55 protein-coding genes are annotated in these 57403 nt (G+C 55.1%); 20 read left to right on the forward strand and 35 right to left on the reverse strand.

Translation table 11 applies throughout. The annotated features are described in order from the left end of the window. The 4 genes from P0120_23485 to P0120_23500 all read left to right on the forward strand — a co-directional run. Window positions 1–458: adenosylhomocysteinase (locus P0120_23485; protein ID MDF0677270.1), on the forward strand; the 458-nt coding region annotated here is incomplete at its 5' end. A gap of 400 nt (window positions 459–858) precedes the next feature. After that, complete coding sequence (locus P0120_23490; GenBank protein ID MDF0677271.1) at window positions 859–2061, forward strand: hypothetical protein; 1203 nt, start codon at window positions 859–861, stop codon at window positions 2059–2061. Window positions 2062–2294: 233 nt separating this feature from the next. Beyond that, window positions 2295–3116, forward strand: coding sequence for a hypothetical protein (locus P0120_23495; protein MDF0677272.1), 822 nt, complete (start codon window positions 2295–2297; stop codon window positions 3114–3116). Between the two features lie 201 nt (window positions 3117–3317). Further along, window positions 3318–3869, forward strand: a complete 552-nt coding sequence (locus tag P0120_23500) for a DUF429 domain-containing protein (protein MDF0677273.1) — start codon at window positions 3318–3320, stop codon at window positions 3867–3869. 79 nt (window positions 3870–3948) lie between these two features. Here the strand turns inward: P0120_23500 and P0120_23505 are convergent, their stop codons facing one another. The 4 genes from P0120_23505 to P0120_23520 form a co-directional block, all read right to left on the reverse strand. After that, window positions 3949–5349: a patatin-like phospholipase family protein gene (locus P0120_23505; protein MDF0677274.1), complete on the reverse strand. Its 1401-nt coding sequence runs from the start codon at window positions 5347–5349 to the stop codon at window positions 3949–3951. A gap of 148 nt (window positions 5350–5497) precedes the next feature. Next, complete coding sequence (locus P0120_23510; protein ID MDF0677275.1) at window positions 5498–6283, reverse strand: cyclase family protein; 786 nt, start codon at window positions 6281–6283, stop codon at window positions 5498–5500. 332 nt (window positions 6284–6615) lie between these two features. Next, entirely contained in the window at window positions 6616–6939 is a 324-nt protein-coding gene (locus tag P0120_23515) for a glutaredoxin domain-containing protein (GenBank protein MDF0677276.1), read from the reverse strand. A 9-nt stretch (window positions 6940–6948) separates the two neighbouring features. Next, window positions 6949–7188 carry a BolA family transcriptional regulator gene (locus tag P0120_23520; protein ID MDF0677277.1) on the reverse strand — a complete coding sequence of 80 codons (240 nt, stop codon included), beginning with the start codon at window positions 7186–7188 and terminating at the stop codon, window positions 6949–6951. 246 nt (window positions 7189–7434) lie between these two features. Between P0120_23520 and P0120_23525 the strand changes: the two genes are divergently transcribed. The 4 genes from P0120_23525 to P0120_23540 all read left to right on the forward strand — a co-directional run bounded on the left by P0120_23525 (window position 7435) and on the right by P0120_23540 (window position 12045). After that, complete coding sequence (locus tag P0120_23525; GenBank protein ID MDF0677278.1) at window positions 7435–7869, forward strand: response regulator; 435 nt, start codon at window positions 7435–7437, stop codon at window positions 7867–7869. 89 nt (window positions 7870–7958) lie between these two features. Further along, window positions 7959–9011, forward strand: a complete 1053-nt coding sequence (locus tag P0120_23530) for an ATP-binding protein (GenBank protein MDF0677279.1) — start codon at window positions 7959–7961, stop codon at window positions 9009–9011. Continuing rightward, window positions 9008–11503, forward strand: coding sequence for an ATP-binding protein (locus tag P0120_23535; protein MDF0677280.1), 2496 nt, complete (start codon window positions 9008–9010; stop codon window positions 11501–11503). The genes P0120_23530 and P0120_23535 overlap by 4 nt, the downstream gene beginning before the upstream one ends. Beyond that, the gene (locus P0120_23540; protein MDF0677281.1) at window positions 11452–12045 is read left to right on the forward strand and encodes a DUF3365 domain-containing protein; all 594 of its coding nucleotides are present in this window, start codon (window positions 11452–11454) and stop codon (window positions 12043–12045) included. The genes P0120_23535 and P0120_23540 overlap by 52 nt, the downstream gene beginning before the upstream one ends. 71 nt (window positions 12046–12116) lie before the next feature. Here P0120_23540 and P0120_23545 read toward each other — a convergent pair whose 3' ends face one another. The 4 genes from P0120_23545 to P0120_23560 all read right to left on the reverse strand — a co-directional run bounded on the left by P0120_23545 (window position 12117) and on the right by P0120_23560 (window position 17413). Continuing rightward, entirely contained in the window at window positions 12117–13214 is a 1098-nt protein-coding gene (locus tag P0120_23545; protein MDF0677282.1) for an AI-2E family transporter, read from the reverse strand. A gap of 143 nt (window positions 13215–13357) precedes the next feature. Continuing rightward, a complete protein-coding gene (locus P0120_23550; protein ID MDF0677283.1) occupies window positions 13358–13801 on the reverse strand; it encodes a polymer-forming cytoskeletal protein in 444 nt (147 codons plus the stop codon). A gap of 100 nt (window positions 13802–13901) precedes the next feature. Next, window positions 13902–16214 carry a PBP1A family penicillin-binding protein gene (locus P0120_23555; GenBank protein ID MDF0677284.1) on the reverse strand — a complete coding sequence of 771 codons (2313 nt, stop codon included), beginning with the start codon at window positions 16212–16214 and terminating at the stop codon, window positions 13902–13904. 896 nt (window positions 16215–17110) lie between these two features. Then, window positions 17111–17413: a hypothetical protein gene (locus P0120_23560; protein ID MDF0677285.1), complete on the reverse strand. Its 303-nt coding sequence runs from the start codon at window positions 17411–17413 to the stop codon at window positions 17111–17113. A gap of 518 nt (window positions 17414–17931) precedes the next feature. Between P0120_23560 and P0120_23565 the strand changes: the two genes are divergently transcribed. Continuing rightward, window positions 17932–18177: a hypothetical protein gene (locus P0120_23565; protein MDF0677286.1), complete on the forward strand. Its 246-nt coding sequence runs from the start codon at window positions 17932–17934 to the stop codon at window positions 18175–18177. A gap of 63 nt (window positions 18178–18240) precedes the next feature. Further along, complete coding sequence (locus tag P0120_23570; GenBank protein MDF0677287.1) at window positions 18241–18603, forward strand: response regulator; 363 nt, start codon at window positions 18241–18243, stop codon at window positions 18601–18603. 62 nt (window positions 18604–18665) lie between these two features. On the opposite strand, the gene P0120_23575 is transcribed toward P0120_23570, so the two are convergent. From P0120_23575 to dinB, 4 genes are all read right to left on the reverse strand, one after another. Next, window positions 18666–20114: a sodium:solute symporter family protein gene (locus tag P0120_23575; GenBank protein ID MDF0677288.1), complete on the reverse strand. Its 1449-nt coding sequence runs from the start codon at window positions 20112–20114 to the stop codon at window positions 18666–18668. 42 nt (window positions 20115–20156) lie between these two features. Next, window positions 20157–22502: an acyltransferase family protein gene (locus P0120_23580; protein ID MDF0677289.1), complete on the reverse strand. Its 2346-nt coding sequence runs from the start codon at window positions 22500–22502 to the stop codon at window positions 20157–20159. Window positions 22503–23149: 647 nt separating this feature from the next. Continuing rightward, complete coding sequence (locus P0120_23585) at window positions 23150–23587, reverse strand: hypothetical protein (GenBank protein ID MDF0677290.1); 438 nt, start codon at window positions 23585–23587, stop codon at window positions 23150–23152. Between the two features lie 356 nt (window positions 23588–23943). Beyond that, window positions 23944–25062, reverse strand: a complete 1119-nt coding sequence (gene dinB, locus P0120_23590; protein MDF0677291.1) for a DNA polymerase IV — start codon at window positions 25060–25062, stop codon at window positions 23944–23946. A gap of 213 nt (window positions 25063–25275) precedes the next feature. Here dinB and P0120_23595 point away from each other — a divergent pair, with 213 nt between their 5' ends. Together P0120_23595 and P0120_23600 are read left to right on the forward strand one after the other, a co-directional pair. After that, complete coding sequence (locus P0120_23595) at window positions 25276–25464, forward strand: hypothetical protein (protein MDF0677292.1); 189 nt, start codon at window positions 25276–25278, stop codon at window positions 25462–25464. 67 nt (window positions 25465–25531) lie between these two features. Next, complete coding sequence (locus tag P0120_23600) at window positions 25532–25720, forward strand: hypothetical protein (protein ID MDF0677293.1); 189 nt, start codon at window positions 25532–25534, stop codon at window positions 25718–25720. 111 nt (window positions 25721–25831) lie between these two features. Here P0120_23600 and P0120_23605 read toward each other — a convergent pair whose 3' ends face one another. Continuing rightward, on the reverse strand, window positions 25832–26413 hold the full coding sequence (locus tag P0120_23605; GenBank protein ID MDF0677294.1) for a DNA-3-methyladenine glycosylase I: 582 nt from the start codon (window positions 26411–26413) through the stop codon (window positions 25832–25834). A 184-nt stretch (window positions 26414–26597) separates the two neighbouring features. Between P0120_23605 and P0120_23610 the strand changes: the two genes are divergently transcribed. The 6 genes from P0120_23610 (at window position 26598) to P0120_23635 (ending at window position 29319) form a co-directional block, all read left to right on the forward strand. Beyond that, window positions 26598–26810 carry a hypothetical protein gene (locus P0120_23610; protein ID MDF0677295.1) on the forward strand — a complete coding sequence of 71 codons (213 nt, stop codon included), beginning with the start codon at window positions 26598–26600 and terminating at the stop codon, window positions 26808–26810. A gap of 37 nt (window positions 26811–26847) precedes the next feature. Then, complete coding sequence (locus tag P0120_23615) at window positions 26848–27054, forward strand: DUF1059 domain-containing protein (GenBank protein MDF0677296.1); 207 nt, start codon at window positions 26848–26850, stop codon at window positions 27052–27054. A gap of 94 nt (window positions 27055–27148) precedes the next feature. Then, window positions 27149–27583, forward strand: coding sequence for a hypothetical protein (locus P0120_23620; GenBank protein ID MDF0677297.1), 435 nt, complete (start codon window positions 27149–27151; stop codon window positions 27581–27583). A gap of 4 nt (window positions 27584–27587) precedes the next feature. Beyond that, window positions 27588–28445, forward strand: a complete 858-nt coding sequence (locus P0120_23625; protein MDF0677298.1) for a methyltransferase domain-containing protein — start codon at window positions 27588–27590, stop codon at window positions 28443–28445. A gap of 3 nt (window positions 28446–28448) precedes the next feature. Next, a complete protein-coding gene (locus P0120_23630) occupies window positions 28449–28760 on the forward strand; it encodes a TfoX/Sxy family protein (GenBank protein MDF0677299.1) in 312 nt (103 codons plus the stop codon). A gap of 7 nt (window positions 28761–28767) precedes the next feature. After that, a complete protein-coding gene (locus P0120_23635; protein ID MDF0677300.1) occupies window positions 28768–29319 on the forward strand; it encodes a DUF488 domain-containing protein in 552 nt (183 codons plus the stop codon). A gap of 146 nt (window positions 29320–29465) precedes the next feature. Here the strand turns inward: P0120_23635 and P0120_23640 are convergent, their stop codons facing one another. The 12 genes from P0120_23640 to P0120_23695 all read right to left on the reverse strand — a co-directional run bounded on the left by P0120_23640 (window position 29466) and on the right by P0120_23695 (window position 44412). After that, window positions 29466–30212 (reverse strand): N-acetylmuramoyl-L-alanine amidase, encoded by a 747-nt coding sequence (locus tag P0120_23640; GenBank protein ID MDF0677301.1) that lies wholly within the window; start codon window positions 30210–30212, stop codon window positions 29466–29468. Between the two features lie 223 nt (window positions 30213–30435). After that, window positions 30436–30933: a hypothetical protein gene (locus tag P0120_23645; GenBank protein ID MDF0677302.1), complete on the reverse strand. Its 498-nt coding sequence runs from the start codon at window positions 30931–30933 to the stop codon at window positions 30436–30438. A 73-nt stretch (window positions 30934–31006) separates the two neighbouring features. Beyond that, window positions 31007–32686: a DUF6519 domain-containing protein gene (locus tag P0120_23650; protein MDF0677303.1), complete on the reverse strand. Its 1680-nt coding sequence runs from the start codon at window positions 32684–32686 to the stop codon at window positions 31007–31009. Between the two features lie 9 nt (window positions 32687–32695). Next, a complete protein-coding gene (locus tag P0120_23655) occupies window positions 32696–34915 on the reverse strand; it encodes a hypothetical protein (GenBank protein MDF0677304.1) in 2220 nt (739 codons plus the stop codon). Then, the gene (locus tag P0120_23660; GenBank protein MDF0677305.1) at window positions 34912–38166 is read right to left on the reverse strand and encodes a putative baseplate assembly protein; all 3255 of its coding nucleotides are present in this window, start codon (window positions 38164–38166) and stop codon (window positions 34912–34914) included. Before P0120_23660 ends, P0120_23655 begins: the two co-directional genes overlap by 4 nt. Then, on the reverse strand, window positions 38163–41138 hold the full coding sequence (locus P0120_23665; GenBank protein ID MDF0677306.1) for a putative baseplate assembly protein: 2976 nt from the start codon (window positions 41136–41138) through the stop codon (window positions 38163–38165). Before P0120_23665 ends, P0120_23660 begins: the two co-directional genes overlap by 4 nt. A 15-nt stretch (window positions 41139–41153) precedes the next feature. Further along, window positions 41154–41513 carry a GPW/gp25 family protein gene (locus P0120_23670; protein MDF0677307.1) on the reverse strand — a complete coding sequence of 120 codons (360 nt, stop codon included), beginning with the start codon at window positions 41511–41513 and terminating at the stop codon, window positions 41154–41156. Beyond that, complete coding sequence (locus tag P0120_23675) at window positions 41513–41833, reverse strand: hypothetical protein (protein MDF0677308.1); 321 nt, start codon at window positions 41831–41833, stop codon at window positions 41513–41515. Before P0120_23675 ends, P0120_23670 begins: the two co-directional genes overlap by 1 nt. After that, window positions 41833–42330, reverse strand: a complete 498-nt coding sequence (locus tag P0120_23680) for a phage baseplate assembly protein V (GenBank protein ID MDF0677309.1) — start codon at window positions 42328–42330, stop codon at window positions 41833–41835. Before P0120_23680 ends, P0120_23675 begins: the two co-directional genes overlap by 1 nt. Continuing rightward, on the reverse strand, window positions 42327–43442 hold the full coding sequence (locus tag P0120_23685; protein MDF0677310.1) for a hypothetical protein: 1116 nt from the start codon (window positions 43440–43442) through the stop codon (window positions 42327–42329). Before P0120_23685 ends, P0120_23680 begins: the two co-directional genes overlap by 4 nt. A 2-nt stretch (window positions 43443–43444) precedes the next feature. Continuing rightward, on the reverse strand, window positions 43445–43747 hold the full coding sequence (locus P0120_23690; protein MDF0677311.1) for a LysM domain-containing protein: 303 nt from the start codon (window positions 43745–43747) through the stop codon (window positions 43445–43447). Window positions 43748–43755: 8 nt separating this feature from the next. Further along, the gene (locus P0120_23695; protein ID MDF0677312.1) at window positions 43756–44412 is read right to left on the reverse strand and encodes a hypothetical protein; all 657 of its coding nucleotides are present in this window, start codon (window positions 44410–44412) and stop codon (window positions 43756–43758) included. A 258-nt stretch (window positions 44413–44670) separates the two neighbouring features. Here P0120_23695 and P0120_23700 point away from each other — a divergent pair, with 258 nt between their 5' ends. Further along, window positions 44671–44943, forward strand: a complete 273-nt coding sequence (locus P0120_23700; GenBank protein ID MDF0677313.1) for a DUF433 domain-containing protein — start codon at window positions 44671–44673, stop codon at window positions 44941–44943. A gap of 24 nt (window positions 44944–44967) precedes the next feature. Next, on the forward strand, window positions 44968–45327 hold the full coding sequence (locus P0120_23705) for a DUF5615 family PIN-like protein (GenBank protein MDF0677314.1): 360 nt from the start codon (window positions 44968–44970) through the stop codon (window positions 45325–45327). A gap of 286 nt (window positions 45328–45613) precedes the next feature. On the opposite strand, the gene P0120_23710 is transcribed toward P0120_23705, so the two are convergent. The 10 genes from P0120_23710 to P0120_23755 form a co-directional block, all read right to left on the reverse strand. Then, window positions 45614–46573 (reverse strand): hypothetical protein, encoded by a 960-nt coding sequence (locus P0120_23710; GenBank protein ID MDF0677315.1) that lies wholly within the window; start codon window positions 46571–46573, stop codon window positions 45614–45616. A gap of 112 nt (window positions 46574–46685) precedes the next feature. Continuing rightward, window positions 46686–47279: a hypothetical protein gene (locus P0120_23715; protein ID MDF0677316.1), complete on the reverse strand. Its 594-nt coding sequence runs from the start codon at window positions 47277–47279 to the stop codon at window positions 46686–46688. Then, on the reverse strand, window positions 47276–50680 hold the full coding sequence (locus P0120_23720; protein MDF0677317.1) for a DUF4157 domain-containing protein: 3405 nt from the start codon (window positions 50678–50680) through the stop codon (window positions 47276–47278). The genes P0120_23715 and P0120_23720 overlap by 4 nt, the downstream gene beginning before the upstream one ends. Before the next feature lie 161 nt (window positions 50681–50841). After that, window positions 50842–51120: a hypothetical protein gene (locus tag P0120_23725; GenBank protein ID MDF0677318.1), complete on the reverse strand. Its 279-nt coding sequence runs from the start codon at window positions 51118–51120 to the stop codon at window positions 50842–50844. Then, window positions 51117–53234: an ATP-binding protein gene (locus P0120_23730; protein MDF0677319.1), complete on the reverse strand. Its 2118-nt coding sequence runs from the start codon at window positions 53232–53234 to the stop codon at window positions 51117–51119. Before P0120_23730 ends, P0120_23725 begins: the two co-directional genes overlap by 4 nt. After that, on the reverse strand, window positions 53231–54553 hold the full coding sequence (locus tag P0120_23735; protein ID MDF0677320.1) for a DUF4255 domain-containing protein: 1323 nt from the start codon (window positions 54551–54553) through the stop codon (window positions 53231–53233). The genes P0120_23730 and P0120_23735 overlap by 4 nt, the downstream gene beginning before the upstream one ends. Then, on the reverse strand, window positions 54550–54747 hold the full coding sequence (locus P0120_23740) for a hypothetical protein (protein ID MDF0677321.1): 198 nt from the start codon (window positions 54745–54747) through the stop codon (window positions 54550–54552). Before P0120_23740 ends, P0120_23735 begins: the two co-directional genes overlap by 4 nt. Window positions 54748–55841: 1094 nt before the next feature. Further along, window positions 55842–56582: a hypothetical protein gene (locus P0120_23745; protein MDF0677322.1), complete on the reverse strand. Its 741-nt coding sequence runs from the start codon at window positions 56580–56582 to the stop codon at window positions 55842–55844. Between the two features lie 6 nt (window positions 56583–56588). After that, complete coding sequence (locus tag P0120_23750) at window positions 56589–57116, reverse strand: phage tail protein (GenBank protein MDF0677323.1); 528 nt, start codon at window positions 57114–57116, stop codon at window positions 56589–56591. A 24-nt stretch (window positions 57117–57140) separates the two neighbouring features. Continuing rightward, window positions 57141–57403 (reverse strand): phage tail sheath family protein (locus P0120_23755; protein MDF0677324.1); only part of this gene is annotated, 263 nt, incomplete at its 5' end.

Genomic DNA, 57403 nt, shown 5'->3' on the forward strand with positions numbered 1-57403 from the left:
CCGTCACCGGCAACATCCATGTCATCCGTGGCGAACATTTTGCCGCCATGAAGGACGGGGCCATCGTCTGTAACAGCGGCCACTTCAACGTGGAGCTGGATATCCCAACCCTCGAAAAGCTGGCCGGCGCACGCCGGGTGGTCCGTGCCGGTGTCGAGCAGTTTACACTCAAGAAAAATGGCCATCGGGTCAACTTGCTCGGCGAAGGCCGGCTCGTCAACCTTGCCACCGCCGAGGGGCATCCGTCCAGCGTCATGGACATGAGCTTCGCCAACCAAGCACTCAGCGCGGAGTATATCGTCAAGAATTACAAGCGGCTCGAAAAGAAGGTCTATCCTGTACCTCCGGCCATCGATAAAGAAATTGCTCGTCTTAAACTGGACGGCATGGGCGTGTCGATCGACACGTTGACGACGGAACAGAAGAAGTATCTCGCATCCTGGGAAATGGGGACATAGCGGCGGGCCTGAGACTCGCTGTCGCTCCCAAGTTCTCGGAATGACCCTTCCAGCCTTCTGCGACGCGAACCTTCTGGAATTCCTTCAGCTGCGGTCGCTTCGGCGACCGCAGTCTTTCAGTCAGTTGCAGCTTTCACATCGCCGAAGGCTCGGTGGGTCCCCATTCCTTCACCGAGGTCGCTCCAGAGAGCTACAGGCCCGCCTGAGCGAAAAGCGAAAAGAGAGCGCAATGAAGACGCACCTGTTTGAGAGAGGAAAAAGGAAAGGTCGCCTGAGAAGGTGGCCTTCTAATTTTAATTCAGCCTTTGTATTCCCTTCCAGCTAAGTCCTTTGCGGTTTTGTTTTTGGAGGCCGATTGCAATCTCGTGAACGAGTGGTAGAGTGTGATCAAGGAGTCGTTGTGAAATCCTCCACATTCCAACCGCTGTCGCTTGCAGATTTTGACGTTTCTCCTGAACGGGGTTTCCTGCCGTCGGATCCCTGTGAAGCGCTGCCCGATTGTCCCGTACTAAACCATCTGAGCCGTGAGATGCCGAAATTGTTGAGCGCGCGCCAGGTCCGGCAGTTTATCGACGAACAACCGTCGTTACTTCCATCCGTTCCATCTCGTTGGCGTGATGAGGAATTCCGAGCGGCAATGCGAATTCTTTCGTTCGCTGGCCATGCCTATGTCTGGGAAACACCAGGACAGCCGACCGTCAAGCTACCTTCCCAACTCGCGTGGCCGTGGTATGAGATCGCCCAGAGGCTTGGCCGTCCCCCAATCCTTTCCTATGGCTCCTACGCCCTAGACAACTGGCGCCGGCTTGATCCGATGAAGCCCATTCAGCTCGATAATATTGTGTTGCTTCAGAATTTTCTCGGTGGGCTGGATGAAGAGTGGTTCGTCGTGGTCCACATCCAGATCGAACGGCAGGCGGGGCCCGGCTTGGAGAGCCTGCTTCGAGCGATCAATGCAGCCTTGGAAGGGAAGGACGACGAAGTTCTATGGGGGTTACAGGCGCTGGCGTCTGCTCAAACGGCCATGCGCGACACACTGCTGCGCATGAAAGAACGCTGCGATCCCTATGTGTATTACACCCGCGTGAGACCCTACATCCACGGTTGGAAGAACAGTCCGTCGCTGCCCGATGGCCTCATCTATGACAATGTCGAAGCCTTTGTCCAACAGCCGCAGCAGTTTCGTGGCGAGACCGGGGCGCAGAGCTCGATTGTTCCTTGTCTGGACGCAGGATTGGGCATCCATCATGCGCCTGATCCCTTGACGGTGTATCTACAAGAAATGAGGGAATACATGCCGCCACGCCACCGCGCCTTTCTTCATGCTTTGGAGAACCAGACTGATAGCCAGAGGCGCACTCTCCTTTCCGGCTATGTCCATGATCGCAGGCAGCATCACCCCGAACTGTGGTCCGCCTACTGTGCTTGTGTCAACTTGCTGGCGCAGTTCCGAGAAATCCACATCGGCTATGCCGACAGCTACATCAATCGCCAGCATCAAACCAGTACGACCAATCCCACAGCCGTGGGCACCGGCGGCACTCCCTTCATGACCTACCTGCAGAAGCATCTGGACGAAACCAAACAAGCTATCTTGACCTAGCCACACTCGCCCGGATGACAGGCCCCAGTCCTCGCCCCGGACTTTCAGGAATTCCCTCAACTAAGGCCGCTCCAGAGTGCTACAGGCCCACCTAAAGGAAGAACGTAAGAGCACGCAGTTAGGAACACCTGCACCACACCTACAAAAGGAAGAGCTAGAAAAGCCTTCTTGGACCATTTCCTTGTCATCAAGTACAATGACCATGAAGCTGGAATGAGATTTCTCTCCGAGACATGACCCTACCATCTGATTTCGTTCCTCGGTGCAAGGAATTCAATATTATTACCGTATCTTCCGGTAGACCACACCGAATCGCAAAAATTATATTCGGAAGCGACGGTAGCATATATGTGACGTTTCCCAGCTTTTCTCGCAGTGATGGGCTGGCTGCTGTCTTAACACTCACGGGTGACGCCAAGTATCCAGCCAGCTTGGATTTGGCGAAGTATGGCAAAGTAACTGGTCACCGCGTGAAGTACTCACATCATCCCGATGGGCTGGCCCATTTCTCGCAAAAGAAAAAGGTACGATCTGAGATACGGAGAAAAGCTTGCCCGTTGAATCTTCAGATCGGACATCTCTTTACAATCCAGCTTCAAGGCGTTCATGCGTTCAATCCTCCACGTCCATCAGACACGGCTCATCCGATAATCATTACCATCGAAGGTGAAATCCGAACACTGAAGATAGTGTGCTTCAGAACTCAGCTTTCGAAGATTCAAACAAACTTGGCAGGACAGAGAGAAGGACGGCCCATCTTTATGCGAACAAGAGATGGCTCATTGAGGCCAGGGGTGGCTATCGCTCCACCTCAGGAGAGTCCGTTTGGTGACTCGATGCTTTTTCTTATTCCGGAGGAAGTAACACCATCGTCCGAAGACCAAGAACCTTTCCTAATGTTTCTTGGAGGATTTGACTATTATGAAGCTGCTCTAGATTTATCACAGGGCACATCCTTTTTGGGCTTGCTTTATCCCTGTTCGGATTTCAATAAACTCAGAAGCATGATCGGGACAATTGATCTTCCCTCTTTTCAGGCTGAGAAGCCGATCTAGGTCACTATTTTGTATGGGCACCATAAAGAGGAACCACACAGCCTTCACTTCATTTCAAGCCCTAGGGTGGCCATGCCTACGGTCCCCAACTGAACCGAGGCAAGTGCACTAGACTAGCTAAATTTCCTGTCGAGGTACAGTGACAGGCACAGTTTTTATTTTTTGCTGGCCTGCTACAATCCCACCGACAGGAACACTCCGATGGCCAAGAACTCGTCCTTAGTTGTAGTCGGCATCGATCTCGCCGGATCGCCGAAGCGCCCGACTGGTCTGTGTGTGCTGCGCGATTTGACTGCTGAAACGCATGTAGTGTTCGGCGACGATGAGATCATCAACTTCGTTAAAGAGGTTCGACCTACTCTCGTCCCAATCGATGCCCCGCTCAGCTTGCCGAAGGGACGACGGACGATCCACGATCGTTCTGGTGAGCATCTGCGTGAATGCGATCGAGCATTGCTTCGCCACGGGATCCGCTTTTTCCCCGTCACGCTTGGCCCCATGCGCATGCTGACCGAGCGCGGACTTGCTTTGAAGAGTATGCTCGCCACCATGGGTTATCAGGCCATGGAGTGTTTCCCAGGAGCTGCGCAAGATCTATGGGGAATTCCTCGGCAACATCAAGATAGGCTCGGCTTGCGTTATGGATTGAGAAAACTCGGCCTGCGCGGTTTGAAAAATCGGCTACCAGCGATGAGTTGGACGCTACGACAGCCGCCCTGGTCGGTCGATGGTTTCTGCTGGGTCAAGGCATGATGTTGGGCGGAGAGACGGGCATCCTAATCCCGGTGAACACCCGGCGACGGAGGAACGAAGTTTCTTTCTTGCGGGATGGCTAAAAAGGTCGTTGGCTCTCCCCTGTCGCTCGATCCGGTGTTTGCAGCGGCAACGGAGTGGTTGCCGCTTCCGCTTCGATGTCGCGCAGGAGCCGCTGAAATTCCTTGTCATCTCTGAGCAGCTTGGAGGCTGCCGACAGGAGATGATCCAGCTGCTCACCGGTCAATGCGAGGTTGGTAGGAATGTTCATGAGCCTCGCATGTTCTTCGACATCCTCCAACTCCATCAGACTGACATTGATGAAATAAATGTCAGCATCCGGCGTGAATATGCTCGAACCGGTCGGTGGTCGTTGGCGCAATTGCACCCGCCATTGCGTGACGGCCTGGCTCATGAGCTCGAACGTGTCGGTGGAATAGCGATTGATCGGAATATCAACCAAGGCCCTGCTGGCTCGCCACAGACCCGGAATCTCACTCAACGTATACTGGCTCACATCCGGGGCAGTCTCGGCGCTGACCATGAGATAGACCAGCTTTCTGATATTTCTCACACCGAGCAATTGGAAGTAGGACTCGAAGTCTCCGACCAGTGCCGTCGTTTCCAGCACACTGCGCATGCCGACATTGTCGGCCAGTCCTCCGTCCAGCAGATGGATATAGGGGCGCTTGTCCGCATCGAGGTACGATCTCAGTTCGTTTGCCCGCCGTCGTCCCCACGTGGTCTTCCTCATTTCCGTAAAACGGGCCGGCGGTTCAAATCCGCATTGCCCGGCATAGTTTTTCATCGCGATCGGGCTGAGGATCATGGGCAAGGCGCTCGATGATGCCGTTGCCACGGAGAGCCGCAGTTCGCTGAGATCGGAACAGATCAGGTCGAACTGTCGCTGGTTGAACTCGAACCGCGAGAGAGTGGCCATGTCGGAAGCATGGAGGAAAACGATCGGCCGCTGGTGGCGCGAGACAAGATCGCCGAATGTGTGGCCGTCGAAGAGTGCCTCATCCAACAGTTCGGAAAAGATGTGTGTACGGCCGAAGTAGGGCGACCACAAGCGAAGCCAGTTGTGGGGCGAGCGGAAAATTCTCGCACGCAGCTCGTGCTCCCAGTCCTTGCGAAGAAAGCGGGATTCGAAGTCCTGGAAAATGCGATCACCATAGAGCGCATAATAGGCCGCCGTGAAGCTGCCGCCCGAGAGAGCCGTAATAATGTTCAGCTCATCGACCAGTCGCTTGTCTCTGCCTTCCCATCGGATCGGTGTCCGAGCCAGTTCTTGAAGCACGCCATAGGAGAGTGCCGAGGCCCTTGTGCCGCCGCCGGAAAACGAAGCGACGATGAACAGACTGTCCGAGCTGCCGGTTTTGGATGGAGGCAGGTTAATGGAGCGATAGCCGTATCCGGCATCCCACCGCGTGAGCGGCGCATTCATCGTTGGGCGCACATACTCACAGCCAAGTGTCATGCTCAACAGGCTGCACAGGAGCCACAGTCCTGCACGACAACTGGCTTGAGCCGCCTCGTGTGAGATTCCTACCATAGGGTCGCGGAAGGATGTCGAAGGGATAAAAGAGGGTCAAGCACTGAGATCAGCACGATCCCGGAACGGAAGATCAGTGTCGTGGCATTACAGCAATAATCCGTAGCGGGCCACCAGTCCCACCGGCAATCTTCATCGGAAGCGCGATGACATCAAAGCCACGATCCGGCAAATCACCCAGATCGGCAAGATTCTCGAACACCGGCACGTTCTGAGAAAGCAGCGCGACGTGTGTTTCGAACTTGGTCGATTGTCCATAGTCGATTGAGGCCGTGTCGATACCCACGGCCTTCACTTGCCGTTCGCGCACCAACCAGGCGGCCGCTTCGGGATGTAACCCTGGGAAATGGAGCGCGCGTAGCCCTTCTTGACCCCGCACTTCAGTTCCCAGATAGTCCTTGCGACTTGGCCAGAACCGGGCATAGCCCGTGTTCAACAGGATGATAGCGTGGTTTGGAATTCGCCCATGCTCTGCCTCCCATCGTTCGAAATCCGAGATCGCCACACGATAATCACGATCACGTACACATTGCGCTGTGACATCGATTCGGATGCCACCTCCAACTAATCGTTCGACCGGAATCTGATCCAGTGTCTGCTTCCCTTTGGAGAAGTGAATCGGCGCATCGATATGGGTGCCGCCATGTTCAGGCATCTCTACACGGTTCGAGGCGTAGTAGTACCCGCCCACGGTATTCTCCGCATGCTGGACGATCAGCTTAAAATCCTGCTCCGTAGGCCAGACAATCGTATCCGATCCAAAGGAATGGGTCAGATCAACAATCCGCGATCGTTCCCAAGCAAGAAGATTGCGCTGAGGACTAGCAGTGGAGCACCCCACGGTCACGATGAGGTACATGACCGCGATCAGCATTCCTATCGGGGGAGTCGGCCTCTTCAAGAGATAACCCCGTTCTTAAATCTCCATCTCGAAGGCTGCAACGCAGCAGCATCGTTGCTCTTCCTTCCCACCCTCCTCCGTCTCGGATCGAACGGATGCGCGGTGAGGTTCGCGCCATAGCTGGGATTGCTAAATCGGCAGGCAAGAGATATTGGGTGCGACGGCATTGCGACGGGAGTCGCAGCATTAGAGTCGCACCCAAAAGAAAAGAACGAAGTTCGTCACCCGTCTGGATTCAACACATTATGGCGCAAGCGAGTCCGCGCATCCGTTCGTCGCCGAGACCTCCCTTACTTCCCAAATGCTTTTTTCAGCAGCGGCTCGATCTCACCCTTGGCGGCCATCGGGTCGAGGATATCGGTATCTCCATAGAAGGTGCCGTCGATAAACACCTTGGGTAGCGTCGGCCAATTGGTCATCTTCGTCAGCGCTTCCCGCTTATCCGGCTGCGACAGGACGTCGATGAGTTCGTAGGGATACCCGTACCGATCGAAAAACTGCATGGTCTCTCTCGTAAACCCGCACATCGGCATGGTCTTCGTTCCCTTGCCGTAAATCAAAATCTTATGGGCCTTGACTTCTTTCTGAATTTCTTCTTCGATCGGCTCGGCCATGGTCTCCTCCTATGCCTCATCTCTGGTGCGCGCGGTTAATTCGAGCGCATGAATGCGCCCATCCTTCATCGGTGCATCCAACGCTTGATAGATCATTCGATGCCGGTCCATGAGATTTTTCCCTTGAAACCCATTGGAGACGATCTCAACCTTCAGATGATTCATCGTTCCCGTACGATCGGTTACTGTCACCTCGGCATCCGGCAGGCTCTTGCGAATATAGTCGGTCAGAACATCTGGTGTAATCACCGGCCTCTTCTCTCCTAGCTTTTTTCAATACCCTAGCCGAAATTGGCTCTGAAACGCAATGAGCTTCCCGGTTGGTGGTTTTCAACAATGTGGTGGTGCAATTGAGCCACTCAGTGGAAGCATGGAGATATTCTCAGCACGCAAACAGTTGAAAGCTTTCAATGTCATCTCGATCACGACTCGGCATCGACCTTGCGCTACTCGTTCTCCAACGCAAACAATTCCCCCTTCACCAAGGAGGTCGTTATGAGCGAATTCAAGTCTGGGTTTTTTGTAGGAGGTGATAGCTGCAACGGTCGCGTCCTTGTTGTGGATGATGAGCCTGATATCCGCAAGGTCGTCCGAATGACCCTGCAGAAGGCCGGCTACGATGTCCTTGAAGCAGAGAACGGCGAGAAGGCCATCGAAACCATCAATTCGGGCGAAAATCGTCTGCTCCTTGACATCATGATCTGCGATATCCGGATGCCGAAGGTGAATGGCATCGAGGCGATCGCCTACTTCCGCCAGAACTATCCGCGGGTACCCTTGATCGTTCTGACTGGATTTCCGGACACGGACATGGCCACATCGTTGCTGAGGCAGGGAGTAGTGGACTATCTCGTGAAGCCGGTGGAAGGCGAGAAACTGAAAGCCTCCGTCGCACGCGCCATGGAACAACGTGAATTGGCTCCTCTATGATGGATTGGACGACATCACGGCCAGAGGGTCTGGCGGCCACCTCTTCACCCAACGCTCATCTGCGGATCCTGAGCGAGCGGAGTGAATCGGTGCCCGCCTCGTCTCTGATCAGAGTGGCCATCGTCGGAGCGGGCCGTGGTGGAACCGCACTACTCGATGTGCTTCACCAGATCGGCACGATTGAGATCGTCGGTATCGCCGATAAGGACCCCTCTGCACCAGGACTCCAACGAGCCCAGGAGATCAACGTGACGATCTATGACCGAGTCGCCGATCTGATCAAGAGCCCGGGGCTCAATCTTGTCATGGACGTCACCGGTGATCCAGCAATGGAGTCGATGCTTCGTGAACAACTGCCGGCAGGGGCGGATATCATAAGCGGACAGGCGGCGCGACTTCTCTGGACACTCGTGCAGCATGAATCGACATTCCAAACCGAGTTGCTCCATGCGGAGAAACTCGCGGGAATCGGCTCGTTTGCAGCGGGCATCGCCCACGATATGAATAATCCGCTGCAGCTGATTCTCGGTTTGGCGGAAAATCTGGCCGACGAGGTCAACCTCGATGTCGTGCATGCCCAAGCACTGGACATCATCGACGCCGTCAAGCGCACGACCGCCATTTGTCGAGATCTCACCTCTTACTCACGCCGCACCTCCGTACGGCAAGACGACCTGGTCAACGTCAACGGCAAGCTGGACGAAGCCCTCAAGATCGCCCGCTATGCCGTGGCTCTTCAAGACATCGACATTCACAAGCTCTATCAGCCTGACGTCGTTGTGAAGGGAAACTCGGATGAGCTCCTCCATGTGTTCGTCAATCTCATCACGAATGCCGTCCAGGCCATGGAACACCGCGGCACCCTGACGCTGGAGACCTCAGCTGTGGCCGGCACAACACAGGTTCGTGTTTCGGACACCGGCTGCGGCATCCCCAGAGAGCTACAAAGTCTGATTTTCGAGCCATTTTTCACCACGAAACCTCCAGGGAAAGGAACAGGATTGGGCTTATACAACATTAGAAATGTCATCCATCGCATGAATGGCTCCATCGTGGTCGATAGCCACATCGGCCGTGGCTCAACCTTCACCCTCACTTTTCACGATGAGTCCGGCGCCGGTGAAAGCACAGCTCCATCATGACTGAACAGTCGACATCCTCACCCCCCGACATCAGATGGGGACTCAAAACCAAGGTCATCCTCTCCATGCTGTTCGTCGGTCTCGTCCCGCTCGTCATCGGCTTGGGAATGGCATTTTGGCAAGGCTCCCAAGAAATCCGTGAAGTCAGCGGAGAGAGCTTTGAAGCGCTGGCGATTGAAGCCGCCCGCAAACTCGATCTTCTGCTCGCCGAGGAAATCGCCCATACGGCGCGCATCGCAAATGATCCGATGCTCATTGGCGAACTGGAACATCGGCGTGATGCACGGGGTGATGCCAACAGCCCCAACACGGCACCGTCAGACTTAGAACGGCGTTGGACGGCACGAGAGCGGACGGCGATCAAATCCGTCATGGAGAACCCGTTCAGCGCCTTGCTCCACGAATACTTCACCGGCGTCCATAGCGCGCCTGGACAATTACTTCCGCGCGTAGTTCGCTCCTCGACGAAGATGCTGTTCTTGACTGATGTACAGGGCACGCTCGTCGCGACCATGACCGAGCATCCCGCCTTTCGTCACAACGAGGCCCGATGGTGGCAAGAGGCCTTCCACAAGGCGGTGGGGAGACTCTATATCGAAGATGTCCGTTTCGACGACCAGGTGAATGCCTATGTATTCACCATTTCACTTCCCGTCATGGATAGTCTTCGATACGAAGTCGTCGGAGTACTTCACCGCGTGATCGACGCGAAGGATTTTTTTTCTCCTTCAACCCAGGTCACTCGATTCGGAAAGACCGGCCATGTCATGTTGATCGATTCCAACGGCATCGTCGTCAGTTGCCCGATTCTTCCCACCGGCGTCCCGCTATCCGATCCGACCTTAATCCCGCTCGTCACACCGCAACATCCCGGATGGGTGCAAGCTTCGAGCGACGGTCACGGGGGACAGGATATCTCCGTGATCGGCTTCGCCCCTCTTCCGGAAACCGGACGAGCGGCCAACGGCTCTATCGGCAGTGGGTCGTGGCACACGTTCGTCTGGCAATCATCCGATGAACTCTTCGCCCCGATTCAGCATCTATTCACCTGGGTGTCGGTATTCGGAGCCGTCGCCGTTGTACTGTTGGCTTCGCTGGGGTACATTGCCGCCGGCCGCATCGTGACTCCCGTACGGCAACTGCAACAGGCTGCACAAGCCATCGGACGTGGTGAACTGCGGACACCGATTCACATCACTACGGGTGACGAATTGGAAGACTTGGCCGACGAGTTCAATCGAATGAACAGTCAACTGAACGCCGCATTCGCCGGACTGACCGACCAGGTCAAGTTGAAAACCCAGGAGGTCCAGGTCCTCCAGAAGTCGACGGATCAGATCTTAGACGCCGTTCCCACTCCAATTCTCTTAATCGATGCTCATGAAGTCGTGCGCTACATCAATCAGGCGGCTCGTGAATCCTTCACGGTCCAGGACCCGATGAAGGGAACGTCGCTGTTCACGATTCTTCCACTCGACCCAGCCGTGCAGAAACGGCTTCGAGCGGAGTTCCGAACGAACGGCACTACGCCGTACGCCACAACCGATATCGAACGTGAAACAGTACCAAGGGACCCCCTTATGCCAAATGCGGATCACGAACCGGCCGTCCGTCGTGCTGAACTCCACATCGAGTCCCGCACCTATCAGTATCAATGGTTTCGATTACCAGCGAAACCAGGTGAGGAAGACAGTATTGGACTGGTGCTTCGAGACACCACGGACGAGAGTCGGTTACAAGACCAGTTGGTTCAGGCGGAAAAGACGGGAAGTCTCGGTGTGTTGACCGCGGGAATCGGCCACGAACTCAACAACCCCTTGTTCGGAATCATCGGGTTGGGGGAAGTCATTCAGGATGAACAGGACTTGGATCATATCAAGACCTGCGCCCGAGACATCGTGACCCATGGTCGTCGCATGGCCACCATCATTCGCGATTTTGCCGGAATCGCAACCAAAGAAGCTTCCGACAAGCCGGTGCCGGTTCTTTTGGAGCGAGAATTTGACTACGCGATGACCACGGCACAGACCACCACGGAAATGAAGGATATCGTGATCCACAAGACCTATGCGGGCAACACGCCTGTGCTGGCGTTCCCGGACCAACTTCGACAGGCGCTGGTCAATCTTATGATCAACGCAGCGCAAGCGATGAAGGGCGCCGGCACGCTCACCTTGACCACAGCCGTGTCGGATCATACAGTGACAGCGACGATCGCCGATTCTGGTCCCGGCATCTCCAAACAGCATTTATCAAAGATCTTCGATCCGTTTTTTACGACGAAGGGACAGGGAGAAGGATCGGGCCTCGGGCTCACGGTTGCGAGGCGGATTATCAGGAAGTTCGGAGGCGACCTCCACATCGAGAGCGTCGAAGGACAGGGCACTATTTGTATCGTGACCTTACCGATAAGCTCTTCGTTGTCTCCTGAAGGAGGCCCATGGGCAACATCCGCATCATGCTCAGATCCGCAACCATCGCATTCGTCTTAGGAGTGCTCTGGGTTGGTTCTCCGGTTCCATCCGCCAAGGAAACCCCAGGTCTCGTCGGCATTGCACCGGAGAAAGTCGCCGATTATATCCATGCCGTCATCGAAGCCGACCGCTCGATCTACACGACACAGATCGTCAATCGTATGCAGGAGAAAGGTATTGTCGCGGCGGCTGAACATTGGGAGCAGGACAACGCCCTTCCCCTCCCCGCCCAATTCCTACAGCATTCCGGACGGTTGGTAGCCGAGAGTGGACGAGGCATCCGGTACAGATTGATCGGACTTTCCCCGATGTATCAACGCAACGGTCCCGCCACCGAATTCGAACGAAAGGCCCTGACCGAGCTCCAGCGACAGCCGGATCGACCGGTTACCGGAATTGTGTCGAGCGGCAAGAAGCAGTACTTCCAAGCCATCTATGCAGACCGTGCTGTCTCTTCCGCCTGCGTGACTTGCCACAACAGCCATCCGTTGAGCCCGAAGCAGGATTTCAAGTTAAACGATGTGATGGGTGGGATCGCCATTACGATTCCGCTGGAATAGGCAGGAGGCACGACGCATCATTGTCGGCTGGTGAACAAAACACTGTGCGCGGATCCATCGTGACAAAGAGATTACGAAGGCGTGGGCGGGCTTGCGGAAGCGACCGGTGGCTTGAGGTGGTACTCCTCCCGATAAATCTGGACGGCGGTCATCAACAAACTGATGAGTATCGGACCGACGAAGATGCCGAGCAACCCATAGAGCGCCAGCCCACCCAACACGCTCAGCACGAGCGGCAGGACGGGAATCTGCACATCTTGGCCGATCAACCAAGGCCGAAGAAACTGATCGACCATCGAGACGACGCCGATTCCCCAGGCCAGCATGGCGAACGCTTTACCGGTCGCACCTATCCAAAACAGGTAGATTACGAGGGGTCCCCATACCAGCCCGGTCCCACCGAATGGAATCGGCGCCACTACGATCGTCAACGCCGTGAGTCCCATCGGAAACGGCACATCGAGCGCCAAGTAGGCCATCCCCGCCAGGAGACCCTGAACGATCGCCGTGACCAGTATCCCTTTCACCACCGCCCGAATCGTTTGATCTAACCGAATCAAGATTTTTGACTTGTGCGACTCGTCCATGGGAATCAAATCGTATAAGACAGCGAGCCACTGCCGGCCATCCTTAAAAAGAAAAAACAGCACCAACAACATAATGAAGAAATTCATCACGAGAGCGAAGGTATTCTTCAGCAGGCCCCCCATTCCACCGACGAGAAATTGACTGAGTTCCTTCACCCCGGTCATGAGCGATTGCTCCAAGGAAAGCGGATGCGTACCGGTACCGGACAACGCTGACTTCAACCAACTGCCGATGAAGGGAACCGCAGCCACTTGATCCGGCAGTCGTTGAAGCCCGCCGGCAGAAATCCATGATCGGATCTCCTGTTCCTCTACGCTGGCTTCGCGTATCAACATCACCCCCATCACGACCAAGGGAACAACCACAATCCCCAACGCCCCAAATGTCAGAATGCCGGCAGAGAGCGCGTCTTTACCGCCGAACAGCTTCGTCAAACGGAGATGGAGAGGAAATGCCCAATGGGCCAACAGACCCGCCCACAAGGCCGAGAACAAGAACGGCTTGAGCATCAGCCCAATTTGGTAGAGGAGCAGCGCCAGAAGAGAAAAAAACACGATGGAAAAGATTTGTTGTCGAGTCATCGAAGCTGTCTGAGTCACTTGAGGAGGCAACGAGTAAATAACAGATCCGACGGCGTCTGTCACGGTAGAAAGAATGGGAGGAGAAGGAGCGAGCCCCACCGACGTATGTAAGGAGGACCTGAGGGCGAGAGGCGGGAGTCGGCTTACAGGTCAGCTTCCCTTCCGATCAGCGCAACCGCTTTCCCCCGGTGCGCGCTCATGTCGCGAACGTTACTCGGTAATCGAGGGATTTCTTCGGGCCAGCCTGTGACCCCCATATCGCTGACCCCCTGAAATTTGGCTCCTTCTTCCATCAACATCATCGGGCAATGGACTTCGCCGATCAGAATGGCAGTCTTGAGGAGCTGGATCTTCCCAGTTGCCGTGACCGTGGCTTTGATACGTCCGCTGCTGATCAGTGAATCGGCGTGAATGGCTCCCTTCACAACCCCATCTTCACCAACAATGACTTCCCCCTTCGTGTGCACATCGCCCTCGAGTCGCCCGTCAATTCGCACGGTACCGTCGACTTTGATTTCACCCTTCAGTTCGACACCTTTCGCCAACAGCGTCATATTGCCATCGTCTGCATACGCGGTCTTTTTCATGAGGACTCCTTGGTGCAGGCCAACTTCCCCAACGTTACCGTAGGACCGGGGATATGCCTAACAGTTTATGGAATCCAGCGCTCCTGTACCGGAATACGACTCATTGCGGCAAACCCAACGTCTGCTTGAGCCGCTCCCAGAACCCGCCTCCGTGAACTTCGCAATAGACCGTCGGCTCAGTCCCTGCAATGAAGAACTCAAATGTTTTCTCCGGACATTGCGAAGTCACGAGTTGTCCGCTTTTGGGATCGATCCTCCGCCGGACAACCCCAACCGGCATCTCAAAATCCGAGGGATCCTGCGGGATGAGTCGAGCCGCCAACGCACTCCATATTGGAAGGGCTGCCTGGGCGCCGGTCAACTTAATCGCCCGTTCATCATCAAAACCGACCCACACACCGATCGCAAGGTCCGGGGTATATCCTATGAACCAGGCGTCTCGATACCCATCGGTCGTCCCAGTCTTGCCTGCCACGGGACCCCACACCCCTAATGCTCTGGCCTTGGCCCCCGTCCCCCGATCCATCACCCCTTTCAACAATGACGTAATGAGAAACGCCCCCTGCGGGGTGGCTGCCTGGCGCCGATCAAGAGGCGGACTCCAAATGGTCTCCCTTCCCTCACGCACCATGTTGGATAGTGCCACCGGATGGATGACAACGCCTCCATTGGCGAGCCCCGCGTAGGCGGATGTGATCTGAAGCAACGAGACGGAAGAACTCCCCAGCGCGAGAGACAAATTGTCGGCCAACGGTGTGGTAATTCCGAACGCGTGCAGCAGATTCGTGAGCGCAGTCATTCCGGTTCGGTGAGCAGTCCGAACGGCGGGAATGTTCAAGGATTGCTCGAGTGCTGTTCGGACCGTCACCTGACCTCTATACTGCCGATCATAATTCTGAGGCGACCAGGCCCCTGTGTCTGATTCCAATGTCAGAGGCTCATCCATTAACAATGTTGCCGGAGTCAGCCCGGCCACACCTTGGCCGCGTGCTGCCTCAAATCCGGCAAGGTAGACAAAAGGCTTGAAGAGAGACCCTGCCGATCGATGCGCCTGCACCGCACGGTTGAATTGGCTCAGCCGATAGTTACGACCACCGACCATCGCCAGCACGTGGCCGGTCTTCACATCCAGCACGACCGCCGCCCCCTGAAGCGGCGGCTCGGCTCCGGCCAACGCCGGATAGCTCCCTTCAAGTTTCGTCAATCCTTCCTGCAGCACATGTGCGGCGATTCGCTGAGCCCTGGGATCAAGGGTCGAATAAATTCGAGATCCGTCCGGAATTTCCGTTCCTATCCCCTGCTCGATTTCTCTGAGCAGATGATCGACAAAGTACGGCGCGTCGGTGAGGACATCTTGATTCAACATGACCTTCACCGGTCGATCCATGGCCTGAGCCACGACGTCCTCCGCCAAGATGCCCTCTTCCCTCAGACGGCGAAGCACCACATTTCGACGCTTCGTTGCCACCTCAACGTCTTTTACGGGGGAATAGATATTGGGCCCCTTGATCAATCCGACGATCAGCGCCATTTCATCGATCGACAGTTCATCAACGTTCTTACTAAAATAGCGATGAGCCGCTTCTCCCACACCGTAGATCGAAACCGGCCCGGCTTGGCCGAGATAAATCTCGTTCACATAACTCTCAAGGATTTCTTCTTTTCGGTACTTGAACTCGAGCGCCATCGCGGCCATCACTTCCCGGAGTTTCCGCCCAATGGTTCGCTTCGGAGAATAGTAGAGGTTCTTGGCCAATTGCTGGGTGAGCGTGCTGCCTCCCTGCGCGACGACGCCGCGACTGATGTTGATCCAAAGCGCTCGACCGATCGCGATGGGATCAACCCCGAAATGGGAATAAAATCGACGATCCTCGATGATCAACAGCGTCTTAATGAGGGTGGGAGGGACACGGTCCAGAGGAATCCATTCCCGGACCTGCCTGGAGCCGGACCGCATCCCGCTGATCAACACCGGTTCGAGCGACACCAAGGAAAGCGGTTGCCCATCAGCCGCCGACAACACCTCGGTGACGATGCCGTCCACCAGGATCAACCGGACTGATCGTGCAGGAAGGCGGTTCTCCTCCTGAGCATGCAGAAAGATCTCGATTGAGTCTTTTGTGGAGAAATACTCACCGGCTACCTTCGGTGCCGCAGCGACCGGCTTGTACTCCAACCGCTGTAGATGGTCGACCAACCCAGAATTCACAGGATGGAGCCCCGGCGTCAGAAAAAACGGGGCTCCATAGATCAGTAGCGGCGGATGCTCGTCGCTCTTCGGCAGAGCCAAACTGGCCGAAAGGAAGGCCCCATATCCTCCCAAGAGCGCGAACACTACTCCAAGTGCGATAAGGAACGGAACGAGGAGGCGTCTCACCAACGGAACGGGCCGAAGTGACGTTTGAGCCGACATGGTCTCAGCTTACCCTGTATCTTCAGACAAGGGAACTGTCCGAGATCGGAAATGCACCCCGGGAGATCTGTTTAGGCTATCGCTGCATCATCTGAAAGTAGTGACCGACTGCGGCCAAAAATAAGCAGGTGTCTAAGCAACACAGCAGATTAAGAACCGCAGAGCGTCTCGTTCGAGAGTTTTATGCGGTGACCTTTTCTTCGGCCTTACTCTCGTTTACTGGAGCGGATAACAACACCTTTTCGTAATTGAGCAGAGCCCCATTCGCGAGCGTGATGCACCCCTGCTGCGGTTGATGGCACCCTCCCTCCCACTATCGGTTAAGGTGTAGGTCTTGGTGTTATTCCGATCCGGGTCTGCTCCGGTCACTCTCGCCACCACGGTCCCATTCGCCACCTTCTCGGCCTCCGTGTTCGCTGAGAGACTCAGGTCCGTCCGAGCAAGAGCGCTTGTACTTTCAGCTTCTGACTATCCAAGGTGATGGCCGGCACCGAGGTCGTCCCGGTGGCACGACCAGAGCGAACGGAGTTCTAGGTGGCACTCCCATCATCGAGACCAGTTGTATCTCGGTCGTACTGAGCTCACGAAGGAGCCGCTGAACTTCCCACTGAGTATGGAGCAGATCCCGTTAGTAATTGAGAGGAGTCACCGGAGCCTGTGATTTTCGATCGGCGATGTGCTGGACGTTTTCCAACGCCTTCGAGACCGATTCATTCAAAACTGGCTCCCTGGGGGCACCCGTTCCGCGCTTACGGCTCGTCAGTACGCACTTCGAACTGCTTGTACGAGCCGGACCGCGATACGTCGCTTCTTCTCCTCTGCAATCATCGCGTTGTCGACGCCGTGTAGCGCACGCACGAGCGACGACCCGAAATCCAGGATATCCCAACCCAACGTCAGCTTGCCAGGCGTGACGTCTGTCTCGGACGATGTAAAGGGTTCAAACGCTTGAGTCCGGTGATGAGCAATTGCCCTACACCACCACCGAAATCATTGCGCCCTTCGCAACCGACGTTGGCGGAGACTTGGAGAAGCGCTGAACAATGAGCGAGATTGAGTTCCTGATGAGCCAGCTGAACTTGCATCGTTTTGACCTGCACATCCAAGTTAGACTTCGGGGCGCGTGCGATGGCCTCATAGAGATCGATTGACTTCGTGATTGGCTCCTCTATCGATGAAATGGCTTGAAAATCTTTCACCGCCCGAGCCTTTACCTCTTCCCTGTTCAATGCGTGGGTTCTGACAAGACATTCGGTTAGCGAGAGCAGAGCTGCCAAACAACGGCAGTCCCCAGCGTCGTGCAGGCTGCCTCATATTGGGTATCCCGTAGAATACTCACCACCATGGCGGACCTTGCCCCTAAGGCGTTCCGATAAGGCCATTGCCTGAGTTGAGGAAGAACCTGACTCAATGGAAATGAACAGAGTCGAACTATGCTGAGCGATGGAGGGAACGGCTCGCATGGTTCATACCGGTGATTTAGGCCGGATTGACGCTTCCACGCCACAAAGATCACACCCTGCCTCGGAGGGCATCACTGTTGGTTTCTTGTCAGATCGATCCCCATTCAGCACGAATGTATTGGTCGGCGTGGCGCTCCCGCGCTCAGGCTCCCCTCCTTCCGAGTTACCTCCTCCGGATCTATCTCACCCCCAAGTCCTCGGCTATCTTTCTCACCATCAGCTCAAAGCCACAACCTTTACTAAGGAGAACACACATGAATTGTTCACGCTGCCAGGGACTCATGGTCAGGGAACACTTCCTGGATTTTGAGGGCACCTACGGACATATGTGGGCCAGCGGATACCGCTGCATGAATTGCGGGAATGTTCATGACCCGCTCATCGAACAACACCGGCTTGCCAAGGTACAACCGTCGTTGATACTCGCAAACGATCAAGCCGACCACAAGGAAGACGAACTCCATACGGACGTGCATTCAGTCGTCATGCGTGCTGCTTGACACCGAGTCCAAACCACGCCTCACAGACACGAACTTGGAGAGTCTGGCTTGAGAGGAGAGGGCATGGCCAATATCTTGATCGTCGACGATGATGCACCGATTAGGGGAGCATTGCGCGACATCCTTGAAGCAGAGGGTCATAAGATTCGTGAAGCCTCCGACGGCCGGATCGGCCTCATGCTCTATCGCGAAGCACCGGCCGACCTCGTCATCACCGACATCCTGATGCCGGAGCGCGATGGAATGGAAGTCACGCTCGCGCTGACGCAAGAATTTCTGGATGCCAAAGTCATTGCCATGACCGGTGCTACCGACAACCAGAATTTTCTGAACGTTGCCAAGTTATTCGGCGCCCGACGTGTCATTCAGAAACCCTTCACCTCTGACGTCATTCGTCGAGTCGTGCGTTTCACACTTAATCATTAGCCGGATCAATGAGATAAATAGGACAAACTGCGCCAGCCTCGCCTCAGCAAATAGACAGAACCTTATCCTAAGCCGTCCTCGACTTTCTCGATGGGTCGCTGGAGCTCGCGCAGCTGGGTAGGCCACAACGACCCTGCAAGCATACCGATTCCCGCCATCGCAAACCCGATAAGTTGTGGTGGCCAGACATCAGTCGGCTGGCTGAGTAGCTCCAATGCCAGCCAACTCGTGAGCCCCGCAACAATCGCCCAAAGCGCACCCTGTGTCGTCGCCCGCTTCCAGTAAAGTCCTGCAAACAACGGGAAAAAGGCCGCTACCAAGGTTACCTTGTACGTGCTCACGACCAACTTATAAATCGTCGCGTCCGACCACAGCGCAAGAGCCAATACCACCGAGGCAAATCCCACCAGGACCACGCGCATGAGGCGCAGAAATTCCGAATCGTTCAAGCGTGGTAACACCGGCCTGATGACGTTCTCGCTCAGCGCAACGGACGGTGCGAGCAGAGTCGCACTGGAGCAACTCATCACCGCAGAAAGAACTGCTCCGAAGAAAATAACCTGCGCCGCGATCGGAGTATGCTGCAACACTAGGGTCGGCAAGACCAGCTGTGAATCCTGCTCCAACAATGCTCCGAACTTGACAGGCTCAATCAACGTTGCGGCATAGGCGAGAAACATCGGTACAAAACAGAAGGTAAAATAGAGCGCCGCGCCCAGCAGCGAGCCCCGCACAGCTGTGGGCTCGTCCTTTGCCGATGTGATCCGCTGAAACACATCCTGTTGTGGGATGGAACCAAGCATCATGGTCATCCAAGCCCCGACGAACGGGACCCAAGCCGTCATCGTGGCCGGTGGGAACAAGTCGAGTTTGCCCGCCTCGGCCGCATGATTGACGACCGTGCGCACGCCGCCCGCCAGATCCCCGACGATCGACGCAATATACAAAAGCCCCCCCATGATCACGGAGATCTGAACGAAATCGAGGATCGCCACAGAGAACATGCCGCCGAACGTCGTATACGTCAGAACAATCACTGCGCCGATCACGATTCCGGTCGACTGGCTGACACTCCCCTCCGTCACGACATTGAGCACCAAGCCCAGCACTTTGAATTGGGCCGCGACCCAGCCCAGGTACGAGGCGACGATGCAGAGCGTGCACAACACTTCTACGGTACGGTTGTAGCGGTACCGATAGTAATCCCCCACCGTCAGCATATTGAGTCGGTACAGGCGTGGAGCAAAAAAGAGTCCGGCGAGCATCAAACACATGCTTGACCCGAAGGGATCGGCGACAACACCGCGCAAGCCTTCTTTGACGAATGTGGCCGAGATACCCAATACGGCTTCCGCGCCGAACCAGGTTGCAAACACGGTCGCCGCCACAACGGCTAAGGGCAGGCTCCTTCCGGCAACGGCAAAGTCCTTGGAGCTTTGCACACGAGTCGCCGCGAAAAGTCCGATACCGACAGAAAGGAGAAGATAGAGGATGACGAACCAGAGGACCACGCGCGAAGGATAAAGCGATCCTGACTTGCAATCAATCGATATTCAAGAAATCTTCTCGCATAGAGGCGGATCATTCGAACATCGGGGTTGAGGCAGGAGCGAAAGCAATTCCTTCCTGAAAAACCCCGAGCTGGGAATCGGAAGGGCTCCGTTGATCTCGATCACCGTAGCTGATCGATCTTGGGAATACGGTTTCTGCTCAAAGTCCCAACGGCTGGCCACTGTGACCCGTGATCCATCACGGCGCACGTGGATGAGCTGCCCTTCCCATCGTCCTTTCGTGCGAAGCTCCTCCTCGATCACCTCGAGCGGGACAGGGAAAACCGTCTTGAGCAGTTGATGGGAAGTCGTCCCCAGTGCATCTTGGGGCTCCCATCCATACAGCTTCTTGGCCCCTTCACTCCAGTATCGGATCGTACCATCTAGATTGCGAACCATGAGCGCATCGGTCGAAGGGCTGCGGTCTTTCTTCGGCTTATCCTGACCCCTACGCGGCTGCTCTGGATCGATTCCTGACAAGAGACTAGAGGTCACTTCTGCCAGGAGCGCGGAGCCTGGCATCGTTAAATGAACAGTATCCCAAAAATAAAACACTCCTTCCTTTGCAACTGTGCACCCATTCTTTGAGCAGAATAATTGAGTGGCATCAATAAACTCAAAGCCAAACTTAGACGCTTCTTCGCTGAGAGCCGCATTGACAGCGTCAAGAGCATCTGCTTCCACCTCCAGATTGCTCGGCACTTCCATCCCGAGGTTTTCCAGCCTGTACACATACCTATGAATATTTATGGAGAGTGACGCCGGCTGAGAATAGACGATCACTCGCTTCTCTTTCAGCTTCTTGAACAGACCATCGAGCTTGGCCCTGAATTCTTTATCGCCAAGCTTCTCATACGTCTTCAGCCAACTACTTGATACAATAATCCCATCCATGTGATTGTTTGGGACATATTCATCCACAAACCAGTTATAGAAATCTGCACACCGCGCGTCATTTCCACTGCGTATTGCCCGACAAGAAGCTCCGGTGAGCTGAATGATGGCATTCTCGCCGAATACGCGTACAAGACCTGGGTATAAACTCGCCGCAAGGCTGTCTCCAAACAGTGCGTAGACCTTCGAAGGTTGAGGGCGTCCTCCATCTGTCCGAATAGCCGACGGTTGCACCAAGTCACAATGATTCTGTAAAAGCGTTTCAAAGGTCTGTTCCGGATCAAATAAGCACGTATGCAGCCGAGAGAGCACATCAGCATCACGGTTCAATCTACTGTGAGACTCTGCTGTAGTCAGCTGCAGACCGACTGCGCACACGACTAGGGCGGCTGCAGAAACGAACGAGAATCTCCACACCCATCGTTTCGTGATCGTATTCTGTTGACGAAATGGCCGTTCGACATAACGCCACGTTACGTAAGCCAGACCGAACGTGAGAACGACGATAAGCGCAAGAACCGCATCATGAGGCTCAGTGAAACTTCTATGGCGAGCGAACGACAACAACGGCTGATGCCATAGATAGGCGCTATAGCTGACAAGGCCCACACCAACTAACACTCTATTAACCAACAACCGCCCGACCAAGGTTCCGGGAAAAGCAAACACGATAATCAAACCAGCGCCGACTGTCGGTATCAAAGCTGAGAAACCTGGGAAAGGCGTCTCTTTATTAAAAGTCAGGACCCCTAATGCGATCGATCCGAGCCCGACAAGGCTGAGTATTTGATGGAGCACCGGAGGGAACTGGCCACGCTCCTTCCGTTCCAGGTAGAAAGCGATGAGTGAACCCATCGCCAATTCCCATGCACGAGTTGGCAGCAAAAAAAACGCCGCATCTGGTTTCCTGCTGATCGCATACTCAGCAAGCGCAAGACTGAAGACCGCCATGATCGTCAGAAACACTACAATTCTCTTTCGCCCCAACTGCCACGCAAACATCAGAACAATCGGAAACAGGAGGTAAAACTGTTCTTCTACCCCCAAACTCCACGTATGGAGCAGCGGCTTTAACTCCGTTTCTGCGTCGAAGTAATCACTTTGCCGCCAGAAGAAGATATTCGACGCAAATACCAAACCAGCCATGACGCTTTTCGACAATTCCTTTGCATCGCTTGGCATGAGCCACAACCAAGCAAAAGGCAAGCACGACGCCATGACCAAGTACAACGCGGGCAAAATACGCCGTGCGCGTCGCTCATAGAAATTTAGAATTGAAAACCGTCCGGCCTCAAGGTCCGCAAGAATAATCGTGGTAATCAAGTACCCGCTGATGACAAAGAAAATGTCCACGCCAACAAAGCCGCCGCTAAAAAGTTTGAACCCAGCGTGGAATAATATGACTGGAATGACGGCGACTGCTCGCAAGCCATCTATTTCAGGACGGTAACGCACTCACATGATCCTGTTGCTTGCCTGAACCGACTGAAAGTGCTTACTCATAAGTTTGGAAAGTGGTCTACTCTTGACGTTCATCGACAGTCTCGTCGAGAAACCGAAGGCAACACTTTCAATATTTCTGCGGGTTATTGCGGAGTGACGCCCATGAACGGCGGAGAGGATTTTCGCTAAACGCGATTTTGGGAGATCTTCATGTCAGCGTGATCCTCGGAGCGAGCGTTTTCGGTTTTTCGTGTCTGGCTTCACACTTAGCATCCCTGGTAAGTCATCGTCTAACACTGTATAGCCCTCAGGGGCTTCAAAATCTACGCATACCTTTTCAAAACACTCGAATGAAATACCACCAACGCCTAAACCGACGTGCAGCTTAGGAACATTGAACTGTTCGGTCTACTCGTAAACACCGGAGGTGGTATCCGAAACATACCCAATGAAAATGACAAAGTCAAAGGAGTCGCTTCATGACATCGTATGAGGAAGCCATACCATGCTTATAAGTGCGGTGGACAGCCGATGCCGACTTCAAATGCAGGAGATGGACTGACTTGCGGGACGAATCAAGGCGTGCGCCGGACCGTACCTGACGTATTTAGGCTCACTGACCCACGCGATGCGATGCTGGGCTCTGCCCCCAAGGCAACTTAGAATACCCCGTATCGAGAAGCTCCAAATACCAGACGGCACCCCACGAGAAAAAGTTCACCGTGAGACTCAACTGGTAGTATTTTTGTCCACTGCACTTCGTACAGGCTCAAGGAATATTCCCATCGAGTTTCAGCAATATGGAGTTCCAATAGCTGCCGCTTTTGAGGCTGGCCACCCATCATCACGAGGATCCCATGCGCACTCCTATTGATGCAGTACACCTCACCCTGTTCAATGGTCGCTTGCTCTCCATCGAGCGATTCGCATAGGCTATACGCACACACTTTTTGTTCGCTCACCCGCATCTCTCGCCGTCGTGAAGGAAATGAAGCCCCCACCTCTTTACGGACACCGACCACAGCGTCTTCAGCGTTCAGATTCCGCCCGCGGCGCATAGGCGATTCATGGATGACTTGGTTCGATCCAATGTTCATGATGCCTCCAACAAATCAAACAACAGCTGCAGAGGGAAAAAGCAATTGGCATACCTGAGCATTTATTAATGCGCGTGCGGATTTCTGAAGAATCCTCTTCAAATTCCTGGTTTAGGAACGTATTGAAACTGAACAGCGAAGGGATATGGATTCACTATTTCGATGTATTGCGATGATAGCCTGTTGATTCTACGTACAATTTCGCAGTGAAGGTGAAAGCATACACGTTGGGATGATCATCCTTCACCAGAAGGTAGGGCTACGTAGGGCTACAGAGGGCTGTGAACGGGATAGTCGGTCAGGTCAGATGTTTTGGCCTACATCCTGTGCGGAAAGACAGCTGTCGAGGTCTGGGTCTAACTAAAAAATCGATCCAGTAACCCTGCAGGATTCGCCTCACAGCTCAACTTCTCCACCCGAAGGCCAAGCAAGCGGATGAGTTTTCGCTGCGGGTTTTCACGCTGATCGAGAAAAGGCAGCATCAGCCTCATGGCCTCGCGCCTCAATACTGCCCGCTCATCGGTCGCCATCGCCAGTGTATGGGCGCGTGACTTGGTCACAAAATCCGCGAAGCGAACCGTCAGCACGACGGTTCGAAAAGAATGAAATCCCTCGCGATGCAGGCTATCACTCACGCCTCGAACAAGTCCATCGAGTTGATTGAGAAGCGTATGACTGTCGAGCGTGTCGGATTCGAACGTTTCCTGCTCCCCGATGGATTTTGGCTCCGAATATTCCTCGACCGGTGAGTCATCCCGTGCTCGAACCTTCTCATAGAGAGCTACGCCGCGTTTCCCCAAGAGGGCTTCGAGTTGATGGAGAGTCAGTGCTCTTAGATCCTTGACAATCTTGATATTTTTTGCGTTCAGCATGCCTTCGGTTTTGGGTCCAATACCGGGGATGACCCGGATCGAGAGTGGAGCCAGAAACGCCTCGGCCTTCTGCTCGCGGACGACCGTGAGTCCGTCAGGCTTCCGGTATCCTGAAGCGATTTTGGCGATCAACTTATTCGGCCCAATCCCGATTGAGGCAGTCAGTCGTTCCTCCGAATGGATCGCCTCTTTCAGACGGCAACCTAGGCGTTCGGCTTCTTCATACGATCCTGTCCAACTCATGTCGCCGTAGGCTTCATCTATACTGGCTTGTTCCACACGAGGAATGAATCGTCGTACAATCCGCATCACCTTCTCCGAAACCCTTGCATACTTTTGCATGTCGACCGAGACAAAGGTCACCGGCGGCTTCCCCGCCCGGCGAGCGGCCTCAGAGAAGCGCCACGCAGTGGAGATTGGCGTCGCCGAGTGAATACCGTACGCACGCGCCAGATAGTTCGATGTGGCGGCGACCCCGCGGCCCTTTCCGCCCAGCGGGTCCGCGCCGACGACGAGGGGGACCCCACGAAAGGCTGGAGTATCGCGCTCTTCAATCGCCGCGAAGAACGCATCCATATCTAAGTGAGTGATAATCCTGATCACTTTTTACCTCGTGTTGCCCTGGGTATCGAAAAAAGGGGGACAAACCCACAGAAAAAGCACCCTCATAATAGGGAGTTCTATCATTTCCACCGTAGCTTTTCGCACCAGGGGTGACGTACAATCGCCTCTAAGCTAGGAGGAAGACGGTTAAGTTACACGATCGTTGCTCACAAGTCAGAGCCATCAACGAGAGGAGGCGAGAGGAGGCAAGTCATGGGCTTTCGTTGGTTCAATATCATCGGATTTCTGATGTTGCTCTTTGCTCTCTTCTTGAATGAGGTGGTGTACTTAAACGTGTGGTACGACCTCAATTTCTTCACCGTGATCGTTCCGGCTATCTTGTACCTCGGTGTTGCACTGTGGCTCTCTGTGTGGAGAGGGCCCGGTCGTCAGGACGCATGATGTCATTCACCCACATAAGAGTTCATGGGACGCAGGGCAAAGGCCATCACTAGAAAGGAGACAATCCATGGGCATGAGCTTTATCAATTGGGTTGGATTCGTTATGCTGCTGCTCGCGCTGCTTCTCAATGAGGCCTTCCTCGGGATAAACGCCTGGTACGACCTCCACATAGTGGCGATTCTTGCGGGTGTGGTGTGGCTGGTTGTTGCAGCCGCATTATCCATGTGGCCAAACCCAAGAGATAAGAATGCTTGATCGATAGGTTTCCTGCCTCGACAACGATAGAGCGTACAGGTCACGGTACGTCTACTGGGATTTCCGACCGTGAATTTTGCTCAACGTGCGAAAAAATAAGGAACTGTATCTTCACGGATTGCCCTTCACGCCAAGAAAACACTCATATGTGTGGTCATTCACCATGCCAACTGCCTGCATATAGGCATAAATGATCGTACTGCCCACAAAACGGAAGCCGCGTTTTTTCAGGTCCCTCGATAGCGCATCACTCTCAGCCGTCGTGGGAGGAATCTCTTTCCGATTTTTCCACCGATTGATCTTCGCCTTGCCATCGACGAATCGCCAGACATAGCCGTCAAATGATCCAAACTCCTTCTGCACGACCAGAAAGGCTTGCGCGTTTGTTACAGCCGCCTCGATCTTCAATCGATTGCGGATAATACCCGCGTCTTTCAGCAGTACAGCCTTCTTCCGAGGTGTAAACCGGGCAACTTCGACTGGATCAAATCCGATAAAGGCTCTGCGATATCCTTCGCGACGCAGCAGAATCGTCTCCCATGTCAGACCCGCCTGAGCCCCTTCGAGCACAAGCATCTCGAAGTGTTTTCGATCATCATGCACCGGCACACTCCATTCTTCATCGTGGTACCGAATGAGATGCGGTTTCAGACCGACCCAGCCGCACCGAGTCTTTTCGTCTGATACGGTCATCGCTTGCACTCAGGCATCTAGTGAACCAATGGATAGATTTGCCGGCGGCAATTGTAGAAGCACCCGGACAAGATCGCAATGAAAGTTTCCACAAGAAAACCAGCGGTGCACATCAAGGATTGATCTCCCCCGTATGAATCAACTATGATCCTTCTATATCCACCAACCAGACGAAGATTTCACTATGACGACCATGGACATTGAAAAAGAAATGGTAACCCCCTGCCGACAGGGGCAAGAATCAAGAGGCGATCAATCGCTTCTACGCACAGAATGTCGAGAGTGTCGAGGCTGGCGCGATGCCCGGCATTGGTCGGGTCCAAAGGGTATCAAGGCCGTCAAGGGAAAGAGCCAATGGAAGGTCACCAAGGAAGAATTGTTCCACGAGATGTCCTGACTCTTACTAACCCAACCCCCAACCAGAGGAGGAAATCATGGCAGACAAACAGTACAAGCAGCTTGGATGTCTGGACGTGCAACCGTCGGGCGGCTGCGGATTCCAGGTGCGGGCGGAGACGGAGGCGGAACTGATGCAGTTGGTCGCCACCCACGCCAAGCAATGTCATAAGTTGGATTCGATTCCACCAGAAATGGCCGCCCAAGTGAAGGCCGCGATCAAGACCGTGCCGGTCACGGTCTAAGAGCGTTTATGATGATGAAGAGAGGGACTTCCCAGCCTCCAACAGGTGGCGGGAAGCCCCTCTCGAAATTCACCCGTTTGGCCAAGGAGGACATATGAACTGGAGGTCAGTATTCCCAATTGCCGTCCTGCTACTGCTGAGCACAAGCGGATGCAGCTACCTCTTTTATCCACACGCAAAGGAATTTACTGAAAAGGCCAAGGGCGCAACAGGCGTCGAGACACTCATCAACCTGACCAATATGGCGGAAGCCACGGCCAACGCCGCCAAGGGAGGCAAGGGAGCCGATCAACCCTTCGACGATCTGCACAACCAGTTTCATGCGATCGACAACAGCATCTGCTGCGTCGAGAAATCGGTCAAGGAACAGCCGGCCTACGCACTGGCCGTCACACACAATAAAGAACTCAGGACGATTTTCAAACGGCTATGGAAATTCAAGAGCGATCAGCCTCAACGGGATCAACACTTGGACCTCTTTGCGTCCGAACTCCAAGAGATGCGCCAGACTCTGGAAACCCTGAGGTAACTTCATGGCAGCGCCATCGCCTGAGCAAGTCATCGATAATCAACGACAAGACTGGAACCGCGTCGCCGGTGGGTGGGAGAAGTGGGATCGCTTCTTCGATGAACAGATGGCATTCCTGAATCACCGGCTCGTGGGCGACGCCAGGCTGCGCAGTGGGCTTCGCGTGCTGGATCTGGGGTCGGGCACAGGCTATCCGGCACTCCTCGCCGCTCAGACAGTCGGAGTAGACGGAAGCGTTGTGGGCATCGACCTCGCCGAACATATGCTCACTATAGCGAAGAGAAAGGCAAAGCAATTGGGGTTGCATAACGTGACGTTCAGGGTCGGTGATGTCACCACCCTTCCGTTCGAATCCGCTTCCTTCGACGCCGTCACCAGCCGCTTCTGCCTCATGTTTCTCCCCGAAATTCCCAAAGCTGCTGCAGAAATTGTGCGTGTCCTGAAGCCGGGAAGCTGGGTCGCGGCAGCCGTCTGGTCCGCCCCGGAAAAGAACCCCTCGATCAGCCTTTCGATGGCAGCCGTCAAGCAGGTCATCGACCAGCCGTCGATGGACCCGATGGCGCCAGGCATCTTCCGTCTCGCTCAACCGGGCGACTTCGCCGGCATGTTGGAGAGAGCCGGCCTTACAGACATCACGGACCAGGAATTTCTTGGGGAGTGGTCCTACGGCTCAACCGATGAATATTATACGAGCCTGGTGGAGATTGCCGCCCCGGTCCAAAATCTCATGGCGACGCTGTCGGAAGCGCAACGGCTGGAGGTGAAACGCCTTATCATCACAGCTGCTTCGCAGTTCCAGCGCGGTGCCCGCATCACGTTCCCGATCGCCGCGCGGATGGTCGCCGGGCGCAAGCCCGGATGAGGCATGCCGACGAAGAGCGACGGCTTCAAAGACTTCATCCTAGATCAGCTGACAGAGCTGAACGGGGTGACCGCACGAGCCATGTTCGGAGGCTATGGGCTCTATCATGAGGCCAAGTTTTTCGGCATCATTCATAAAGGTCGTCTCTACTTCAAAGTGAGTGCGGCCACCGTACCCAATTACAAGGAACATGGCATGAAACCGTTCCGACCCAACGCCAAGCAAACACTCAAATCGTTTTATGAGGTCCCGATCGATGTGATCGAAGATGCGGAAGTCTTGACTCAATGGGCGACGGAAGCAGTCGAAAGATGATCGGACCATGTCGCAGGTTCTCTGGACCATCGGCCATTCGACCAAACCAATCGACGAGTTTCTCGCACTCCTAAAGGCGCATGGCATTCAGCAACTTATCGACGTTCGTACCATTCCCCACTCTCGCCACAATCCTCAATACAATAACGAAGCGCTTTCAAAGAGCTTGCAGCATGAGGACTTGTCGTACAAGCACATGCCGAAGCTTGGTGGATTGCGTAAACCCAAGAAGGATTCCATCAACACCGGCTGGCGAAATGCGAGCTTCCGCGGCTACGCGGATTACATGCAGACAGAGGGGTTTCGGAGAGCCTTGGACGAGTTGATGGTCGAGAGTCGATCACAGCACACAGCTATCATGTGTGCGGAAGCAGTCCCCTGGCGGTGCCACCGATCCTTGATCGCCGACGCGTTAGTGACACGAGGATGGGAGGTCCGGCATATCATGTCGGAGACGAAGGCCGATGCCCATGCCATAACATCATTCGCTGTGATCGAGCACGTCACCATCAGCTACCCTGCTCAGATTGATCTTGATCGCGCTCCTCGGCTCTTCTAGCCATGAAACAGTCTTGGCTAATCTGGTTATGAACACTGATGCCCCCCAGAGGACAGCCTCCCCTGCGCTCCCGCCGACCTCTTCCTTTTCTTCTTGACGATCCGATAAATATGCCCGACCCCTTTTCTCTCTTAAGACGGCATGGTTTATCTGCGCCTTTTACCTCTCGCACGGGAGCTCACGCGGCGCCTGGGTCGTCGTTTCACTAGTGGACGACCAGTGTCACAACAGCGTGCGGACTTTGTGGTCTTCACCTTTGAGAGGGGTATCGCTCGTCTAACCAACATTGGGACTGGTTCTGCCTCACCTTTGAGGACCAAACTCTTAAAGCGTTCCCAGTCGAACTGAGTGCCTGGGTCGGTCCGTCGGGTGGGATCGAGTTTCGCATGCGACACGACATACGTGAGATTCGGGTACTTCGCCCAACAGTAGCGAACGATTCGGGCGGTGGCTTCAACTTGCCAGGAAGAGAAGGGATCGTTCTCCTGACGGTTCACCACCTCAATGCCGAGCGACCAGTGATTCACTCGGGTTTCGCTATCATTGACATCCGGATGAGATACCGCATTCCGTACGTGCCAGGCCGCAAGCGCTTCCGGAACACAGGCCCACACGAGCTCACCGTGCTGCGGTTCGTCCTCATCCGGCACCAACCAATGAAATGAAGCCGGATTGTTCGACCTCTTCATGACGGAGATCGCCCCCGCCGACGAGGATCCGGCCGTGGCGTGAATCACGACTGCTACTACGCCCATGATCGGATCGACAGATCGTTTGGTTGTGCAGTTCGACCAGTAGGGTTGAACACCAGGGTACCAGGGTTCGTTAAGCACCACTTCATTGGGGCGCTTCGACTTCGGGAGTCTGAAGTAGTAGTTGATCGGATCAGACATATTACCTCCTTGGCCAAGGCTTTCTTGCGAGTCCGAACCTAAAAGGTTTGAATGACTCCCGATTTCTATCCATACCTTCATGCCGAACACGCATCTGCCTTCATGCCTCCCTGGATAATGACGATCGATGACTGGTCGAGACCCACTACAAGAGGAAGGAAGAACAAAAACCCTTGCCATTCCCAGGCAGACGATTCCGCTGCCAATGTGGCTTCCTATGGTCTTATGCTGCGGCTTCCTCTGCGGCCTTCTCTTTCCGTTCCAAGGGATTGCGGATCCCTAGCCTTGTGAAGAGCCGGAAGAAGGCATCACTTCCCCCGGCGAGAGCGAAAGCGGTGACAACCCGGCCGATTATAGGTGATTGGGAACAACCATCCTTTCCGCACATTCCTAGAGCATCCAGAACGTCTTTCATCATGTTAAGGTCATAATTCCACACAACAAAAGCGGAAAAGAGAATCGCAAAAGGCGTCTTCCAGCCTTTACCTTCAAGATACCTGCTAAACAATCGCCAGTTGAACACGACGGTGAGTGCCATCTCCAAGACGGCGGATATCACGAGATACCCGAGCAAAGCAGAACCAAGCTTCGAATAGTCGGCTTGAGTGGAGGGAGGGGGATTAGGCCCCTGTGCATAACTGACCGGCAGTCCAAAGATAAATATGGGTGCGAGCATAGCAAGGAAAAGAATGAGTAGAAATATACTGATTTGAGTTCGCATAAATTCCCCCTTCTCACCACAAAATAATCCTGAACTAGTTACTGTGAGAGTGGACCTCCGGTCTTCCCTCCATTCATTCCTGCGATTGCCCTGACGGCGCTAGCCACTGGAGAAATACATTGTATAGGCTGGAGAGGACGAATCCAAAAATCCCCCCGATGCCTGTATAGATAAACAATCGTAAGAAACTATCCGTTCCTATAGGTAAGTATTTCGGCAAGTATTCCACTCCAAACCAGACCACCCCAAGTAGGGCACCAGCAAGAGTCAGGGCAAGAACATTAAGACCAACCGGGGGTCTGAGCGGAGGTCCTACAGGAAGCCCAATAGGGGTAACAACATATCGGCAATCGTGTTCGACACAAATCCGTCCATCATCTTCAGAAGTAATAAAAGCGAGCGGCGCGTAGTGATGGTCGATTCCGAATGGTTCCTGCTCCGCCGGAGTAGATTTACCGTTCCCATCAATAGTCTGGGGCCACTCAATGTCACTCTTCGCGGTTCGAGCTGGAATCAACCAATAGTCTCCGCTCCTATACTCCGTCGCTTTTCCATTAGTCTGGCTGCTAAATTGGATCTCGATGCCATTCTCGAGCTCGATCCAGGCATCGTCAGTCCTTTTCTCCCGCACGAGAACAGCGCCGTCATTCAGCTCCCCATTGCGATCGCTGTGGTCCCACCGGCGCAGCACTGGATGGTAGGGATCTTTCTCACCATACTGACGTTCAGGCCCAGCATTGGCCTTGAGTGTTATGAGCGTATCCATCCCTCTCAAGTCGATGTTTTCTATTTGGTGCAAAACCCCGGGAACCCCTCTGAGGACATCTCGATCATCTACGATCTCTACCCAATCATCGATGTTCAATCCACCTCGGCTGTCGGTTCCAAAATAGCTTAAGGTGACGTTCAATCCGGCCATCGCTTGAATGGGACAGGCGAATGAGCCGTTGTCTCTTGACCACTTGAAGGTGACGCCAGGTTGTTCACCGGCAGTTCCTCTATGGATCTCAACACGGTAAAGCTGATTCTCGATGCCTCGGTATGGGAATTCTGGCTCTCGATTGGCATCCGAGGCAAACTCGTAGGCACGCTTGACCCGCGAGCGGAGCTGTACGTTACTCTTATTCCGGAGCTGCTTATTCAATACTTCTTGCAGAGCATAACGTGCGAACTGTTTCCTTCTTTCTTGCACCCCCTGAGGATTGCGCGGCCATACCGCTTCAGCCTTTTCCATGCACTGCAAGGCTCTCTTTTGCGAGCGAACATGGTCGGCATCCTTGTCGTCGAGCCGAAGAGTCTTGACTTGCCAAATGACCTGCCCACGCGATGTCGTCTCAGCACCGCCCAGCGCCACCTCACGAATGCAATCATCCTCTGCGACAGACACATGGCGCTCCCAGACATCGAGATAGACCAAATACATTCCAGCTTTGATCTTCTCGGACTCAGAAAGAGGATAATTCTTCTGCTGGTCGTACGCTTGGGCGTCATCATTTATGCATCCTATTCCCTGAACATAATAGCGCCCCTTCTTAATGAGGAAGCCCTTTTCACCGGGCTCAATCTTGAAACTAGTATCCGTCGTGCCTCCATGCGGTCCGATCACATCCCTGGTCAACGTGCGTATCGACTCCAAGAAAATAGCGACCTGCTCATTCCAATCCGCATCAAGCTGAACACGCCCCTGCTGCATAAGCACGCGCGAGAACTGTTTCTCCTTATCGAAGGTCAGTCGAGAGAAATCACCTTTCATACTCCACTCCTAACTGGCGACAATAATTCCTGACTCCATTCCCGCCGGTATGTATTCGTTGAGACGAGCCTCTAAGTTCGCAAGGCGCTGAGGATAATGCAGGTCATGAAAGACACCCATTTCCCCTTCGTCATCAGCGCCACGCACGATTTCCTGTGGGCAGGATGCTGAGAGTTGACAGTACGTGGCAGTACCATATTGCTGGCTGGTGAAAGACGGGCGGATGCGGCTCCGTACGGCCCTTTGCGCGGCATCAACTTCCTGACGAGTAGGCTGCCGTTTCAACTCCACTCGAAGTCGCATTTTCGCATCCTGCTCGGCAAGATCCGGCTGGCACTGGTGACGGCTCGGTGTGCGGGATTCCGGCGGCACATAACAAAATCGCATCTCCCCGCGTTGACGACGATCGACCTGGACCCAGCTAGTAAAGATCGTATTAAGGGCTGCATCGATTGCATGCGCCCGAACCTGTCCTAATATCGTGCTGCGCTCGATGGCTAAAACAGCATGGGCGACTTCATGATTCAGCGCACCCACAGCTGTCGCCCCATCACTACCGGAATCGATGACACTATTGACCAGAGCAATCTGGATCGGCTCGGTTCGGACCTCATGCTGTGACACACACACCGGTCCAACGATAGAGGATTCAATAACGACTTTCCTCCCGATAGCTATCAGTTCCAGACTCGGAGAGCTACTTACCTGGTCTTCAACGTCCTGACTACTCGGAGCGCTTTCTCGGTCACGCGATTTGCGAGACATTACGGTGCAATGCCGGAGCAAAATCTCGGCTTGCGTGTTTTGTTCCTCGGTCGCCCCCTTCAGTACAAGGCTACCGTCTATCAAGAACCCATCGAGCAACAGCCTGCTCCCAGAATGTACCGTGACATCAAACGTCCCATGGATGACGGGACGGACAGCATTCGCGGCGCGCAGATGCAGGACTTGGTTTGCTTTTAGCCTCAAGACAACCCGTCCTCCGGGTATGTCAAACCATCCACTCTTAACAACCTCGATCACGGCGTGAGATGGCTGGTCGCTTTCCCAATTTTGGAACGCAGTAATCAAATCTTGTCCGGGGTCGACCTTGTAGAGACTCGGGCTCGATTCTGTTGTCCCCGTCTTCCCCACCACTTGCATAATCGGGCGATCATACTCACCACCACCGATATCGGCGCTGAATCCATAATGATAGGAAACTCGCACCATTTTCGGAGGTTGGGCGAAGAGGAGCCGTCCGAGTTGAGGGTCCACTGCAACCCAAGACCGATTACCTTTGAACGAACAACTCCAACTACTAAGATCAGTGGGGACAATATCCTTCAAGTCGAGAGGTTCCTCGGCATCGTCGATCCAGATACAAAAACTCTTGCCTTCTCCGTAGTAGTCAGCCAACCGATCCCTGAGCGCACGCCGGCGAATCGGTACCGGCAGGTTTATTTCGTCCGCGATGTGGGTTGGCGCTGGCTCTTCCACAGGCAAGGTATACAAGGGGACATCATGTCCAAACGCATCAAACGTAAACCTATACCATCCTTGTTTTGGGTCCGGAGCACCTGCCTGTACGGAAGTGACCGGATAGACCAGCGCCTGGGTTCGGCTGACTGAATAGGCCTTCAACCGCCAGACAAAAATGCCGACGTGAGTCGGATTGTACAAGCCTCGTGAGCGAGGGGAACCGAGACGACGGACATCGACCGTATGGGGCGTTTCATCGAATGGTGTGTTCAGACGATCAACGTCACCGCCAAGCCGGAGATCCACCAGATAGTTGCTGTACATCACGCGGTGTTTCAGTCCATAGCTTCCGGCAACAAGTCGGTAGAACTCCACCGCTCGCGCGGGCCATCCCGCAATATCGTTGGCAAGCAATTCTAACAGCGCGAGCGATCCCTTCCGGCGCCGATAGCGTAGAGTATTAGCAACTTCACGCCGCGAGACGAACACTGTATCTTGCGTACTTGGGCGCTCATAGTCGACAAAGCCACGTTCCCGTATTTCTGGCGCAGGTCGGTAGCCCACGAGGTCGCCGAGATAGGGCACGACCCAGTCATCACAGGTCTCGATAAACCAGTTCTCATAGAGACGTTCAATGTCGTGCTCGACAATACCGATCTGATCGGCAATCACGCTCAGCAGTGCCTTTAGCGGTTGACCGGCTTCTTCGTCGCGCTGACGGTGCACGACCGGCAATAATGCATAGACCCGGTCATCAGCCTCACTCATGTCAACCTCTGTGTTAGAACAATCGCATTCGGCACAACGGAAGGGATATAGGCCAACTGTGCAGGTCGAACCTCCCCCTTAACAATCGCCGCGACACTCACAGGGATACGTGGTCGCGGACGACCTCCTGTCTTCACTTTCGCTTCCACGACTTTTTGGGCCTCACGGTCGATCTCAGGGAAGGTCAACGGGCGCCGCAGTCTTCCTTCGCCTTGCATCTGGGGAATACTTTCAAACACATCGACATCGACATATTTCACACCACGTACGTTCTGGATCGTCGTGATCACCTCGCTGAGAAATGCGCCTTGGCCCAAGTTGCAGTTAGGAAAACTGAATCGCTTCAGTAAGGCTTTACGGACATCCTGCTGGAGAGTGTCCCATTGGCGGTCTTTGAGCACAACGATCTGTGCCGATATAATCGGGACAAGTAATTGACGCGTGGCGACAGAAAACTGGTGATGGGGATCGCCGTACTGCCGCAATGCAGCGGTCAGATGTTTATAGCGGTCCGATTCTTCGTCAATCGGAACATCATCGATTCCGGCAATCGTGAGATGAATGAATTGTTGCCTTCCATGGCGCAACAGCTCGGCCCTGGCCTTCCCGATTCCCGGAGAGCTGCGGGCAAAATCTTCATAGTCTTGAACAGACACCACACGATCAAAAGCCATCACCGCTAACGAGGCATTGTCCCGCATGAGATCAGCGCTTTTGTTTTCGGGATCAGCTCCTCCAGACGCCCGCAGAGGGTTGTCCACGGCTTTCACACCGAGCGGACGTGTCATGAGAAGTCGAACCCGTTCGGCTTCGACATTCCCAGTATTGCCGATTCCCGCCCGATACTCGGCCTTTACATTCTCTGTACCGGTTGGGAGACGAGCTCCGTTCTTGCCGTCGCCGAAAATAATGGTCGTCTTCTGTTCTTCATCAGTCTGCACCACAAAGACACGATCACCAGGACCGAGATCCGCGAGATCCGTCAGACGCGCGACTTCTCGCCAACGAATGCCATTGACGTAAACGCTCAAGGAACTGGCGCTACCCGAAGGGGTGGAGGCTGGCGTATAGGTCAGGGGTTTCTGAGATAAGGAAAAGCGTTGGAGTGGTTTGCCGGCGTCTCCACTCCCAAGCACTTCTTTGCGAGTCTCACCGTGAGTCGCGCGTACGACATTGCCAGAGATTTCTACCGTCTCCCGTTTATAGCGAGATTGCAAACCTTTGTCGAACACCAGGGTGGTATGGACCGTATTCCCCGGCGCTGGCACGGGATGTTGTTCCTTCTCATCGGTCTGAGGCATGGTGGTTTGAGCAGCATTTCCCGATGCTGGTACGAGAGGTTTCTCCTTCTCAACAGTCTTCGGTAACGTCGACCAACCATGGTGAACGGCAGCCAACCGCACCAGTTCACTTCGTCTCATACCCTTTATCGTTACCCCACCCCGTAGCTCCTTCGCCTGTGCCTCCTCGAGTCCGATCTCATCCGGAGTTTGACTGATATCTTCCTCTTCCCCAGTCACGATCAGCCAGCGACCGGGCTCCAGTCCCTCCACATAGCCATCGAGTTCAATCCGCTCACTATTTTCTCCCCCAATCGCAGCGAGGTACGGCTCAGCAGCGAGAGGCAGTTCTTCACTCTGCACATACACAACGGTTTGTCGAATGACATCAAACCCATCGCTGCCTTGGAACCATGGGCTATCGTTGCCGTCAGGAGTTTTTGGAGGCAGCACAAGCCTGGTGGTTTTTCCAGAAATCCCATATGCAGCTCGAGAAATCCCTGCATCGACAGCTGTGGCTTTGGTCACCAGCACACGTTCATGTGGGCTGTATTCAAGTAGCACCCAGCTGTTCGGGGCGATCTTGTCATAACTTGCATCGAGGTAAAGTGTGTTCCGTGTCTTGTCCTCGTCACCGACTTGCCATTCGCCAAACTTCATCACTTTGGTTTTGTCGTTCAGCTCTTTGGGTTCGAGCGGAGCGCTATGGCCAAACAATGACGCCTTCACTCGAAATGCATACACCGTCACCGGGTTTGTCTCTTCGAGACTTGCTCCAGGCAGGCGGTCGGATAAAGCCGTGTCCATGTCTAAAGGACTCTTTGCAACCACGTCATAGGCGAGTTCGGAAACCGGACCGTCTGCCCGCTGCCGGTCTAAAGACAAAGGCCGAGAAGCGCCTTCCTGTGTGGTCAAGTCTCCTCCTTGGTCCTTCTTGGTCCTCTCATTCAACGTCGCAACGAGATTCGTCAACCAATCACGCGTTTCCCCTCCTCGAGTTCCCTTTACAAAACGCTCAAGGCTAACCGTCTTCTTTGAAATCCGCGCCAGACGTTCCCCAGGAGGCACATTCGCAATCATCTGTTGTTTCAGAGATTCGAGTATCTCTCGTCTAGTCTTTTCACCTTGGGTTTCTTGTTTGCCTTTCTCAGGAGGTTTCAGGATGAATGGATCAACCGCTTTTTCTACAGCCCTCAATTGGGAAATAGGCTGCAGGGCCACCTTGGTTCGCTTCTTGTCGGTTTCCGGGTCGTAAACCACTGCAATGTGACGGTAGTATTGCTTGGCTGGATTGGGGAAGACGAACAGCAAGAGATCGTTGGCTTTCAACCCAGTAGCGATACCATCGAAATACAAGGTCTCCAGCGTTTCCGCATTCTCAGGAGTGATTCTTTGTGGGCGAGTCAGACGTGGCTTCAACTTGTTCCAACTGGCTCGTGCTTCGAGCTCCTCTGCCGTTTCAAACGATTGCGGCAGCTCTCCGGGGCCCGGAATGGTTTGCACACGCGCGCCGACAGGAATGGTGACGGGAGACTCCTTCTTCGACGAGAGGGCTCGCCCCTGATCGGGCTGGGATGACACGTTGTTTTCAACTGTATACGCAAGATACACGCTCGCTGCCACACCAGGACTTGACACGTACCCCACGAGTCTAGCCAGTTCTACAAGAGAGCGGTCTTCTCTGGCTGTTCGTATGTACCCTTCGTTGGCAATTCGCTCTTGATAGAAGGTCAGGACGTCGGCGACGGTCGCCCAAGCGTTGAGAAGCGCAATGGCCGGATCGTCACTGGTGTCTGAGGTCAGTCTTCCGAGTAGAGGGAACCCCCGACGAGAGAGCGCGGCTTTCATGCTCGCAAGAAACGCCGAGTGCGTACCAACTCGATACCGCAGGCTGTCCAATCCCGACCGGTTGCTCACAGAGAGTGGGGTCAATGTCTCGGCAGGTTCCCAACCCTGTCTGGGTTCTGTCATCGTCCACCTGTAATCGTCAATGCCAGTTTTCCAAGCTCAGGACGATTTGGATCATTATCTAAACGAGCGATTTCGAAGGGCCCAATCCGTAACATCCCATCTTCGATCTCCTTGGCTGGCGGGTGAAACAAGCGGCACAGTCGTGTGACTTCGACGCTGAGGACACCGGGCACGGCTTGCGCTGTAGCAACGAGGCGGCTGAGATAGAGACTGTCACCGAACGTGAGAAGATCAGGATGGAACAATCCCTTTCGCCCGTCAGGAAGTGTTGCATTCCCGAGGACAGCGCGTAGTTCTTCGGCAACATGGTCGCGCAATTGATGCTGACGAATCGTCACGGTCAGCGCAATGTCTAACGGCACATAGCGGGCGGGAAGCACGACGACCTGATGACCGATGCGTCGATAAGCGTACAGATCTCTGGCTAGTTCATCGCGTAGCCCATCCTCAAGAACAAAGCCGTGCAGCGGGTCGATAAACACGCGCACTTCATACCAACCATGCGCCCAGCGGAGTTCAGCTGCCGCGCGCTGTACCTTCTCGTTCCGTTCCGCGAAGCGAGCATAATCTTCGGCAACCACCGCTCGCTCAAGCTGAGATCGAAGGCTTGCCGGTGCCTTGAGTTTGGCCGTGGCAATCGGTTCAGGGTCGGAGCCTCCCTGTGCCGGAAGAGGATTTCGTACCCGGAGAACCCTCGAGTCAGAGACAGAGGTGGAACGATACACCAGATGAGAAATCGCTTCGGCGACAACATTCCCTTTCGTTCCATTTCCGACTCTATAGGTTGCCCTCAGGGCAACACCCGGTTGCACCGGCCGGCCGAGATCGCCATTGCCGAAGCGTAGATGGGCGATCCCTCCGTCATCGACCTCCGCCACGACATGTCGATTCTCTCGACCACTGTTCAGCAAGTCTCGTCGTGGCCCCCACTCCTTCCCATCTTGCCTCGTTCCATCCTGCTTCCTCTCTTCTTGTTCCTTCCCTTCCTGCTCCTCTTTAACGGTAAGGCACGGCAGTGCCTCAGCTACGTCTTGCCGTATCGCCTGCTGTACCGATCCGTACAAAAGAGGATTCGTCGGTTTCAGCCGCTCTCCATATTCCTGACCAAACAACGTTCCCACTTCTTGGGCATCACGATCAGTCAAACAGTATCCAGAGTACGCACGTTCACGCAGAGAGGTGAGACGACGTATTTTGCGCGCGAACAGAGATCGCTGTGAGAACACAACTCCGCGAGATGTGGCGGGCAGCAGCAGCCGTCCCTCGAGAAGGAGCAACCTCTTCAATGCTTTGCTCGGGTTCTGTGTGGCCCGTTGGTCCTCTCGGATTTCAAAACGAGCAAGGACTTCCTTCCCGAAAATGGTGCTCAGTGTCTCATACTCATCGTCCGATAGACGGGCTGCAGGATTTGTCTCTTCCCGCTTCTCCACAGCCCGCCAAATTTCAACGACCTGGAGGCGGATATCGCGGATGATTTGATCAAGAACCTGAGCTTGCCGTCGGGCGATCATTCTTCTCTCGGGGTACGGAACGCGCTGAGTGACGGGACCCTGTGTAAGCACAGGATAAAACGGCGCCGCTTGCAGCACCCTGTCAGCCGGCTGTCCTTCACCTTCACATTCTGTCGGTTCTTCCTGTGGCGCTACCATCCAAGGTTCCTTCTCTGTGACAGTACGCCCGTGGTCCACGAGCACGACATTGCCTCGGGCGATAGTGATGTCCTCGATATAATTGCAATCCGGGGCCTGACCAATTGCCGAAATTACGAGAGGAAAGGGCAGGGCGTCCTCACGATCCCATTCAATATGGACCACCGGCTGAGCATGCAGTTCATCACAACCAGGCGTCACCTTTGTCAACCGAACCGCGCGCCGATGCCTGGGATCCGCGTCGGCCGCTACACCCGTCCGGGGCCCTAAGACTTCCTCAAAGATCAGCACATCGCCCGCACGAAGTCGGCTCAGTGCTCGTTCACCACCCTGCTCGTCGTCGCGAAGAGTTGCCGACGTCGCGCCTTCAGGCAAGACACAACCCCTGTTATCCCAGGTATAAAAGCTGATCCGGTTGTGCGCTGCGTACAAGTTTATTGGCCGATCCTCGATCGGTTCAAACACTTCGTATTGGCTTGAGGGCACCTCTCCCATATCTCTTCCGGGCATGACGGTATCGCGGCTGGTCATGGTCTGATTCGTGTCCGAAACAAAATAGACATCTGTGGGCTCGAGCGTCATATCGCCTGCCGTTTCAATACAAACCCAGGCGCGGGCGTTGCATCCATCGTGCAGCGAATAATCGATCAGCCGCAGGTGCCGGCGCACGGAAATGCGCTGCCGGGCTGTGTTGAGATAGGCTTCGGTGGCGACGGCATCTTGGTAGTAGCTCAGTTGATCGCCGATATAGGCCAGCACCTCAACAAGGGTCAGTCCCAAGTCGGGAACATGCCGCTCTTGCCATGCCGGCGCAACGATCGCAAGACGATCAAGAATCAGTTGGCGAAAACTCGCGTAGTCCTTGGCGAGGTAGTTGATCTCCGGTTCATCACGAGAGACCGGGGCTGCTTGGCTGGGAGGATACACTGAACTGGTCGGCGCCGCTCCGTAAAAGGTGAAGTCCACTGTGGCATATCGAGCATCAAATCCTTTCAGTGGTTCCGTCCCGGGTCGGTTATACTCATCTGCTTCAACGACATGCAGCGTGTACGTGGAGGAGTCTCCCCGCATATTGGAGAAAACCCGCAAGACATCATCGCTCTTTTGGTCTTGGGTACGGACAGGCTCAACGTGCGTGACGACAATATTCTTGATGCGCACTCCCCCATCAATACGAATATTGGAGGCGGATACGTCACCAGTCAGCTTTCCTAAGAGATAGACGTCGAGCACACGACCGTCGTTGCTCACCTCGACATAATCCAGCCCATTGAGATCCGCCTGGCGCACCTCTTCACGCCGGCGGTCGTCGTGACATATCACTCCGGACTCCACGAGCTACACCTTTCGTAAAAACTGAGTCGTACGGCGATCATTCGTCCGCCGCACCAGGTACTGAATAAGGATAGTAAGCCTGCCTTCGTCGTTGTTCGTCACTTCCAGCCGTTCGACCGCAATGAGATCGCCGAGCCACCGTTGCAAGCCCGCCTGAACGGTAAATTGAAGGGCTGTGGCAAGTTCGGAACTGTTCGGCGTGAAGATCATCTGCAGCAGGCCACTGCCGAAATCCGGCCGGTTGACCCGCTCGCCGGGGTTGGTGAAGAGAAACTCTTCAATCATGTCCCGGATGTGGTCCGCTTCCCCGGTCGTTGCCGTGCGACCCACGCGATCGAAATGAAAGGGATAGTCGATATTCATTAATTCCCCCTGACCCGCATCTGCGTCGTGACGATGTTCACCCCTGTCCCATTCGGTGCGCAGATCGCCTGGCTATCTTGCAACAACACCGGAATCCCCCCGGCCTTGATGCGTAATGCCGCCGTCACCCACTGGGCCGTGACGCAGGGCACCGGCGACCCGCTGACATTAAACGGGCATCCAACCACCGTATGAGGGGTGGACTGGGTGACCACCATCTGTCCACTAACCTTCACCCGAGGGTTGGGAGCTGTCGCTTGGGCTTGCCCCGCATGGAGACAGAGCACCGTGGCACCCATATGCAGGAGATACCCTGGCATTACGTCACCTCCAAGGCCCCGCCGTTAACGGACACCTGTGGACCGGTGAGCTTGATGCTGGCATTCTGGCCGTTGGTGATTTCGATCCCCGTCACATTCATCACGATCTTCATGCCCGCAGTCGTCTCAATGGTGACGCCCCCCGCACCGGTTACATCGTTCAGCGTCATCGTCGCGACATCGGTCTTGAGCACCTTCATCTCGGCCACCGCAGGCGAGGCCGGCAACTCCCCCTGCGCCCAGAAACAGCCGGTCCAGATGGGATAGTCCGGATCGCCATGCTCAAACTCGATCCAGACGGACGCATCAGTGGGCGGAATAAGGAACAAGCCCACGTTCTTCCCGGCATAGGGTAAGGCAGGAAGGGCCCACCCGCTTTCCTGTTCACCGAACACATCCTGCACCTTCGCTCGAATCCGTCCCAGCATCAGCGGATCGCGGTTGTCGGACACCACGCCTCGAAACTTTCCGTAAAACGGCGGACCCTGGCCGTTCATGGCACCACCACCGGCGTCAAGGCACCGCGTCCTTCACGCCGAAGCGAAAAGCTCTGCTTGTATTCCCCGCGCTTGACGCGATGCGTGACTTCCTGCACGTAATAGGTGCCGTCGTAGCTTTGTCCCACACCACGAACCCCAACCAATCGGCGTGACCGCAAAGCGCGTCCATAGCGCACGGCGTCCACTTCTCCCGTGGCAGTCACTGCATCCGAAGACTGACTCGCTGAGGACAGGCCCCGTAGCGCCGCCTGAATAGGATTGAGGTTCGCCGTATTCCTGGGCAACGTCTTTCGCAACGAACTTGCCGGTTGCCGAGCCAAGGGAGGATGCAACCCGCTTGGCAAGGGAATCGCGATCGGTCGCTTGGTGAACGGCTCAAGAATAGTGACTTGTGGTTCAGCCGGGCCCAGGGCATCGAAGCTGAACGTCATCGGTTGATCCACATTGGTATCGGCCCCCATATTCATCGTGAGCGCCGGTTGCGGTAGCCCCAACCGATTATCGAGACCCCAATAGGCGTCATTGACGCCGGGGATCATGGTCGGCTCAATGTAAAACACAAAGCCGTTGCGGCGAGCGAGTTCTCGGATGAAATCAAGATCGCTCCCCTGTTGCGAGGGAATCCGATCAACCTGAATCGGCACATCGGTCGTCGGCGTCACGCGAGGCACCAGACCCAGCGTCGCATAATTTGCGATCAGCTTGTTGACGATGACCCAATCGGCCTGGTTGGGAAATGTTTCGCTCTTCTCCTCCAGACTGAGTTTCAGGCTGATATCCTTCCCGAACACAGTCAAGGTGGACTCCACCGGCCTATTGCTGGGGGCTATCTGGTGATTGGTGATGATGCCGTCAATCAACACTTGAGGCAGCACCCCGATAAACACCATAATAATGACTCGGCTCGGCGGATCGAGCAGCCCCGTGAGCAAGAGCCCATAATCGAGGATCGTCTCCTTCCCCAGACTGAACGTCAGCTTGAACCCATCGAAATCTTGATCCCGATTCGTGACTTCCACGTCGGTCAGTGCCTCCATCACCGGATAGGGTGCCGGGATCGGCACCGTCGGGCCGATGAGCAATTGCAGACGGACACCAAGGCTCGGCATGGCTAAATGGCTCCCCCTTGAGGAAACGTGATCTGCAACCGGCGACCGATCGTGCTGGTCAATTCCTCCGACCGCATCGCATTGTTGGCATCGCACAGGCGCCAGAACTGCTCGGGATCGCCGAGATACCGCGCCGTGATATTGTCGAGGCGTTCCCCTTGCGTGACGACATGTTCTGCCACGACCGGCGTATTCGGGCTGACAGCTGGCACAAAACGGCGTCGCAGATACGCAATCTCCTTCCCATCCGCCGGTTCGTATTTGGCGATTTCGATGCCGTGGTAGCGACTGGTGGGAGGAAACATCGGTCACCTCACCCAAGCTTCAACGATGTTGTAAGATTCTGGGCACTGTTCACCACATTGGTAGTCGCCATGACTTCCTTCGCAATCTGATGCGCCAGGAAGAGCGAGTACCCGGGGTTCGAGATCTTCAGATCCACGTAACTCAGCACCGTCAACGTCAAGTCGACCTTGGCCCGGATGGGGTTGAGTAAGGGATCATATGCCTCTTCCGTAATGCTGAAGCCGGTGACACGCACAGGCAGCACGCGCGTCGCCCCCCACACAAACAACGTCAACGGAGCTTCCGGCGGAACGATCTCGATGTTGCCGGCCTGAGCCAGGAGTGAATTGGAAATGACGGTGGCACTCTTGGGGTACAGCAGCATCTCCAGCGCTGCAAGCGGGGGCGAGATCCCTGACACAAGCGCGATCGGATTGGCCTGTTCAAGTTGGTCCGTCGCATCCACCTCGATATTCAGCGTGATCGTTTCCTTGGGAGGACCGGTCAGCCGAAACGCTTCCGATCGGTCGCTCGTCTCTCCGCCACCAGTTGAGCGCGCCTCCAGCCGGCGGGTCAGGGAGTCCGGGTTGTATTGAAACACCACCACGCTGGCGAGTGGATTAACGGCATCGACGCCGACAATCGCGCCTTTCATTAAGCGAGGAGAGTTGGGAAAACTGGTCATCTGTCCCTCATTTCACTATCTGTTATCTCACTTCTCCGATTCTGCCCCCACCCTTCCCACCCGATCCCACCCATACACGCGGGACATTGCCCACCTGGTTGAGCCGCTGCGCCGTTTCGGAATAGATCATCACGGCGCGGCATTGAGGAGTTGGGGCAACCGGGACCTGTGCTCCTGCGCATCGCGCATTCGTTCCGTAACATTGACCGGCCTCGCCGCCTCGGTTATGCTAGGTTCTTTCATCAGGTTGACCTCATCATGCCGAAAGTGCTGCACCCTCATATCACTAACGATCCAGCCGTCTGCGGCGGGAGCCCGCGTATCGACGGGACGCGCATCACGGTCCGAACGGTGGTCATGTATGTGTTGCACCATGGAATGAGTCCCGAAGAACTGTTGGTCTCCTACCCTCATCTCAATCTTGCCTCCATCTACGATGCCTTGTCGTACTACTATGATCATCGGGAAGATATCGATCGCGAGATTGCTGAGAACGATGCGCTCGACCCGGCGAACCGTCCATCTCGATAGTCCTGCCTCGTTTCATGACCATCCATGAAGCTGTATCTCGATGAACATATTCCTCGCGCGTTGGAAGCCTTGCTCACCGAACACGGCATCGATTGTCTCTCGTCCCACGCCGCAGGAATGCTTGGCGTCTCTGACAATGAACAATTGGCGTTTGCCAGCCGCGAGCACCGAGCCATCCTGACATTTGACCGGAAAGACTTCGTGAAGCTTGCAGCCCTCTGGCAAGAAACCGGCCGGACCCATGCGGGCATTCTTCTTTCCAAAGAGGTTCCTTTGCCGGAGCTCCTTCGCCGCCTTCGTCGATTCTTCAGACGACACCGACAGACCGACCTTACCAACCAGGTCTTGTGGCTCCCCACTTCCAGAGAACCAGATTTGCTTTAGAATACTCTGACACAGTTCCGCTGTGGACATTCCCCCCCCAGAGCCCGCGTCGCTTGCTCACGATCCCCTGTCAATTCTGCCTCAGTCATATGCCCCTGCCGCCCAATCGACTCTACCCGCAATTAGTTTTTCCCTTGCGTGACGCCGACTGTTCGGAAAACAGTTCATCTTTTCCCGATGGATTCTCCCTCTTCCAATCGCTGATATAACCTCTTGACTCTAGAAAAGTAGCCTGTCCTCTTTTTCTGTTCACTGACGGTCATTGATTCAATCTTTCACTGTGGTCTTACACATTGGGGATTCCTACCTCAGGAGTGCCTGCTTCGGCACAGTACCGCTTCATTTCGCATCCCTCGAAGCCACGATGCTTCTGAATTTGTTCCCGGTGAGGCGGCTTCGAGCACGGGCTCTTCGAATCAAGAATCTTCAGCGTGAGGCAAGTAAAGCTTTTCTGATAGGCTTCACATTCGGAGCGCAGGCGAACACCTGTCAACTCACGAGTGGCCATTTCATTGCACTTTCCTTTCTTGTCCCAGTCGCTCCCGGCTGCCACATCACAGTCGTGTATCTTTTTCACGATGGGCGTGAGGTGCTTGACATGGACACTCTCATGTTGCTCGACGCATTCACGGACACACGGATCTTTCAATTCAGCTTGGTTGTACTTGACGATCAATCTGCCGGTAAAACTCCCTCCGCTCGGGTCGACCTCGGGGCTCGTGTCACCAAACCAGGTCGGGCTGCAGTCGCTTTTCCCGCTATACGCCGGCTGCACCTTCCGCACCGGTGCCACTTGCACGCGCACCTGACTGAAGTCGTGCCCAAAGCGTGGTTCGAAGAAAGATCGAGTGGCTGAATCAAGCGGCTGGCCTGGTGAGTTCAAAACTTCGTGCACAATGGGTGGTGCCGCGGCGAGGCCAGTTGAACCGCCAGTCCCTCGTCGCTGCACCAGGGGCTGAGCTGCTCTACCACTCCTTCTCGTATTTGCAGCTGATGCAGGCATGCGCATCACTTGCTCGGCCACACGGTCCGCTTCCTGCTCATAGGCATCGCGCGGCTCGCTGATCGCCAACTTCGTTTGGAGCGGCCTGCCATTCACCTGCGTTTTCTGACACTCAGCACACTGCCCCCCACCCAAGGTGTGTGTTCCACAGGCGCATTTGCGTTGAAGCACCGCGCGTGAGACCGGCGTGAAGAGCATTGAACTCTTCTGCATTGTCTGGTTGTGTGTTTTCTCGCTCAACATTTCGATTTCCTCAACCCTGTTGGTCTCTCAGTACTTCAGAAAAATACGCCGCTTTAGTTTTCCAATTCGTTCATTCGACGCTGACCCCGTTGATTCCCTTGTGCATAATGCTTCAAAATTCATTTCGGTACTTCTCCGCTGGCGTTAACACACCTGGATGTTTGCTTGCGGCGATAAGCCTGAGACGCAATTCGTCGTTCACCACAATAAGAGTAGTATCCTCTGCAACATGAAAAATCGGCGGTGCACCCTCAGGAATCGGCCGCACTGCGAAGCTCAAGATACGGTCGATGCCACTTGCACCGGGCAGCCTGGTAACCTTGGAACGCTTGAGATCAAGCGCCGGAACTGAGTCGAGAACATTGACGCCGAAATACTTCAGGTCGGACTTGCCGTGCACGCCCACTGGGATAAATTGCAGGTGCGCGCCTGAGCTCTCTTCAAGAACACGCCTTAGCACCGGCGAAACCAACAGAATGCCAAGGTAGTTTCCTAGATGGTCGAGAAATCGTCCCGGCGTTACGTCTTTGATCATGACCTTGGGGATGGGTGAGAGGCTCTCACCCCGCAGCATGCGAAGATGTTGCTCAGAACTGAAACCGCCCATCTCGGTGACGAAAGCTTTGCCGCGCTCGGGGCCCTGAGGGTACCAGACCCAGTACTTCGGTATCGGCTTGCTCTTAGATGAAACCCGTTTCTTTATCACGATAGCTTCTTTCTCCGCGCCTTAAGCTCGCCCTTCAGGGTACCGATCAAGGCCAGGAAAGGTTCTTCCAGCTTGCCCCAGTCAGTGCCCACGGCTGGATCAGTCTTGAGTTTATTCAATCGGGCAAGCACATTTTCGGTATAATTTTTATGCGAACCGCTGTGAATCTTGTTCGATATACACAAGCCGTTGTCAGCCCCATTGAACTTGAATCCGTTCTTTACCGCGACTTGCACAACAGGGTTCAGGAATAACTCAAGTGGGATCACATGGTGCGCTTCCTGTTTGCTTGAGTCGCATCCCAGTGCGCTCCGCAGTGCCGCACGAGCTGCATTTTTAGGGTCGAACTTGGACAATGTTGCGGCCAGCCGAATGATACGTTTATTGTCGATGGTGAGGGCTGGCAGAAATCGGATCCACGTGAGCGTCCGCCGGATCGTCTTGATCTTGCCCTTGTCCTTGGGGATATACATATACCCAGTTGGTAGCGCGGGGCTGGTGCGCGATTCCACCTTGCGCCCGACAAGCTTTGTAACCTTATCCTTGATCTCAGTGATTTGCTTTTCTTTCGCCGGCGAAGTAGTCGTTGCGCCCTTGAGTTCGGCGATGACCGAGGCAGAGAACCGCTTGGCCAACCGCTTGAGCAAATCCTTATAGTCCGGCTGAAGCACAAGACTGCCCCAGTTTTGTTGTTGCGCCGTATGTGCAAGCTCATGGTAAAGCAGACGCTGGCCTTCGCTTGTGCTGGGTTGGAACTTGCCAGAGCCGAAGTAGAGATCATTGCCGATGGCAAAGGCATTGGCGTGCAAGCGTTCACTGGCTACAACAGCCGCTGGGTCGGTATGCACACGAATACTCCCGAAGAGGTGGCCCAGGCGCGTCTCGGCCTCGGTGCGGACCTTCTCATCCAGAGGGTCACCGTCTGATTTGCCGATCTGCCGGGCGATCGTCGCTGGTGACAAGCGGTGGTTGGCATAACCAGGCTTGCGCGATGGCTTGATGATGGCCTTGACCTCTTGTGGCAACTCTTCAAGGAAACCCGGGCCGAGCTCATCAATGATCTTTTGTAAGTCGTTGGCTGCTGCGTCCATCGTCGGCTGTACGAGTTTGATCAGCGACCGGATGGCATCGTTCAGTCCATTCAGCGCTTCCTCGGGGATCAAGGGGGCGATCACGTTGTCGGCGATGGCCTTATCTATGCCTACCCCTTTTGCCGCTTTAACCACTGGCTTGTAGAGCTTTGGAACGGCTGAAAGGATTGCTGCGGTCACGGCGCGCGCCAATTCCTCGTAAGTAACCAGATCGGACTCGCTAAGTTTTTCGATCCCGGTCTTGAGTAGCTTAGGTGCGGAGTCCAGCTTGAGCTTGAGCTTCCCAGCAAAATCAACGGCGAATTCGTCGGCGGCGGACTGCAGGTCCAGATCAGCAAGTTTGCTGGGGTTGGCTGCCATGTCGAGCAAGGTCTCGAGAGCAGGGGCAGCTTCCAACATCAGGCCGACGCCGCCTATTGCGGACTGAACTGCACTACGCACCTTGAATACAGGTTTTAGAACCTTACGTAGCTTGCCAACCGTTGCGACAAGCTTAGTGGCCAGAGCGGCAATACCTTTGCGGCTGGGATTCTTGCTCCTCTTGGGCGGCTTAACCTCATTGGCAACCCAGGCCTCGATAGCGGTGATGGCGGCATTATCCTTCAAGCCCAACGCGATCTCGAGTAGTGTCGTAGAATCCTGGAACAGCTCAGCCAGCGCATCGCGGTGTTCAGCCAGGTCTTTCAACATGCGCAAAGTCTCAGACATGGCCTCCATTTCTTCGGAGTCGCCCAGTACTTCCAGCGCATCTTCCAGAAAATCTATCAAGGGCTGAGGTAGGTCAAGCAGACCGAACACGCCGTACTTGCTGCCACCCTTCTTTTCGCCGGGGATGCCGCCACTGCTCTTGTCGCCGCTCTTGCCGGGAAGGGGAAGTCCTCCGGTTCCTTTTTCACCTTCCGGGACAGCATCGGGTTGTTGGCTGGGCTTCTTCTCACCCTCCTGAGGTTGGCCACCTGTTTCACCAGGCGGACGAGTCTTCTCGATATCCGGTGGTTTGTCTTCCACTTCATGAGTCTGCCTCCCTTTCGCAGGCGGCGGACTGGGAATAGTGATGGTAGGGGTGCCGGATGGGCCTGTTGGATCATCGGCGGAGGGCTTTTCTGCCGGCTTGTCCAACTGCTTATCGCCGGGTTTTCCGTAGACCAGCAGGAAGATACTTGCAGCTTTTTTGAACGCCTTTTCCGTTTCTGCCGGATCATCAAATGTCCAGATATACTTGCCCCCGCCTACGATTTGGGTGTCATACCTCCCGCCACCCAGTGGAGTCAGTTTTATTTCGAAATATCCAGAGGAAATACCGAGTTTTTGGGACTCAAAGGCACGTACCTCAAGGATTTGCTCATTCTTCGCGTCAAAGAAAAGTATTTCACCTATCAAGGTTTCCTTGGTTCTATCCGGGGCCAATTGAATACGGCTGGCGCTATCTGTAGATAGCGCTGTTTGCCGGGAGGCAAGCGCTGCGCCTTGCTGCAAGACGTGGGTCAGCTCATGTGCCAGCAGGCGTTGGCCGGCTGTCGATACTGGGTCGTAGCGGCCGGCGTCAAAGAAAATGTTAGGGCCGGTGGTGAAGGCCAGCGCATGGATCGAGCTGGCTAGACGGGCGGCATGGCTGTCTGTGTGCACACGCACGCCACCAAAGTCGGCGCCAAACGCCGTCTCCATGCGTGATCGAATCGGATGCGCCAAGGGCCGGCCGCTGCTCCGTGTCTGCTCGATGCCGCGTAGCAATTGCCCTGTGATATCGGGAGGTCGCAGGATCGCCGCATCGCTGTTCTGTTTCGCCTGTACCACCTCGTCGCTATCCTCAACATCGTCTGCCTCGTCTTCGTCGCTGCCTTCGACTTCCGGTTCGGCCATCGCCGCATTCGCGGCGGCATCCGCAGCATCCTCGTCAGGATCTCCGGTACGCTGGAGCATATTGGGCACGCCGAAAGATATAGCAATTGGCATATCCTCTTCAGCCTTCAGCTCACAATCCACACAGCCAGAAGACTGGACGAGACCAACTGTATCTGCCGTTTTTACCGATGGTGTGGAAAATGGCCTTGGCGAGGCCAAGCGGCTGAGCACCATATCGGCAGTGCGGTCGGCTTCCCGCTCAAGTGGATCGTCTGGAACACTCACGGTATTAAAGCGTTGGAGGCGCGGTGGAGCACCGCTGACGGCAGGATACGCTGGCGTCGCCATCACCCGATCAGCGATCCGGTCCGTTTCCTGTTCAAGCAGGTCATTGGTAACCCCAATGCTAAGTTTCCGCTGGAGAAAGCCTTTAGTCTGCGCACACTCCGTGCATTCCACACCACCCATCGTGTGCGTTCCGCAGGCACACTGACGTTGAAGGAGGCCACCGGAGCTCGACCGAAGCCCCTGATTCTTCCCCGTTTCGACCTGTACACCAGTCCGTTCCATTCCCGCTCTTCCCTTAGCCTCGCGGCCACTCTCTCACTCAGCTTGTCTACAACTCGCTCCTAATGCCTCTTCGCCGACGAATGATTCCCAACTCCTTGATACACCGCTTGGGCGATCTGCCGTCCGAGTTGTACTGGAGTCATGCCTTCGGCCATGTGCATCACAGTAGGAGATACGGATGGACGGGCACCTCCGGCCATGGTGTCCGGCCCAACGCCATTCACCTCGATCAACCGTGCGAGTTCCCGTTCGACGGCCCCCTGCACGAGTGCCCGCTGGCTCCCTACGATCGGCAGGTCGTCCAGGATCAAACGCTCAATGTGGAGTCGTACGTTCATGCGACGGCTTCCGTTGCGTCGTCCCATTGAAAGTCAGCTTCGTAAATCGGCCGTTCCAGTTTGCGAAACTCTGCCCGGGCTGCGTCAAAGATCAGTGGCATGGTCACCGGGGATCCGGCATCAGCTGCGAGAAACGCGGCATTCATTGCGACATTGTTGATATTCCCGCCGTTCAGATTGAGTTGTGCCAACCGGTCGAAATCAAGCTCCGCCGTCTGTGTGGCGCGTGGAAACACTCGTTCCCAGATGGCCTTCCGCTGCTGGATGCCGTGGGCACGAAACTCCACGACGAACCGGATGCGGCGCATGAAGGCCGAGTCCAACGCACTCTTTCGGTTTGTCGCCAGAATGGCCAGCCCCCGGTACGCTTCGATGCGTTGCAGGAGATAGTTGATTTCGATATTGGCGTAGCGATCGTGGCTGTCTTTCACCTCGCTGCGTTTGCCGAACAGGGCGTCCGCCTCATCGAAGAAGAGAATCGCTCCGCCGTCCTCCGCAGCATCGAACAACCGCCGAAGATTCTTCTCCGTCTCCCCGATGTACTTACTGACCACCGCCGACAGGTCGATCCGATAGAGACTCAACCGTAAGTCGTTTGCGAGCACCTCTGCCGCCATCGTCTTCCCGGTGCCGCTCTCGCCCGCAAACAGGGCGTTGATGCTCAACCCGCGTGCGCGCGTGGCCGCGAATCCCCATTCGTCGTACACACGGGTGCGGTTCGCCACCTGTGCGGCAAGTTGATGCAGAAGGTTGAGCTCCTGCTCAGGAAGGACAATATCTTTCCAAGAGGCTTTTGGCTCGATCCGCTGCGCCAGGATTTCCAGTCGCGGACGGGTGTCCACGACACAAGCCTCCCAGAGCTGTTGCGGAATCGACTGTTGCCCGACGGCAGGAGATGACAGCGTCGTCTGAGCGATCTGATGAATAGTCGTGAGGTTCAGGTTGAACTGACCGGCGAGTCGCGCAGCCGTGCCGTTCTGCTGAGCACCTAAGAGAGCGTCCCACGCCAGATACTGTTCCGCTTGGGTCGGCTTCCCGATGTCGAGCGAAACAGAAGTGCGGCCCATTTCCATCCGACGATCCTGGGTGTCGAGGAAGAAGATTCCTCTGCTTCGAGCCAGGAATCGATGTAGGGCGGAGGCATGGGTCTCGTTCGCAGTCGTCTTCTCCACCTCATGGGCGTCCAGATACAGGGCAAAGGGCCAGAGAACCGATTCGCGCATCAGCAGCCGCGTCAGCTGCTCCAGTTCAGCTGGCTGTGAAGGAAGCACGTCGATAGGGAGCCGATAGAGGGGCAGGCCGAGCGCTGCAGCTGCATGACTCGCAACCAGTTGTTTGCTCGGTGAATCGGTACCCAGCAGTTGCATGACTGGGATAGTCTGAAGCGATCCGGCAGTCTGGACCTGATTCACAATCGCGTCTACCGCATGCCGTTGCGACGGTGGAAGGTCCACACTTCGATCGTCATACCGTACTGGCAGCAGCAGCGGCACGAGGCGATCATCCACGTAATTGAGCCCCTTTATATAATTGACAATGCGCTCGTCGGCCCGCAGGGCGCTGGTCGTGAGCGGCTGCGCCCCTGGCTGATTGATTTCGAGCAGCCGCCAGTACCGCAACGGCCGTTCCGGTGAGAGCACATCCCAGGCCGGTTCGGCAAACAAGGCCAACGAAAGCGCAAAGGTAGGATACCGGGCCGTTGGATCATCCTGGGCCTGTGCACAGAGCGACGGCATCCGCATGTCGAATTCCATCGACGCACAGAGCAACAGCACCTCGCTCTCAAACCGCGACAGGCCAAGATTACGGCGCAAGGTCACCAAGGTCGGAGGATGCTCTGCTGTCTCAAATGCCGCCAATTCCTCAGCGGCTCGAGTAAGGTGCTCGTCGCCAACACTCTTGGCGCCAGCGGAAGGTCTTGTCTGTGCGCCAAGATCGCCCGATTGTCGCCGAACGACCTTGCGTGGGGCCGAGCGAGCCTCAGATTGCACCGGCGATGTCGAACTCGCCGACTGCTGGATGAACCAGACCAGGCGCAGCCGCAACCAGGCCAGCGCCTTTCTCAGATACTCATCGTTCTGTTGCTGCCAGGGTATTTGTTTAGAGTCCTTCATTTAACTGTTACCGCCCACTTCATCTTATTTATCTCATCGTAGACTGGGGGCGTGTTACTCTCACGCCATTTCTTGAGAATACTGTCTACAATCTTCGCATCATCCTCATCCAACCTGTTCCAATCAATGAATGCACTATCCGCTCCGTCAACCCGTAGCCGGACGAAATAATTACCAGGGGCGATGCTCTTCAGACGAAACTTCACGGTATCCGTTTGTGCTGGTCGTGCCTCGGGAAAAAGTTCATGATCTCCCAACAATACCGACACACGTTGGGTACCCCTTACCTCAGGGCGGCATTCTACGGTCAGCACAGCATCGCGCTTGAGTGTCTTCGGTTTCACGTCCTTGATCGTTGGGGTAAGAGACAGGCTGAGGGCATTGGTTGTCCGTTCACTCCCCGTTGTCGTCTGACCGGTCGGCGCGATGCGGGCGGTCAGCACATAGAGACCTGCCGGCAGATCGGCCGGTTTGTTGGGAACGGTCACTCTTAATTCGTTGGCCGTTCCGCCCTCGACCGGAATCTCCATAGGCTTCTTGAGCAGCGGATGCATCAGATGTACGACCGTTGAACTTCCGTCCAGATGATGTCCCTTGATCAGAAGCTCATCTCCCAACAGCGCACCGGGCTGTTGTTTCGGCAGGTCTAGTAGTGCTTTCAACCTCTCAAGTGACCCTGGTATCGATATCGTGATTTCCGTCAGCGTCGGAAACGGCGGAGTCAAATTGGCCTGAACCATCACTTGTCGAGTCAATACGGGGAGCGGCGTTCTCGTCGGACGTGTACTCTCAATCAGCACAACGGAAACCTGGTAAGCCGCCGACAAGCGATAATGAATCTGAAAGGTCGTCCAGAGCTTCGACATCTCTTCAAAGAGCAGCGGCTGAAGCGTAATGCGAACGCGTTCCACCTGCTCAGCCAAATCACTCTCAGGGAAAGGGGTTCTCACAGCATCCTTGATTTCCTCTGTTCCCAGAAGCGGATGGTCATGAAAAACGCTCATGGCTTTGCCCAAAAGAGCGTGACTAGTCGTCTCATCCCGTTCATCCCCACTATACGCCGTCAGCAAGTAGTACAGCGTGAGCGGTAATGGGGGGTGGCCCGTTTCTCCGGATTTCACCCGCCCTGGCATGTCCATATTGCGAAAGGCCGCATTGGGTAAGGCCTGATAGAGAAAGAGATTGATCCGTTGCTTGTCGGCATTGATCCCTTCCGGTGCCTTGTCGAGTGGCCTGACCGTCACGTTTTCAATTCCACCCTTTTCGAGCAGCCGACGTAACGTCGCGGTTACCGAGGCGATCGCCAGAGAGTTGCTCATCCTCCACCCCGAGCACCACGACCCTTGAGATAGTCGTCGAGACTCATAGACGATTGTGGCTTTCGGCCCTTCTCTTGACGCACTGGAGGAGCAACCGCACGCACCTCCACCCGACCAATGGTCACCTGCACAACCGGTTCTACCCGCTTCGCTCTGTCCGTCACCGATGTATGACCGACAGTGGCTGCCGTCATTGGTGAAGCAACGCGTCGTTCTACCCTAAATGTCTTCGAGGCCAATGGCACGGCAAGAGAGTGAGCCGATGGTTGCTGCTGATCCGCTGGTGAGAAGGATGTCCTCGGAATATCCCCTAGCCTGCGCGATGTGACTTGCTGCGATTCCCTCCCGACCTTTGTTGCTGACGCTGAAGAGACAAGGGAAGGATCAAGCGAGAATTCACCGATATTGGGCATCGCACCAGATACTGCCTTGCGAAGTGCCGGGATAGTCCCGTCCGACTCAGTCACCGTTGTCGACAGTCTAGCCTGGGATTGACCATCGCTTTGCCCTGTCGGTGCTCCAACAAGAGGATCCACAGGCGACGAAACACTCCCGTATGGCCCCCGCCCAGCGACATAGCTCTTTGACGCACGATCCGGTGCCCGTGCTGTTGTGACTATTTGAGGAATCGGCCTCTTTTCATCAGAGAGATCGTCAATCGGGGGAGAAGCGTGGCCTCTGCCCGTTTCATTCGCCTGACCATTCGGTACCCGTCGCGCAGGACTTGCGGACTGGCCTGCGGCCTTGTGACGTACGGCTGTTTCCTCTTGATCAGGTCCAATAGAAGCGCCAGGAGTGGAACCCACCGCTACGCTGCTGTCTATCGGTGAGAGGCTGACCGGTTTGCCATCGGATAAAGGTCTTGGTGTGGCCAGCCGCTGCTCAGAATCCATAGAGACCGATGCCGGCAGAGTCGTTACGGTATTAGCTTCTGAAGCAACATCCTTCGGCTCGGGGACAGAGGTGGTCTTCGAAAAAGAGTGCCGCCGCCCAAGTGCAGCAGAGGATTCCAACGTCTGTTTCCGCTGCTGAGCTTCTTGTTCAAAAATTGGTCCGGCCTCCTCTCGGCCTTGCACTGGAGCGTTCAGAGATTGGCGCGCTGGCTGATCAGGTCTGGGATCCTGCTCGTTCAGATTGACTGCCCGATCTGGTTCCTCGCCAGGAAACCACCATGGCACCTCGCCGGCCATGGAGCCAGGCGATACAGGGTCGAACATCGACGACAAACGAGGCTGAATCGTGCGTTCAGGGTACCGGGTACGGATGAGGAGGTTCGTCAGATAATCGCTCATCCCTGCACCATGTCCAAATAGCACTGACGCCGCCAGGCACTCATCCCAAGAATGTCACTCTCAGCCCACCCATATGCAGAAGCCAGAATGTGTACTTCGCGTAGAACCCGCTTCGTCCAAGCACTGATCTCATGCCACACAAACGACACAATATCGAAGATGGCTTCCCACTGATGCCCACACACGCCACAGGTCACCGCAAGCTGTACATCACCTTGAGGATCGGCCAGTGCCATCTGCTCAATCACCCCCCGAGCCACAGAATTGGGCAGATCGGTTGTAGTTTCTCCATCATGATGAAGCACGCGCAGCAGACAGCGCTTCAGTAGTAATTGTTTGGCCGCTGTTGGCTCCTTCTCGTTCATGACCGCCAGCAAATCCTCACTCGCCGGCAGCCGGAAGGTCACCCGGTAGTCGTCGACGTCGGAAACACACTCCCCTCGATCTTCGTCTGACTTGCACTCCACCGGCACGCGAATCTGATCGACATGAAACGCAAGATCGAGGTTGTCATGACATTTGGGGCACACAACCACGGTCTGCACGCGCGAACCAAACAACTGTTCACGCAACGTGAGCAAGAGCGCGTCACGACGGCCTATAGGCAGACGCTCAAGATCACTGATCTCCGTCTTAGGAACGGCGGCGGCCAGCAAGCTCAGTGCTTGCACAACCGGGGACTCGCTCGCCCCACGCTCCCAGACCGCTAAGAGACTCCTAGCAGATAGCGAAGACATAGATGCTTATGCTGCCGGCTCTGTAAAACTCGGTTCAGTTGGTTCCGTTACTTCGTAATCCCGTTCCCATCCTTCGTTCTCCAGCTTGATGGTCTGGATCGCCACGGCGTTGGCGTTGGCATCCAAGTCCGGCTGAGCCTGGAATTCGGAGGCCCAGCAGCGATAGACCTTGTACGCGATCGCAAGCTGCCCTGCCTCGTTGTACATCTCGATAATGATATCCTTGCGAAAATCCTTGAGCGAGACTTCCATGCCCAACCCTGAGCCATAGTTCCACACCTTGTTCGCCCATTTTTCGAATTCGGTATCGTGTGTCACGCCACGCTCCAGGGTAATCGCCTCGTATTTCGTACGACCCGGAGATTTTCTGCTGCTCGACGGATCACCGCCTTCCCGGTGCTCGACCACCTCGGTAGTCCGCTTTAATGAACTCACCTTGCTGACCCCGGCAACGTACTTGCCGTCCCATTTGACTCGAAACTTGAAGTTCTTATAGGGATCGAACCGCTGTGCGTTCACGCTAAACTGCGCCATGCTTGTCCCTCCTCACATCAATCGCTAGACTTCGATTTGCCCGGCCATTTGCTGCAATTTGATAATGACAAACTCCGCCGGCTTGAGCGGTGCAAAGCCGACCACGATATTCACGATTCCAAGATTGATATCGTTCTGCGTGGTGGTCTCCTTGTCGCATTTCACGAAGTAGGCATCGCGCGGCGTGCTGCCCTGAAAGGCCCCCTGCCGAAACAGATTGTGCATGAAGGCCCCGATGTTCAGCCGGATCTGAGCCCACAACGGTTCATCGTTCGGCTCAAAGACGA

Origin of the sequence: Nitrospira sp. (genome assembly GCA_029194675.1) — a bacterium.
Taxonomy (GTDB): domain Bacteria; phylum Nitrospirota; class Nitrospiria; order Nitrospirales; family Nitrospiraceae; genus Nitrospira_D.

Excerpts from the sequence above, each read along its gene's own strand:
- P0120_23745 (MDF0677322.1), bottom strand. The coding sequence starts at position 56,582 with ATGTCTTCGCTATCTGCTAGGAGTCTCTTAGCGGTCTGGGAGCGTGGG.
- P0120_23495 (MDF0677272.1), top strand. The coding sequence starts at position 2,295 with ATGACCCTACCATCTGATTTCGTTCCTCGGTGCAAGGAATTCAATATT.
- P0120_23595 (MDF0677292.1), top strand. The coding sequence starts at position 25,276 with ATGGGCTTTCGTTGGTTCAATATCATCGGATTTCTGATGTTGCTCTTT.
- P0120_23655 (MDF0677304.1), bottom strand. The coding sequence starts at position 34,915 with ATGAGTGAGGCTGATGACCGGGTCTATGCATTATTGCCGGTCGTGCAC.
- P0120_23535 (MDF0677280.1), top strand. The coding sequence starts at position 9,008 with ATGACTGAACAGTCGACATCCTCACCCCCCGACATCAGATGGGGACTC.
- P0120_23635 (MDF0677300.1), top strand. The coding sequence starts at position 28,768 with ATGTCGCAGGTTCTCTGGACCATCGGCCATTCGACCAAACCAATCGAC.
- P0120_23545 (MDF0677282.1), bottom strand. The coding sequence starts at position 13,214 with ATGACTCGACAACAAATCTTTTCCATCGTGTTTTTTTCTCTTCTGGCG.
- P0120_23540 (MDF0677281.1), top strand. The coding sequence starts at position 11,452 with ATGGGCAACATCCGCATCATGCTCAGATCCGCAACCATCGCATTCGTC.
- P0120_23695 (MDF0677312.1), bottom strand. The coding sequence starts at position 44,412 with ATGACCAGTTTTCCCAACTCTCCTCGCTTAATGAAAGGCGCGATTGTC.
- P0120_23645 (MDF0677302.1), bottom strand. The coding sequence starts at position 30,933 with ATGCGAACTCAAATCAGTATATTTCTACTCATTCTTTTCCTTGCTATG.
- P0120_23600 (MDF0677293.1), top strand. The coding sequence starts at position 25,532 with ATGGGCATGAGCTTTATCAATTGGGTTGGATTCGTTATGCTGCTGCTC.
- P0120_23505 (MDF0677274.1), bottom strand. The coding sequence starts at position 5,349 with ATGACACTTGGCTGTGAGTATGTGCGCCCAACGATGAATGCGCCGCTC.
- P0120_23615 (MDF0677296.1), top strand. The coding sequence starts at position 26,848 with ATGGCAGACAAACAGTACAAGCAGCTTGGATGTCTGGACGTGCAACCG.
- P0120_23675 (MDF0677308.1), bottom strand. The coding sequence starts at position 41,833 with ATGCCAGGGTATCTCCTGCATATGGGTGCCACGGTGCTCTGTCTCCAT.
- P0120_23510 (MDF0677275.1), bottom strand. The coding sequence starts at position 6,283 with ATGTACCTCATCGTGACCGTGGGGTGCTCCACTGCTAGTCCTCAGCGC.
- P0120_23550 (MDF0677283.1), bottom strand. The coding sequence starts at position 13,801 with ATGAAAAAGACCGCGTATGCAGACGATGGCAATATGACGCTGTTGGCG.
- P0120_23555 (MDF0677284.1), bottom strand. The coding sequence starts at position 16,214 with ATGTCGGCTCAAACGTCACTTCGGCCCGTTCCGTTGGTGAGACGCCTC.
- P0120_23685 (MDF0677310.1), bottom strand. The coding sequence starts at position 43,442 with ATGCCGAGCCTTGGTGTCCGTCTGCAATTGCTCATCGGCCCGACGGTG.
- P0120_23630 (MDF0677299.1), top strand. The coding sequence starts at position 28,449 with ATGCCGACGAAGAGCGACGGCTTCAAAGACTTCATCCTAGATCAGCTG.
- P0120_23735 (MDF0677320.1), bottom strand. The coding sequence starts at position 54,553 with ATGAGCAACTCTCTGGCGATCGCCTCGGTAACCGCGACGTTACGTCGG.
- P0120_23610 (MDF0677295.1), top strand. The coding sequence starts at position 26,598 with ATGACGACCATGGACATTGAAAAAGAAATGGTAACCCCCTGCCGACAG.
- P0120_23700 (MDF0677313.1), top strand. The coding sequence starts at position 44,671 with ATGCCGAAAGTGCTGCACCCTCATATCACTAACGATCCAGCCGTCTGC.
- P0120_23515 (MDF0677276.1), bottom strand. The coding sequence starts at position 6,939 with ATGGCCGAGCCGATCGAAGAAGAAATTCAGAAAGAAGTCAAGGCCCAT.
- P0120_23565 (MDF0677286.1), top strand. The coding sequence starts at position 17,932 with ATGAATTGTTCACGCTGCCAGGGACTCATGGTCAGGGAACACTTCCTG.
- P0120_23730 (MDF0677319.1), bottom strand. The coding sequence starts at position 53,234 with ATGAAGGACTCTAAACAAATACCCTGGCAGCAACAGAACGATGAGTAT.
- P0120_23750 (MDF0677323.1), bottom strand. The coding sequence starts at position 57,116 with ATGGCGCAGTTTAGCGTGAACGCACAGCGGTTCGATCCCTATAAGAAC.
- P0120_23605 (MDF0677294.1), bottom strand. The coding sequence starts at position 26,413 with ATGACCGTATCAGACGAAAAGACTCGGTGCGGCTGGGTCGGTCTGAAA.
- P0120_23640 (MDF0677301.1), bottom strand. The coding sequence starts at position 30,212 with ATGTCTGATCCGATCAACTACTACTTCAGACTCCCGAAGTCGAAGCGC.
- P0120_23650 (MDF0677303.1), bottom strand. The coding sequence starts at position 32,686 with ATGAAAGGTGATTTCTCTCGACTGACCTTCGATAAGGAGAAACAGTTC.
- P0120_23620 (MDF0677297.1), top strand. The coding sequence starts at position 27,149 with ATGAACTGGAGGTCAGTATTCCCAATTGCCGTCCTGCTACTGCTGAGC.
- P0120_23570 (MDF0677287.1), top strand. The coding sequence starts at position 18,241 with ATGGCCAATATCTTGATCGTCGACGATGATGCACCGATTAGGGGAGCA.
- P0120_23725 (MDF0677318.1), bottom strand. The coding sequence starts at position 51,120 with ATGAACGTACGACTCCACATTGAGCGTTTGATCCTGGACGACCTGCCG.
- P0120_23670 (MDF0677307.1), bottom strand. The coding sequence starts at position 41,513 with ATGAATATCGACTATCCCTTTCATTTCGATCGCGTGGGTCGCACGGCA.
- P0120_23585 (MDF0677290.1), bottom strand. The coding sequence starts at position 23,587 with ATGAACATTGGATCGAACCAAGTCATCCATGAATCGCCTATGCGCCGC.
- P0120_23720 (MDF0677317.1), bottom strand. The coding sequence starts at position 50,680 with ATGGGTGGTGTGGAATGCACGGAGTGTGCGCAGACTAAAGGCTTTCTC.
- P0120_23710 (MDF0677315.1), bottom strand. The coding sequence starts at position 46,573 with ATGTTGAGCGAGAAAACACACAACCAGACAATGCAGAAGAGTTCAATG.
- P0120_23525 (MDF0677278.1), top strand. The coding sequence starts at position 7,435 with ATGAGCGAATTCAAGTCTGGGTTTTTTGTAGGAGGTGATAGCTGCAAC.
- P0120_23740 (MDF0677321.1), bottom strand. The coding sequence starts at position 54,747 with ATGACGGCAGCCACTGTCGGTCATACATCGGTGACGGACAGAGCGAAG.
- P0120_23690 (MDF0677311.1), bottom strand. The coding sequence starts at position 43,747 with ATGTTTCCTCCCACCAGTCGCTACCACGGCATCGAAATCGCCAAATAC.
- P0120_23705 (MDF0677314.1), top strand. The coding sequence starts at position 44,968 with ATGAAGCTGTATCTCGATGAACATATTCCTCGCGCGTTGGAAGCCTTG.
- P0120_23660 (MDF0677305.1), bottom strand. The coding sequence starts at position 38,166 with ATGACAGAACCCAGACAGGGTTGGGAACCTGCCGAGACATTGACCCCA.
- P0120_23680 (MDF0677309.1), bottom strand. The coding sequence starts at position 42,330 with ATGAACGGCCAGGGTCCGCCGTTTTACGGAAAGTTTCGAGGCGTGGTG.
- P0120_23625 (MDF0677298.1), top strand. The coding sequence starts at position 27,588 with ATGGCAGCGCCATCGCCTGAGCAAGTCATCGATAATCAACGACAAGAC.
- P0120_23500 (MDF0677273.1), top strand. The coding sequence starts at position 3,318 with ATGGCCAAGAACTCGTCCTTAGTTGTAGTCGGCATCGATCTCGCCGGA.